This is a genomic window from Amycolatopsis sp. MtRt-6 (assembly GCF_017308975.1).
Lineage (GTDB): Bacteria > Actinomycetota > Actinomycetes > Mycobacteriales > Pseudonocardiaceae > Amycolatopsis.
In genome coordinates this window covers 55,833-102,986 of the sequence record NZ_JADWPD010000040.1, presented here as the reverse complement: position 1 = coordinate 102,986, position 47,154 = coordinate 55,833, and the positions used below count along the sequence as shown (strand labels likewise).

At 71.4% G+C, this 47,154-nt stretch carries 41 protein-coding genes and 1 rRNA gene (1 of these 42 cut by a window edge); 26 read left to right on the top strand and 16 right to left on the bottom strand.

Annotated features, from left to right (window positions below):
- Positions 1-182: ribosomal RNA gene (locus I4Q55_RS43330) — 16S ribosomal RNA — on the bottom strand; the annotation flags it as partial.
- A 466-nt stretch (positions 183-648) separates the two neighbouring features.
- Between I4Q55_RS43330 and I4Q55_RS43325 the strand changes: the two genes are divergently transcribed.
- Complete coding sequence (locus tag I4Q55_RS43325) at positions 649-1,437, top strand: alpha/beta fold hydrolase (protein WP_206796504.1); 789 nt, start codon at positions 649-651, stop codon at positions 1,435-1,437.
- Positions 1,434-2,192 carry an SDR family oxidoreductase gene (locus I4Q55_RS43320; protein WP_206796503.1) on the top strand — a complete coding sequence of 253 codons (759 nt, stop codon included), beginning with the start codon at positions 1,434-1,436 and terminating at the stop codon, positions 2,190-2,192. Before I4Q55_RS43325 ends, I4Q55_RS43320 begins: the two co-directional genes overlap by 4 nt.
- Here I4Q55_RS43320 and I4Q55_RS43315 read toward each other — a convergent pair.
- Positions 2,177-3,718 carry a transposase gene (locus I4Q55_RS43315; RefSeq protein ID WP_206796501.1) on the bottom strand — a complete coding sequence of 514 codons (1,542 nt, stop codon included), beginning with the start codon at positions 3,716-3,718 and terminating at the stop codon, positions 2,177-2,179. The two genes, I4Q55_RS43320 and I4Q55_RS43315, sit on opposite strands and share 16 nt — an antisense overlap.
- A gap of 153 nt (positions 3,719-3,871) precedes the next feature.
- Here I4Q55_RS43315 and I4Q55_RS43310 point away from each other — a divergent pair, with 153 nt between their 5' ends.
- From I4Q55_RS43310 to I4Q55_RS43290, 5 genes are all read left to right on the top strand, one after another.
- Positions 3,872-6,469: a bifunctional FO biosynthesis protein CofGH gene (locus tag I4Q55_RS43310; RefSeq protein ID WP_206796500.1), complete on the top strand. Its 2,598-nt coding sequence runs from the start codon at positions 3,872-3,874 to the stop codon at positions 6,467-6,469.
- Positions 6,470-6,512: 43 nt separating this feature from the next.
- The gene (locus tag I4Q55_RS43305; RefSeq protein WP_206796499.1) at positions 6,513-7,043 is read left to right on the top strand and encodes a DUF4232 domain-containing protein; all 531 of its coding nucleotides are present in this window, start codon (positions 6,513-6,515) and stop codon (positions 7,041-7,043) included.
- A 90-nt stretch (positions 7,044-7,133) separates the two neighbouring features.
- Positions 7,134-7,988 carry an arpA protein gene (locus I4Q55_RS43300; RefSeq protein ID WP_206796498.1) on the top strand — a complete coding sequence of 285 codons (855 nt, stop codon included), beginning with the start codon at positions 7,134-7,136 and terminating at the stop codon, positions 7,986-7,988.
- A gap of 16 nt (positions 7,989-8,004) precedes the next feature.
- Positions 8,005-8,814: a class I SAM-dependent methyltransferase gene (locus I4Q55_RS43295; RefSeq protein WP_206796497.1), complete on the top strand. Its 810-nt coding sequence runs from the start codon at positions 8,005-8,007 to the stop codon at positions 8,812-8,814.
- Entirely contained in the window at positions 8,811-10,547 is a 1,737-nt protein-coding gene (locus I4Q55_RS43290; RefSeq protein WP_206796496.1) for a choline/carnitine O-acyltransferase, read from the top strand. The genes I4Q55_RS43295 and I4Q55_RS43290 overlap by 4 nt, the downstream gene beginning before the upstream one ends.
- 4 nt (positions 10,548-10,551) lie before the next feature.
- Here the strand turns inward: I4Q55_RS43290 and I4Q55_RS43285 are convergent, their stop codons facing one another.
- Positions 10,552-11,334: a class I SAM-dependent methyltransferase gene (locus tag I4Q55_RS43285; protein ID WP_206796495.1), complete on the bottom strand. Its 783-nt coding sequence runs from the start codon at positions 11,332-11,334 to the stop codon at positions 10,552-10,554.
- A 104-nt stretch (positions 11,335-11,438) separates the two neighbouring features.
- Here I4Q55_RS43285 and I4Q55_RS43280 point away from each other — a divergent pair, with 104 nt between their 5' ends.
- From I4Q55_RS43280 to I4Q55_RS43255, 6 genes are all read left to right on the top strand, one after another.
- Positions 11,439-12,446: a LacI family DNA-binding transcriptional regulator gene (locus I4Q55_RS43280; protein WP_206796494.1), complete on the top strand. Its 1,008-nt coding sequence runs from the start codon at positions 11,439-11,441 to the stop codon at positions 12,444-12,446.
- 133 nt (positions 12,447-12,579) lie between these two features.
- A complete protein-coding gene (locus I4Q55_RS43275) occupies positions 12,580-13,953 on the top strand; it encodes an ABC transporter substrate-binding protein (RefSeq protein ID WP_206796493.1) in 1,374 nt (457 codons plus the stop codon).
- Positions 13,931-14,896, top strand: a complete 966-nt coding sequence (locus tag I4Q55_RS43270; protein WP_206796491.1) for a carbohydrate ABC transporter permease — start codon at positions 13,931-13,933, stop codon at positions 14,894-14,896. The genes I4Q55_RS43275 and I4Q55_RS43270 overlap by 23 nt, the downstream gene beginning before the upstream one ends.
- Entirely contained in the window at positions 14,893-15,762 is an 870-nt protein-coding gene (locus I4Q55_RS43265) for a carbohydrate ABC transporter permease (RefSeq protein WP_206796490.1), read from the top strand. The genes I4Q55_RS43270 and I4Q55_RS43265 overlap by 4 nt, the downstream gene beginning before the upstream one ends.
- Positions 15,763-15,793: 31 nt before the next feature.
- Complete coding sequence (locus tag I4Q55_RS43260) at positions 15,794-17,365, top strand: glycoside hydrolase family 13 protein (protein WP_206796489.1); 1,572 nt, start codon at positions 15,794-15,796, stop codon at positions 17,363-17,365.
- A gap of 168 nt (positions 17,366-17,533) precedes the next feature.
- Positions 17,534-20,125 carry a tetratricopeptide repeat protein gene (locus I4Q55_RS43255; protein ID WP_206796488.1) on the top strand — a complete coding sequence of 864 codons (2,592 nt, stop codon included), beginning with the start codon at positions 17,534-17,536 and terminating at the stop codon, positions 20,123-20,125.
- A 3-nt stretch (positions 20,126-20,128) separates the two neighbouring features.
- Here the strand turns inward: I4Q55_RS43255 and I4Q55_RS43250 are convergent, their stop codons facing one another.
- Positions 20,129-20,836 carry a lasso peptide biosynthesis B2 protein gene (locus I4Q55_RS43250; protein ID WP_206796487.1) on the bottom strand — a complete coding sequence of 236 codons (708 nt, stop codon included), beginning with the start codon at positions 20,834-20,836 and terminating at the stop codon, positions 20,129-20,131.
- Positions 20,833-22,584, bottom strand: a complete 1,752-nt coding sequence (locus tag I4Q55_RS43245) for a lasso peptide isopeptide bond-forming cyclase (RefSeq protein WP_206796486.1) — start codon at positions 22,582-22,584, stop codon at positions 20,833-20,835. Before I4Q55_RS43245 ends, I4Q55_RS43250 begins: the two co-directional genes overlap by 4 nt.
- Before the next feature lie 463 nt (positions 22,585-23,047).
- Between I4Q55_RS43245 and I4Q55_RS43240 the strand changes: the two genes are divergently transcribed.
- Positions 23,048-24,268, top strand: a complete 1,221-nt coding sequence (locus I4Q55_RS43240; RefSeq protein ID WP_206796485.1) for an ROK family transcriptional regulator — start codon at positions 23,048-23,050, stop codon at positions 24,266-24,268.
- A 266-nt stretch (positions 24,269-24,534) separates the two neighbouring features.
- Positions 24,535-25,899 (top strand): hypothetical protein, encoded by a 1,365-nt coding sequence (locus tag I4Q55_RS43235; RefSeq protein WP_242547779.1) that lies wholly within the window; start codon positions 24,535-24,537, stop codon positions 25,897-25,899.
- Positions 25,900-25,927: 28 nt separating this feature from the next.
- On the opposite strand, the gene I4Q55_RS43230 is transcribed toward I4Q55_RS43235, so the two are convergent.
- Positions 25,928-27,259, bottom strand: a complete 1,332-nt coding sequence (locus tag I4Q55_RS43230; protein ID WP_206796482.1) for an LVIVD repeat-containing protein — start codon at positions 27,257-27,259, stop codon at positions 25,928-25,930.
- 104 nt (positions 27,260-27,363) lie between these two features.
- Between I4Q55_RS43230 and I4Q55_RS43225 the strand changes: the two genes are divergently transcribed.
- Together I4Q55_RS43225 and I4Q55_RS43220 are read left to right on the top strand one after the other, a co-directional pair.
- Positions 27,364-28,809 (top strand): ABC transporter substrate-binding protein, encoded by a 1,446-nt coding sequence (locus I4Q55_RS43225; protein ID WP_206796481.1) that lies wholly within the window; start codon positions 27,364-27,366, stop codon positions 28,807-28,809.
- Positions 28,806-29,387: a nucleotidyltransferase domain-containing protein gene (locus tag I4Q55_RS43220; protein WP_206796480.1), complete on the top strand. Its 582-nt coding sequence runs from the start codon at positions 28,806-28,808 to the stop codon at positions 29,385-29,387. Before I4Q55_RS43225 ends, I4Q55_RS43220 begins: the two co-directional genes overlap by 4 nt.
- 119 nt (positions 29,388-29,506) lie before the next feature.
- Here the strand turns inward: I4Q55_RS43220 and I4Q55_RS43215 are convergent, their stop codons facing one another.
- On the bottom strand, positions 29,507-30,385 hold the full coding sequence (locus I4Q55_RS43215; protein ID WP_206796479.1) for a LysR family transcriptional regulator: 879 nt from the start codon (positions 30,383-30,385) through the stop codon (positions 29,507-29,509).
- 70 nt (positions 30,386-30,455) lie between these two features.
- Here I4Q55_RS43215 and I4Q55_RS43210 point away from each other — a divergent pair, with 70 nt between their 5' ends.
- Entirely contained in the window at positions 30,456-31,463 is a 1,008-nt protein-coding gene (locus tag I4Q55_RS43210) for an SDR family oxidoreductase (RefSeq protein ID WP_206796478.1), read from the top strand.
- 102 nt (positions 31,464-31,565) lie between these two features.
- Here I4Q55_RS43210 and I4Q55_RS43205 read toward each other — a convergent pair whose 3' ends face one another.
- Positions 31,566-32,564: an AraC family transcriptional regulator gene (locus I4Q55_RS43205; RefSeq protein ID WP_206796477.1), complete on the bottom strand. Its 999-nt coding sequence runs from the start codon at positions 32,562-32,564 to the stop codon at positions 31,566-31,568.
- Between the two features lie 20 nt (positions 32,565-32,584).
- Positions 32,585-33,319: an SDR family oxidoreductase gene (locus I4Q55_RS43200; RefSeq protein ID WP_206796476.1), complete on the bottom strand. Its 735-nt coding sequence runs from the start codon at positions 33,317-33,319 to the stop codon at positions 32,585-32,587.
- Positions 33,320-33,525: 206 nt separating this feature from the next.
- Here I4Q55_RS43200 and I4Q55_RS51155 point away from each other — a divergent pair, with 206 nt between their 5' ends.
- Entirely contained in the window at positions 33,526-33,954 is a 429-nt protein-coding gene (locus tag I4Q55_RS51155; protein WP_374194539.1) for a class I SAM-dependent methyltransferase, read from the top strand.
- Between the two features lie 45 nt (positions 33,955-33,999).
- Here the strand turns inward: I4Q55_RS51155 and I4Q55_RS43190 are convergent, their stop codons facing one another.
- The 3 genes from I4Q55_RS43190 to I4Q55_RS43180 all read right to left on the bottom strand — a co-directional run bounded on the left by I4Q55_RS43190 (position 34,000) and on the right by I4Q55_RS43180 (position 37,550).
- Entirely contained in the window at positions 34,000-35,913 is a 1,914-nt protein-coding gene (locus I4Q55_RS43190; protein ID WP_206796475.1) for a S8 family serine peptidase, read from the bottom strand.
- Positions 35,914-36,058: 145 nt separating this feature from the next.
- Positions 36,059-36,955 carry an NADP-dependent oxidoreductase gene (locus I4Q55_RS43185; RefSeq protein ID WP_206796474.1) on the bottom strand — a complete coding sequence of 299 codons (897 nt, stop codon included), beginning with the start codon at positions 36,953-36,955 and terminating at the stop codon, positions 36,059-36,061.
- A gap of 22 nt (positions 36,956-36,977) precedes the next feature.
- Positions 36,978-37,550, bottom strand: coding sequence for a nucleotidyltransferase family protein (locus I4Q55_RS43180; RefSeq protein WP_206796472.1), 573 nt, complete (start codon positions 37,548-37,550; stop codon positions 36,978-36,980).
- A gap of 23 nt (positions 37,551-37,573) precedes the next feature.
- On the opposite strand from I4Q55_RS43180, the gene I4Q55_RS43175 reads away from it, so the two are divergent.
- Positions 37,574-38,020: a GNAT family N-acetyltransferase gene (locus tag I4Q55_RS43175; protein ID WP_206796471.1), complete on the top strand. Its 447-nt coding sequence runs from the start codon at positions 37,574-37,576 to the stop codon at positions 38,018-38,020.
- On the opposite strand, the gene lpdA is transcribed toward I4Q55_RS43175, so the two are convergent.
- The 4 genes from lpdA to I4Q55_RS43155 form a co-directional block, all read right to left on the bottom strand.
- On the bottom strand, positions 38,010-39,401 hold the full coding sequence (gene lpdA, locus I4Q55_RS43170; protein WP_206796469.1) for a dihydrolipoyl dehydrogenase: 1,392 nt from the start codon (positions 39,399-39,401) through the stop codon (positions 38,010-38,012). The two genes, I4Q55_RS43175 and lpdA, sit on opposite strands and share 11 nt — an antisense overlap.
- A 48-nt stretch (positions 39,402-39,449) precedes the next feature.
- Entirely contained in the window at positions 39,450-40,313 is an 864-nt protein-coding gene (locus I4Q55_RS43165; RefSeq protein WP_206796467.1) for an alpha/beta fold hydrolase, read from the bottom strand.
- Positions 40,314-40,344: 31 nt separating this feature from the next.
- Positions 40,345-41,109 carry a 1-acyl-sn-glycerol-3-phosphate acyltransferase gene (locus I4Q55_RS43160; RefSeq protein ID WP_206796466.1) on the bottom strand — a complete coding sequence of 255 codons (765 nt, stop codon included), beginning with the start codon at positions 41,107-41,109 and terminating at the stop codon, positions 40,345-40,347.
- Positions 41,110-41,185: 76 nt separating this feature from the next.
- The gene (locus tag I4Q55_RS43155) at positions 41,186-41,590 is read right to left on the bottom strand and encodes a nitroreductase family deazaflavin-dependent oxidoreductase (RefSeq protein WP_206796465.1); all 405 of its coding nucleotides are present in this window, start codon (positions 41,588-41,590) and stop codon (positions 41,186-41,188) included.
- Between the two features lie 216 nt (positions 41,591-41,806).
- Between I4Q55_RS43155 and I4Q55_RS43150 the strand changes: the two genes are divergently transcribed.
- The 6 genes from I4Q55_RS43150 to I4Q55_RS43125 all read left to right on the top strand — a co-directional run.
- A complete protein-coding gene (locus I4Q55_RS43150) occupies positions 41,807-42,847 on the top strand; it encodes a LacI family DNA-binding transcriptional regulator (protein WP_206796464.1) in 1,041 nt (346 codons plus the stop codon).
- 81 nt (positions 42,848-42,928) lie between these two features.
- Entirely contained in the window at positions 42,929-44,062 is a 1,134-nt protein-coding gene (locus I4Q55_RS43145; RefSeq protein ID WP_206796463.1) for a DUF993 family protein, read from the top strand.
- The gene (locus tag I4Q55_RS43140) at positions 44,062-44,874 is read left to right on the top strand and encodes a sugar phosphate isomerase/epimerase (protein WP_206796462.1); all 813 of its coding nucleotides are present in this window, start codon (positions 44,062-44,064) and stop codon (positions 44,872-44,874) included. The genes I4Q55_RS43145 and I4Q55_RS43140 overlap by 1 nt, the downstream gene beginning before the upstream one ends.
- A 51-nt stretch (positions 44,875-44,925) precedes the next feature.
- On the top strand, positions 44,926-45,588 hold the full coding sequence (locus I4Q55_RS43135) for an IclR family transcriptional regulator (protein WP_206796460.1): 663 nt from the start codon (positions 44,926-44,928) through the stop codon (positions 45,586-45,588).
- A gap of 47 nt (positions 45,589-45,635) precedes the next feature.
- Positions 45,636-46,346 carry a response regulator transcription factor gene (locus tag I4Q55_RS43130; protein ID WP_206796459.1) on the top strand — a complete coding sequence of 237 codons (711 nt, stop codon included), beginning with the start codon at positions 45,636-45,638 and terminating at the stop codon, positions 46,344-46,346.
- 2 nt (positions 46,347-46,348) lie between these two features.
- Positions 46,349-47,154, top strand: partial view of a HAMP domain-containing sensor histidine kinase gene (locus I4Q55_RS43125; protein WP_206796457.1) — the 5' portion only. The gene runs 493 nt beyond the window's last position; 806 of the gene's 1,299 nt are visible here — the first part of the coding sequence; its start codon is at positions 46,349-46,351; the stop codon falls past the right edge of the window.

The window sequence follows — 47,154 nt, the reverse complement described above, 5'->3', positions numbered from 1 at the left end:
GATTGTGATATCCGGTATTAGACCTCGTTTCCAAGGCTTATCCCAGAGTGCAGGGCAGATTACCCACGTGTTACTCACCCGTTCGCCACTCATCCCCCACCGAAGTGGGTTCAGCGTTCGACTTGCATGTGTTAAGCACGCCGCCAGCGTTCGTCCTGAGCCAGGATCAAACTCTCCAACAATGTCTTCGAATTCAATCGAGGCATTTTACTGCTCTCAAAGGAAACCCCGACGAGGGGGTTTCAAACATAAGCTCTACTGGCTTAGTTCACTAGCACACTGTTGAGTTCTCAAGCAACACACCCCGACCAACCCCAGACCCAAGGCCCAGCGTCACCCGAAGCGGGTTATTCCTAGCAGTTTTTGGTGGGACACCCACTCAATCGCGATCCGCGAGAGCTTGGTTCGTGTCTCCGTGTCGGCCGGGTTTCCCTGGCGACGAAGAGAACATTACACGCTCGAAAACGGCCCGAAACAGGGGGGTGGGTTAACAAGATCAGCGCAGGTCAGACCCCATGACGAAGCCCGTCCGAGGCCCAGTCTGCCCCGAACCGGCCCCGAGCGCCACCGAAAGACCTCTGAAAAACATTGCTCCGACTACATTGCACCGTATTGCTCCGAGCCAAAGCTCCGCCTAACGTCGGCCGCATGAACCTCGCGTACGACGACCTCGGGCCCCAGGCCGGCCGCCCCGTCCTGCTCGTCCACGGCCACCCCTTCGACCGCTCGATGTGGCGGCCCCAGGCCGAGCACCTCGGCAAGAGCGGCTACCGGGTCATCACCCCCGACCTCCGCGGCTACGGGGAGTCGGGAAGCCAAGACACCAAGACCCGGCTCGACGTCTTCGCCCGGGACCTCATCGACCTCGCGGACCACCTCGGCCTGGACCGCTTCGTCCTCGGCGGCCTCTCCATGGGCGGCCAGATCGTCATGCAGCTGGTGCGGGACCACCCCGGCCGCGTGGAAGCCCTCCTCCTCGCCGATACCTTCGCGGGCCTCGACACCCCGCAGGCCAAGCAGGCCCGCTACGACACCGCGGACCGCATCATCGAAGAGGGCATGGAGCGCTACGCCGAGGAGCTCCTCCCCAAGATGATCTCGAAGCAGACCCGCGCGACCAGGCCGGACGTCGAGGCCCACGTCCGCAGGATGATGCGCAACGCCCCCAACACCGGAGCCGCGGCCGCGCTCCGGGGCCGCGCCGAGCGCCCCGACTACACGCCCACGCTGAGCAGGATCACCGTCCCCACCCTGGTCGTGGTGGGCAGTGAGGACGAGTTCACCCCGGTCGGCGACGCCGAGCTCATCCACCGGGAAATCCGGAACTCGGCCCTGGTGGTGATCGAGGGCGCCGGCCACCTGCCTAACCTGGAGCGCGAGGCCGAGTTCGACGAGGCACTCGGCACCTTCCTGAACGACAGCGGAGCTACCCCATGACCCAGCAGACCGTGTTCGTGACCGGCGCGAGCGCCGGCTTCGGTGACGCCATCGCGCGCCGGTTCGTCGCCGAGGGCGCCCGCGTGATCGCCGTCGCCCGCAGCGCCGACAAGCTCGAGAAGCTGGCCGGCGAGCTCGGCGACGCCGTCCTGCCGGTGACCCTCGACGTCAGCGACCCCGAAGAGGTCCAGGAGAAGATCAACACGCTCCCCGAGAGCTGGCGAGACGTCGACGTCCTGGTCAACAACGCCGGCCTGGCCAAGGGCCTCGAGCCCGCGCACAAGGCCGACCTGCGGGACTGGGACGAGATGATCGCGACCAACGTCCGCGGCCTCGCGCACGTCACGCGCGCGCTGCTGCCGGGCATGGTCGAGCGCGGCCGCGGGCACGTCATCAACATCGGCTCGATCGCCGGCACCTACCCCTACCCCGGCGGCAACGTCTACGGCGCGACCAAGGCGTTCGTCCACCAGTTCAGCCTCAACCTGCGCAGCGACCTGCACGGCACCGGCGTCCGGGTCACCAACGTCGAGCCCGGCATGGTCGGCGGCACGGACTTCTCGAAGGTCCGCTTCGACGGCGACCAGGCCAAGGCCGACAAGGTCTACGCGGGCACCACGCCGCTGACCGCGGACGACGTCGCCGAGTCCGTCTACTGGGCCGCCAGCCAGCCGAAGCACGTGAACATCAACGTCATCGAGCTGATGCCGGTGGTCCAGAGCTTCTCCGCGCTGCAGATCTACCGCGAGTCCTGAAACAGGGTGAAGAGCGCCTGCCGCGCCGGGTCCAACCCGGTCAGCAGGCGCTTCGTCCGCGGCCGCCCACCGGTCGACGGGTAGGTCAGGACCAGCTCGCCGATGCCCGCGAGCTGGTCCAGCAGCTCCCGCACCGACAGGTTCGTCCCCGCCCGGTCGGCCTCCCGCCGCATCAGGTGGGTCACGGTCGCGGCCAGCACCGAGACGAGGCCGTGCGCGGCGATCCGCTGCCGCGTCCACTCCCACCGCGGGGTCGGGCCGGTGACGGCGGGCCCGGTCAGCCAGCGGAACGTCGATTCGAGGTGGGTGCGGGCCCGGTAGGCCGTGACGACGTCGCCGATCGGCCAGTCCCGGTCGGTGACCAGCACCTGCTTGCCGAAGAACTCCTCGTCGAGCCGCGACAAAGCAGAAGAATCGATCCGCCGTTCGAGCCGGATCTCCCCGGGCCGGTTCCCGCTCAGCACCGCGGTGAGCACGCGCTCGATGCGCCGGCCGCGGGTGACGCGGCCGATCTCGGCGTGGACCTGGGCGCGGTCGCCGCGGTGGGTGCCCGCCGCCAGGGCCTCCGCGAGGCCGTCGAGCTCCCGGGTGGCGGTGGCCAGCTCGTCGGCGAACGCGCGGGACTGCGCCGCGTGCAGGGTCGCCGAGTGGGTCAGGATGACCCGCCGCCGGACGCCGTCGACGACCGCGTGCGTGTCGAGCGCGGTGAGGCCGGCGAACCGCTCGGGGTCGACGCGCTTGCGCGCGGACGCGGGCTGGGTCAGCAGCTCGGGGTGGTCGGTCAGCGGCAGCGACCCGACGAAGCCGCTGCGTGAGCCCAGGTCGAGCTGCGCCGCCTGGCCCGCGTGGAAGACGAGGGTGGCCGGCCCCAGCTCCCCGGTCAGCGAGGCGAACGTCGGCGCCGTGCCGTCGTCGCGCCGGTACAGCCGGGACGCCAGCGGGATGGCGCCGTCGCGGGTCACCCGCAGCCCGACGCCGGCCAGCACGCCCTGGCAGGCCGACGGCAGCGTGCAGTCCGCCGGGGCGAACGCGGCGAACTGCGGGACGTCGACGGCGAGCGCCGCGTGGTCGTCGAGCAAGTCCAGCACGGCGGCGGAAACGGTCTCCTCGATGCCCGCGATCCGCTCCGGGGTCAGGCGTTCCAAGGCTCGCCACAGGCCATCCACTGTGGACAGGCGGGGCCGGACGACATCGGGGGCCGCGGCCCACCACTCGCCGATCGGCGTCTCCGGCGCGGTCGCGCGGTGCAGCACCGCCACGGCGAGGATGAGCCCCAGGGACGGCTTCGCGCGCACGACGTCGTCGACGCGGGCGACGAAGTCCAGCCGGGACAGCGTCGCCCACACCGCGGCGACGTCGCCGTACGTCCGGTACGACGCCGAGGCGGGCTCGCCGCCCGGGACGGCGCGCGCGATCTCGTCGGCCGTGCCGAGGTAACGCTGGGTCACCACCCGCGGCTTGCCGTCCACCCGGGCGGACTCCGCCAGGTAGTAGTACGTCCGCCCGCCGATCTTCTTGCCGACCACCGATGCCACCCTTTAGGTAATACACGCCGGCGCGGTGATCGACAACCAGCCGAGCGGCCTGACCTGCGAAGACGATCACGGCCGCGTCCGCACCCAGCCGGGTGCGCAACGCACACTGGCTGGTCGCGCGAGGACGGTCCTAGCGTGGGCGGAATGGGACCCGAACCCGACGCCACCACCCCGACCGCCTCCGCGATGCGCCGCGCGCTCGCCCGGGCACGTGACGGGAAGACACTCGACGTAGCCGAAGCGAGCGTTCTGCTGCACGCCCGCGGTGACGACCTCACCAAGCTGTCCGAGTACGCCTCGCGCATCCGCGACGCGGGCCTGGCCGAAGCCGGGCGGGCCGGCATCATCACCTACAGCCGCAAGGTGTTCATCCCGCTGACCCGGCTGTGCCGCGACCGCTGCGGCTACTGCACCTTCGTCACCGTGCCGGGCCGGCTCGAATCGCCGTTCCTGTCCCCCGACGAGGTCCTCGACATCGCCCGCAAGGGTGCCGAAATGGGCTGCAAGGAGGCCCTGTTCACGCTCGGCGACCGGCCCGAGGACCGCTGGAAGGCCGCCCGCGAGTGGCTGGACGCGCACGGCTACGACGACACGCTCTCCTACGTCCGCGCGATGGCGATCCGGGTGCTGGAGGAGACCGGCCTGCTGCCGCACCTCAACCCCGGCGTGCTGACCTGGCAGGACTTCCAGCGGCTCAAGCCGGTCGCGCCGTCGATGGGCATGATGCTGGAGACCACCGCGACCCGGCTGTGGAGCGAGAAGGGCGGCCCGCACTACGGCTCCCCGGACAAGGACCCGGCGGTCCGGCTGCGGGTGCTCGAAGACGCCGGGCGCAGCAGTGTCCCGTTCACCACCGGTGTCCTGATCGGCATCGGCGAAACGTTCGAGGAGCGCGCGGACGCGCTGTTCGAGATCCGCAAGGTCGCCAAGACCTACGGCGGCATCCAGGAAGTCATCGTGCAGAACTTCCGGGCCAAGCCGGACACGAAGATGCGCGCGACCCCGGACGCCGACCTCGAAGAGCTGGCCGCGAACATCGCCGTCGCGCGGCTGGTGCTCGGCCCGAAGATGCGCATCCAGGCGCCGCCGAACCTGATCGGCAGCCAGTACGACCTGATGATCCGCGCCGGCATCGACGACTGGGGCGGTGTCTCGCCGCTGACCCCGGACCACGTCAACCCGGAACGCGCGTGGCCGCAGATCGACGAGCTCGCCCGCCGCACCGAGAAGGCCGGCTTCGAGCTGAAGGAACGCCTCACCATCTACCCGGAGTACGTCAAGGCCGGCGAGCCGTGGCTGGACCCGCGGATCACGCGGCACGTCGCCGCGCTCGTCGACTACGACACGGGGCTGGCCCGGGAGGACGCGAAGCCGGTCGGCATCCCGTGGCAGGAGCCGGACGGCGGCTGGCAGGAGTCCGGCCGCACCGACCTGCACACCGAGATCGACACCAGCGGCCGCACCGAGGACCGCCGCGGCGACTTCGACTCGGTGTACGGGGACTGGAAGGAGATCGGCGACCGGATCAAGACCGGGCCGGCCAAGTTCGACACCGACATCCTGGAAGCGTTGCGCAGCGCGGAAAAGGACCCGGCCGGGCTGTCGGACGACGCCGCGCTCGCGCTGCTGCACGCCGACGGCAAGGAACTGGACGCGTTCACCCGGATCGCCGACGACCTGCGGCGCGAGACGGTCGGCGACGACGTCACCTTCGTCGTCACGCGGAACATCAACTTCACGAACGTCTGCTACACGGGTTGCCGCTTCTGCGCCTTCGCGCAGCGTCGCACCGACGCCGACGCGTACACGCTCTCGCTGGAGCAGGTCGGCGACCGCGTCGACGAGGCCTGGGCCGCGGGCGCGACCGAGATCTGCATGCAGGGCGGCATCCACCCGGACCTGCCGGGCACCGCGTACTTCGACCTCGCGGCCGAGGTCAAGCGCCGTCAGCCGGAGATCCACCTGCACTCCTACAGCCCGATGGAGGTCGTGAACGGCGCTTCGCGGACCAACCTCTCGCTGCGCGACTGGCTGATCAAGGCCAAGGAGTCCGGTGTGGACTCGCTGCCGGGGACGGCCGCGGAGATCCTCGACGACGACGTCCGCTGGGTGCTCACCAAGGGCAAGCTGCCGACGTCGGAGTGGATCAAGGTGGTCACGACCGCGCACGAGGTCGGGCTGCCGACGACGTCCACGATGATGTACGGCCACGTCGACACGCCGGCGCACTGGGTCGCGCACCTGAAGCTGCTGGCGCGGCTGCAGCGCGAAGGCCTGGAGAAGCACGGCCGGCGCGGGTTCACCGAGTTCGTGCTGCTGCCGTTCATCCACCAGAGCGCGCCGATCTACCTGGCCGGGCTCGCCCGCCCGGGCACGACCTTGCGCGAGAACCGCGCGGTGCACGCGCTGGCCCGGGTGCTGCTGCACGGCATGATCGACAACATCCAGAGCTCCTGGGTGAAGCTCGGTGAAGAGGGCAGCCGCGCGGTGCTGCAGGGCGGCGTCAACGACATCGGCGGGACGCTGATGGAGGAGACGATCAGCCGGATGGCCGGCGCGTCGCACGGGTCGTACAAGACGATCAGCGACATGCGCGCGATGGTCGAGCCGCTGGGCCGCCCGCTGGTCCAGCGCACGACGGGCTACGGACGGCCGTCGGCCGAGCGGCTCGCCGCCGCGGAAGCATCGGACGGAGTCGCGACGGCGGTGCGCAAGCCGCTCCTGCCGCTGCTGACGCCCTGAGGGACAGCGGGCGCCTTCCGAGGCGCCCGCTATCCTCACCCACATGGGGGTTTCTCGCTTCGTACCAGTTCTCTTCGTAGCGCTTCTCGCGGGCTGTGCCAGTCCGCCGCCGCCGCCGGCTCCGACGCCGGCACCCACGCCGAGCCCGACGTACGGGCCGCCGCCGTCGAAGGGGCTGTCCCTTTCGGTCGGTCAGGTCGAAGCCGGGCTCGGCCACCGCGCCAGCGTCCTGACGCTGACCAACCTGGACGCCATCCCGCGCAAGGTCACCGGCTACCCGGACCTGAAGGTCCTCGCCGGCGACGGCACCTCGCTCGACGTCAAGGTCCTGCACGAGACGTCGTACTTCGCCGCCGATCCGGGGCCGCAGGATCTGACGCTGCGGCCGGGTGAGAAAGCGCTGTCGGTGCTCGCCTGGTCGGCCACCGTCACCAGCGGCGACAAGCGCACCGGTGCCGCGATCGCGGTGGTCCCGATCCCCGGGGAGCCCGAGCAGCGGCAGCCCCTGGAGACGGATCTCGGCACCACCGACACCGTCAAGCTCAGCGCGTGGGCCAGCAGAATCGGCAACTGACGACCGTGTGTCACCGCTCACAAACCCACGGTTGACCAGCGGGCTTCTGTGCTACCTCTGTTCCTTCACCCGCCGGAAGGGACCTCGACGATGAGCACCTCCGTAGCGCCACTGGAAATGGTCGACACCGACCGTTACCCGCTCACCGATCCGGACAGCCGCGCCTGGCGGGAGACGGTCGGCCGGACCCGCGCCGAGCTGGCCGAAGCCGGCTGCAGCGTGCTCGCCGACTTCGTCCGCCCGGAGCTGCGCGAGGTCCTGCGGGCGGAGTGCGCCGCGCTCGAAGGGGACGCGTACACGAAGATCGAGCGGGTCAACGCCTACAACACCGCGGTCGGCGAGCCGCTGCCCGACGGCCACCCCGGCCGGACGATCCTGGAACGCGGCAACGCCTTCGTCGCGCGCGACCGCATCCCGGCGTCGGCGATCATCGCCCGGCTCTACACGAGCCCGATGTTCCGCCGGTTCGTCGCGGACTGCTTCGGGCTGCCGGAGCTGCACGAACTCGCGGACCCGCTGTCGGGGCTGACGCTCAACGTGATCGCGCCCGGCCGCGCGCACCCGTGGCACTTCGACACGAACGAGTTCACCGTCAGCATGCTCACCCAGGAGCCCGGCGCGGGCGGGGTGTTCGAGTACTGCCCGAACATCCGGTCCGCCGCGGACGAGAACTTCGCCGCCGTGCGCTCGGTGCTGGCCGGCGACACCCGCTTGGTCCGGCGGCTGCACCTGCGGCCCGGTGATCTCCAGCTCTTCAAAGGACGCTTCGCGCTGCACCGGGTGAGTACCGTGGAGGGCGCGATCGCGCGGCACTCCGCGATCTTCGCCTACAGCGAGCGCCCGGGGGTCATCGGCAGCGCGGAGCGGACCCGGCAGCTCTTCGGCCGCGTTCTGCCCGCCCACCTCGCCGGACGCAGCGTCCGTGGCGACGAACTGCTCGACTGATCAGGGAGCCTGGCCCGTGCCCTTCGACTCGACCGGCAAGATCTCGTTCGACCACATCTACACCGCGCCCGACCCGCGTCCGTTCTTCGGCACGCTGAAGCGCGTGGGCTACCACATCCCGCAGGCGGCGAAGCCGTACTTCGCGAAGCTGATCGCCGCGCACCCCGCCGAGCGGCCGACCGTGCTGGACGTCGGCTGCTCCTACGGCGTCAACGCGGCCCTGCAGCGCTGCGAAGCGACGATGGACGACCTCTACACGCACTACACCGACCCGGCCGTGCGCGCACTGGACCACACGGCACTGGTCGAGGCGGACCGCAAGCGCGTCCGCCCCGGCGGCCCGAGGTTCTACGGCCTGGACAGCTCGGCCCCGGCGCTCGAATACGCGCTTTCCGCCGGCTTCCTCGACGAGGCCATCCACGCCGACCTCGAAGGCGACGACCCGGACAGCACCCAGCAGAAGCTGCTGGACGACGTCGACCTCGTCGTCTCGACCGGCTTCGTCGGGTACGTCACCGAGAAGACGCTGTCGAGGGTCGCCCGCGGCGCGCGGCCGTGGATGGCGCACTTCGTGCTGCGGATGTTCTCCTACGAGCCGATCGCCGAGAGCCTCGCCGAGCTGGGGTACGAGACCACGGGCGTCGCAGGGGTCTTCCGGCAGCGGCAGTTCGCGTCCGCCGAGGAGCAGACGCAGATCCTGGACACGCTGAGCGCGGCCGGCGTCGACCCCACCGGCCTGGAGTCCGACGGGTGGCTCTACGCGCAGCTGTATGTTTCCCGTCCTGCAGGCTTGCCAGCACTCCCCGACTTCGACGCAGAAGGATGACCGTGAGCAGTCCGGAATGGTCCACCCGCACCTTCGGCAACGAGGACCGGCTCCCCCGCGTCCCCGTCCCCACCCTGGAGGACAGCCGCCGCCGGTTCCTCGAGTGGTGCGCCCCGCTGCTGACGCCGGACGAGCTGGCGGAGACCGAAGCGGCGCTCGCGGAATTCGTGGCGGGCCCGGGGCCGGAGCTGCAGGCCGCGCTCGAGGAGTACGACCGCTCGCCCGGCGTGCGCAGCTGGCTCGACACGTTCTGGCCGTACCGCTACCTCGGCCGCCGCGACCGGATCGCGCTCAACGCCAACTTCTTCTTCCTGTTCCAGGACTCCCCGCTCGGCCAGGTGGAGCGCGCGGCCGAGCTGACCGCGGCCGCCGTGGACTACAAGCTGAAGCTCGACGACGAGCGGGTGCCGCCGGTGCTCCTGCGCGGCACGCCGCAGTCGATGGTGCAGCACAAGTACCTCTTCTCGGCCACGCGGATCCCGGGCGAGCTGCTGGACACCGCGCGCACGCGGTTCCCGTCGCCCGAACGGCACATCGTCGTGTTCTCGAAGGGCACGCCGTTCCGGCTGGACGTGCTCGCCGAGGACGGCCGCCCGCACTCGCCGGCGCAGCTGGCCGACGCGCTGCGCGCGATCCTCAAGGACGACCACGTCACCGACGTCCCGGCCGGGTCCTTCACGACGAAGGCGCGCGCGGAATGGGCGGCTTCGCGGGCCGCACTGCTCGAAGCGGGCAACGCCGCCGCGTTGGAGACCATCGAGACCGCGCTGTTCTGCCTGTGCCTGGACGACTTCACGCCGTCGGACGCCCTGGAGGCGAACGACCAGCTGCTGTACGGCGACAATCGTTGGTATGACAAGGCGGTGTCGCTGATCGTCTTCGAGGACGGCACCGCGGGGATCAACGTCGAGCACTGCGAACTGGACGGCACGACGATCCTCGGCTTCACCGACGCGCTGCTGAGCGGCTCACGGGAGCCGCGCGAGCCGGCAGAAGGCGTCCCCGGCTACGAAGTCGTCGAGTTCACGCTGACCGACGCACTCCGCGAAGACGCGCGCGCCGCCCGGGAAGCGTTCAAGGCCTACGCGGACGCGACGGCGACGCAGACGGTGTCGTTCGACTTCGGGGCGAACCGCGCGAAGGAGCTCGGGATGTCCCCCGACGCCTTCGCGCAGATGGCGTACCAGCTGGCCCACCGCCGCGCGAAGGGCCTGACCGGGGCGACGTACGAGTCGATCGCCACCCGGCAGTTCCAGAACGGCCGGACCGAGGCCATGCGGGTCGTCACGCCGGAAGTCGTGCGCTTCGCCGACGTCATGACCTCCGACGCCCCGGTGGAGGAGAAGCGCGAAGCGTTCCGCGCGGCCGCGGCGAAGCACGTGGCGCGGGCGAAGGAGTGCCAGGCCGGCGACGCGCCGGAGCAGCACCTGTGGGAGCTGCAGCTGATCGGCAAACGCCGTGGTGACACGGAAACGCCGGCGCTGTTCTCCTCGCCGGGCTGGCTGAAGTCGCGTGACGACTACCTGAGCACCAGCTCGGCGCCGTCGGTCAACATCCAGTACTTCGGCTTCGGCTCGACCAGCCCGCAGTGCATCGGCGTCGCGTACGTACTGCTGCCGGACCGCTGGAACATCTACCTGAGCACGCCGAAGCACGTCTCCGCGGAGATGTACCGCTTCGCCGGCGAACTCGCCGTCGCGGTGCGGGAACTGCAGGAGCTGCTGGCCGAGTAGGCCGTTACCCCGTGGGATCCGAGACGACGAGGACCAGGGAGCCCTCGAACGCAGGCTGCTCGCGCAGCTTGCCGTAGCGGCGTTCCCACGTCCCGTCGTCCAGGTCGTGCTGCAGCTCGGCGGCGAAGCGGTGGTGCACGCGGTCGTCGACGAAGCTCCACGCCGAGCACGACAGCCGGGCGCCCGGGTCCAGGAGGCGTTCCGGGCGGGCGTAGTACGCCTCGTTGAAGCCGTCGGTGCAGTCGATCGGGATCGGCACGCCGATGACTTCCGTGTGGCCGCCGAGCCCGTCGGCGATGTCGTCGACCGACGGGTAGCGCCGGGCCTCGGTCTCGATCACCTCGGGGGCGTAGTCGAGCAGCCAGAAGCGGCGCAGCCGATCCGGGTCGCAGGTCAGGATGGCGATCGGGCCGCGGGTGACGCGGCGCATCTCCTTGAGGCCGGCCCACAGGTCGTTCCACTGGTGCACGCTGAACGTGCTCATCGCCCCTTCGAACGCCCGGTCCGGGAACGGCAGCTTCTCCGCGACGGCGTCGACCGCGGGCGGCAGGCCCGCCGGCCGCTGCGCGCGCATCGACGCCGACGGCTCGACGGCGGTCACTTCGCGGTCTCCGGGTTCGTACGCGCCGGCGCCCGCGCCGACGTTCAGCACGGTCCGCGCGTCGCCCAGCGCGTCGAGGATGTACTGGCCGATCCGGGGATCCGGCTTGCGGTAGTCGGTGTAGACCCCGCCGATCGCGCCGTAGTCCGCGTCCCCGGCGCTCCCGTCCGCACGTCGCTGGCTCATGACTGAAAACTATCAGCGCGGACCACCGGCGCAGGCGTTGCTCCGGGCGTCGGCACGTTCACGCACGTCGTACTTTTGCGCTCGATTGCTGTAAAGTTTCGCCCATGACGCGTCGTCTTGCCGAAGTCGCCCGCCAGGTCGGGGTCAGTGAAGCCACGGTCAGCCGGGTGCTCAACGGCCGGTCCGGGGTGTCCGCCGGCACCCGGGCCGCCGTGCTCACCGCGCTCGACGTGATGGGGTACGAGCGGCCCACCCAGCTGCGGGGCGAACGGGCCCGCCTGGTCGGGCTGGTGCTGCCGGAACTGCAGAACCCGATCTTCCCGGCACTGGCCGAGATCATGGGCAACGCCCTCGCCCAGCAGGGGTTCACGCCGGTGCTCTGCACGCGGACGGCGGGCGGGGTCTCCGAAGCGGAGTACGTCGAACTGCTTCTCCAGCAGCAGGTGTCGGGCGTGGTCTTCGCCGGCGGGCTGTACGCGCAGGCGGACGCGGTCCACTCGCACTACCACCACCTCGTCGAACGGCGGCTGCCGACGGTGCTGATCAACGCCGCCGTCGACCACCTCGGGCTGCCGCAGGTCTCGTGCGACGACGCGGTGGCCGTCGAGCAGGTCGTCGGGCACCTGAGCTCGCTCGGACACGAGAAGATCGGCCTGGTCCTGGGCCCGTCGGACCACGTGCCGTCGCGCCGCAAGCTCGAGGCGTTCCAGGCGTACGCCGCGAAGCTGGGCCTGCCGGTGCTGGACGAGCTGGTCGAGCACGGGATGTTCTCGATCGAAGGCGGCCACGCGGCGGCGGCCCGCCTGTACCCGCGCGGCGCGACGGCCGTGCTGTGCGCGAGCGACCTGCTGGCCCTCGGCGCGATCCGCGCGGCCCGGCGGCAGGGCCTGTCGGTGCCGGGCGACATCTCGGTCGTCGGCTACGACGACTCGGCACTGATGAACTGCACCGACCCGCCGCTGACGACCACCCGCCAGCCGATCGAGGCCATGGGTCGCGCGGTGGTGGAACTGCTGGTCAAGCGCATCAACGGCGGCGAAGTGGCGGCGGAGGAGCTGCTGTTCGCCCCGGAGCTGGTGGTCCGCGGCTCGACGGCCCGCCGCACCGCCTGACCCCGCCGGCCAGCGCGGCGGAGGCTGTCCGTAAGTTGCAAAATCTCGTCGGGTTATTGCGGCCTTCCGGTCTTCCACTTTAGAGTGACCGCAATCACGTGACAGCCGTCGCGACCCCGAGAAGAGGCTTGAGATGAGCAGTCCCTGGTCCAGAACCGCCGCCCGCCGGACGTTGTGCCTGCTCGCCGCAGGCGGCCTCGCGCTCACCGCGGCCGCCTGCGCGGACGGCGAAAACGGCCAGGCCGGCGGCAAGGTCAAGATCACCGTCACCGGCCAGCCGCCGACCAGCCAGCCGTTCGAGCGCAGCGTGTTCGACGCCGACGTCCAGGAGTTCGAGGCGTCCCACCCGAACATCGACGTCGAGCCGCACGAAGGCTTCATGGACCCGAAGACGTTCTCCGCCAAGCTCGCCGGCGGGCAGCTCGAAGACGTCTACTACGTCTACTTCACCGACCCGGCGCAGATCATCGCCCGCCACCAGGCCGCCGACATCACCGAAGCCGTGAAGAGCGTCCCGCACGTCAACGCCCTCAAGCCCGAACTGCTCGACACCTTCCGCGACTCCAGCGGCAAGCTCTACGGCCTGCCGACCATGAACTACACGATGGGCCTGCTCTACAGCCGTCCGCTCTTCCAGAAGGCCGGGCTCGACCCGGACAAGCCACCGCAGACCTGGGACGAAGTCCGCGAAGCCGCGAAGAAGATCTCCGCGCTCGGCAACGGCGTCGTCGGGTACGCCGACTACAGCAAGAACAACCAGGGCGGCTGGCACCTCACCGGCTGGCTGTACTCGATGGGCGGCAGCATCGCGCGCAAGGACGGCGACAAGTGGGTTGCCGACTTCGCCAACGACAAAGGCAAGAAGGCCCTCCAGTACCTGCACGACATGCGCTGGACCGACAACTCCATGGGCGCCAAGCAGCTCCTCGAAGCCCAGGACGTGCAGCGCATGATGGGTGCCGGCCAGCTCGGCATGTATATGGCCGCGCCGGACAACGTCCCGGTGCTCGTCAAGCAGTTCAACGGCAAGTACGAGGACTACGGCATCGCCGGCATGCCCGGCGGCCAGGGCACCCTGCTCGGCGGCGAGGGCTACATGATCAACCCGAAGGCGTCGCCGGAGAAGGTCAAGGCCGGCCTCGAGTGGATCCAGTGGAAGTACCTCAACCCGGACCGCTTCGAGAAGCACATCCGGCAGTACGTCGACGGAAAGCAGCCGGTCGGCCTGCCCGCCGAGCCCACACCGGACGTCTGGACCGGCGCCGTCCGCGAGCAGCAGCTGGCCCTGAAGGCCAAGTACGCCAACGTCCCGGCCGCCAACTACAAGTCCTATGTGGACACGACGAGCCGGATCAGGGGCAGCATCGAGCCGCCGAACGCGCAGCAGATCTACGCCGCGCTCGACAGCGTCATGCAGGCCGTGCTCACGGACCGAGGAGCCGATATCGACCAGCAGCTCGACTCCGCCGCGGCGAAGGTCGACAGTGTCCTCGCCCAGGTCAGGTAGCCTGCTCGCCTGGCCCGCGGCGAAACCGTCGCGGGCCGGGCGCCCGGCCGCCACCCGAGAAGGCGCCAGGCTGAAGCGCAAGCTCAAGGAGAACGTCACCGCGTACGGCCTGCTCAGCGCCGCGCTCGTGGTGTTCGCGCTGTTCTCCTGGTACCCGATCGTGCGCGGGGTGCTGCTGAGCTTCCAGCAGGTCGACTTCGTCAACGCGCCGACGTGGGTCGGCTTCGGCAACTTCACGAAGCTGTTCGACGACCCGCTCTTCGGCATCGCCTGGCGCAACACGCTGCTGTTCACCGGGCTCGCGCTGGTCTTCGGCTTCGCCGTCCCGTTCCTCACCGCGGTGCTGCTGAACGAACTCCGCCACGCGAAGGCGTTCTTCCGGCTCGCCGTCTACCTGCCGGTGATGCTGCCGCCGGTCGTGACGGCGCTGATGTGGAAGTGGTTCTACGACCCCGGCCCCGGCCTGTTCAACTCCGCGCTCGGCGCGGTCGGCCTGCCCGGCGGCCAGTGGCTCGACTCCTCCACCACCGCCATGCTGTCCCTGGTCTTCGTCTCGACGTGGGCCAACATGGGCAGCACCACCCTCATCTACCTGGCCGCGCTCGGCACGATCCCCGGCGAGCTGTACGAAGCCGCGGAGCTCGACGGCGCCGGGTTGTGGAAACGCCTGCGGCACGTGACGTTCCCGCAGACGCGGTTCGTCCTGCTGGTGCTCCTGCTGCTCCAGATCGTGGCGACCATGCAGGTGTTCACCGAGCCGTACGTGATGACCGGCGGCGGCCCGGACGACTCGACGGTGACCGTGCTCCTGCTGCTCTACCGCTACGCCTTCGTCTACAACGACTTCGGCTCGGCGAGCGCGATGAGCCTGCTGCTGTTCGTGGCGCTCGGCGTGTTCTCGGCGTGGTACGTCCGGCTGACGCGGAAGGCGGACCGGTCATGAGAACCCTCGTCTCCCCCGGCGCGCTGCGCAGCCCGCGCGGCAAGCTCGTCTACGGGGTGGTTTTCGCGGGCACCCTCGCCATCTTCGTCCTCGCCTTCCTGTTCCCGCTCTACTGGGTCGTCACCGGGGCCATGAAGTCCCCGCAGGAACTGGCGCAGACGCCGGCGACGCTCGTCCCGCACGAGTGGCACCCGGAGACCTTCGCCGACGCCTGGGACCAGCTCAGCCTGGGCAAGTACTTCCTCAACACGCTCGTCGTCGCGGGCGGCGCGTGGCTGGCGCAGCTGGCCATCGACGTCCCGGCCGCGTTCGCCCTGTCGAAGCTGCGCCCGAAGTTCGGCAACGTCGTGCTGGGCCTGATGCTGGCCACCCTGATGCTGCCGGCGACGGCGTTGCTGGTCCCGACGTACGTGACGGTGACGGACCTGCCGCTGCTGCACCTCAACCTGATCAACTCGCCGGCCGCGGTCTGGCTGCCCGCGGCGGCGAACGCGTTCAACATCTACCTGCTCAAGCGGTTCTTCGACCAGATCCCGGACGAGCTGATCGAGGCGGCGCGGCTCGACGGCGCCGGGCCGGTGCGCACGCTCTGGCGGATCATCCTGCCGATCTCGCGGCCGATCCTGGCCGTGGTGTCGATCCTCGCGGTGGTCACCGCGTGGAAGGACTTCATCTGGCCGCTGCTGGTGTTCCCGGACACCGGGAAGCAGACGCTCTCGGTGATGCTGCAGCGGGTGGCGATCGACATGCCGCTCAACGTGCTCGTCGCCGGGATGGTGCTGGCCAGTGTGCCGATGGTGGCGCTGTTCCTGGCCTTCCAGCGGCAGATCCTCGCCGGGCTGACCGCAGGCAGCCTCAAGGGCTGAGTTTTCCACGACGACCAGAAGGGGCACCTACGTGACCGACAAGACCGGCTGGTGGCGGAGCGCGGCGATCTACCAGGTGTACATCCGCAGCTTCGCGGACGGCAACGGCGACGGCGTCGGCGACCTCGCCGGCGTCCGCGCCCGGCTGGACCACCTGGCCGGCCTGGGGATCGACGCGATCTGGTTCACGCCGTGGTACCCGTCGCCGATGGACGACGGCGGCTACGACGTCGCCGACTTCCGCGACATCGAACCGCTCTTCGGCACGCTCGCCGAAGCCGAGGAGCTGATCGCCGAAGCCCACACGCGGAACATCCGGGTGATCATCGACATCGTGCCCAACCACTGCTCCGACGAGCACCGCTGGTTCCAGGCCGCGCTCGAAGCCGGCCCGGGTTCGCCGGAGCGGCAGCGGTTCTGGTTCCGGCCCGGCCGCGGCCCGGACGGCAGCGAGCCGCCGAACAACTGGAAGTCGCGCTTCGGCGGGCCGGCGTGGACCCGTGTCCCGGACGGCGAGTGGTACCTGCACCTCTACAGCTCGCGCCAGCCCGACTTCAACTGGGACAACCCGGAGATCCGCACGGAGTTCGAGGACGTGCTGCGCTTCTGGTTCGACCGCGGCGTGGACGGCTTCCGCATCGACGTCGCCGACGGCCTGGTCAAGGACCCGCGCCTGCCCGACGTCGACGACGGCGACGAGACGCCGTTCTCCGACATGGAGGGCCTGCACGAGATCTACCGCTCGTGGCGCAAGATCGCCGACAGCTACGGCGGCGAGCGCGTGCTGGTCGGCGAGATGTGGCTGCCGGACATGGCGCGGGCCGCGCGGTACCTCCGCCGCGACGAGCTGCACTCGGCGTTCAACTTCGACTTCCTGGTCTGCCCGTGGGACGGCGAGCGCTTCCGGGACGTCATTTCCCGCACGCTGCGCGCACACGACGAGGTCGGCGCCCCGGCGGCGTGGGTGCTGTCGAACCACGACGTCACCCGGCACGTCACCCGCTACGGCCGCGCCGGCGACACGGGTTTCTCGTTCGCGAACCGCCTGCACTCGGCACCGGTGGACCTCGCGGTGGGCACCCGGCGCGCGCGGGCGGCGGCGTTGCTGACGCTGGCCCTGCCCGGCGGGCTGTACGTCTACCAGGGCGAGGAGCTGGGGCTGTGGGAGGTCCTGGACATCCCGGACGAGCTGCGCCAGGACCCGGTGTTCGCCCGCACCCGCGGCACCGACCCGGGCCGGGACGGCTGCCGGGTCCCGATCCCGTGGTCGGGTTCGGCGCCGCCGTTCGGGTTCGGCAGCGGTGGTGCGTGGCTGCCGCAGCCGGCTTCCTGGAGCGAGTACACGGCCGAGGCGGAGGCGGCGGACCCGGCGTCGATGCTGTCGCTGTACCGCACCGGCCTCCGGCTGCGGCGCGAGCTGCCCGCGGCCGAGCTGGAGTGGCTCTCGCTCGGTGAAGGCGTGCTGGCGTTCCGCCGCGGGTTCACCTTCGCGCTGAACTTCTCGGCCGCGCCGGTCCCGCTCCCGCCCGGCGAAATCGTGCTGGCCAGCGGGCCGGTTTCGACCGACCTGCCGACGGACACCGCGGTCTGGCTCCAGTCCTGAATGGACTCAACGGGCTGCCGGAGGTCGCCACCGCGGCGGCCTCCGGCAGCTCGGCCGGGGGACCTTCACCGCTGTCTCGACTTGGTGAGGTTCTCCGGCAGCGATTGTGGCCCGCGCGACCGGGTGGTATACCGAAAAAGGGTTGAGCGGATCTGGGAGGGGTGCGCGATGGCCCGGTATCCCGTCCACCACTCGCTGTTCACGTTCGACATCGAGGATTTCAGCGCACGGTACCGGGACGACCGCGCCCGGCTCGCCGTGCGGTCTGCGGTGTACCGCCTGGTTCGTGACTCCTTCACCACGGCCGATGTCGACTGGGACTCCTGCACGTACCAGGACGGCGGGGACGGCGCCGTGATCATCGTGCCGCCCGACGTGTCCACCGTGCTGTTGCTCGACCCATTGCTGCCCAAGCTGCTCGCCGGCCTCGTCGACCACAACCTCCGGGCACCGCCCGCCGAGCAGATCAGGGTGCGGGTCGCCGTGCACACCGGTGAGCTCACCCGTGACGAGCACGGGATGACCGGACACGACCTGGTGGTGGTCTGCCGCCTGCTGGACGCGGCCGAACTCAGAACCGCCCTCGCCCACGCCGACACCCCGCTGGTGGTCGGGGTGTCCGACCACGTCTACGAAACGATTGTCCGGCACGGATACCGGGGCATCGAGCCGGCGACCTACCACCCGGTCACCGTTCAGGTGAAGAAGTCCCGGTTGCACGGCTGGATCCACGTGCCCGGCTCTCCGGTGCCACCTTCGTTCGGCGCAAACAGCGGTGGGACGCCACCACAGCAGCTGCTGCCGGATCTGCCCGCGTTCGTCGGGCGCGCCGTGGAACACCGGCTGCTCGACAAACTGAGTGTGGAAAGCCGCCTCCTGGTGGTGAGCGGCCCGCCCGGCGTCGGCAAGAGCGCGATCGCCATGCAGTGGGCCCACCAGGTCGTCGACCACTACCCCGACGGCCAGCTGTACGCCCACCTCGGCGGCCCGGCCGGCTCGGTGACGGTGGAGCAGGTGCTGGGGCACTTCCTGCGGGTGCTGGGCGTCCCCGCCTCCCAGGTTCCGGTCGACCGCGCCGAGCAGTCGGCGCTGTTCCGGTCCGTCACCGCGGGCCGGCGGCTGCTGCTGGTGCTCGACGACGTCGAGTCCGCCGACCAGGTACGCGTCCTGCTGCCGTCATCGGCGGTGAGCACGACCGTCGTCACCAGCCGGTCGAGGCTGGGCGGCCTGGTCGCGAACGGGGGCCGGCTGATCGAGATCGCGCCCCTCCCCGAAGAGGACGGGGTGGAACTGCTTGCGCGGGTGGTCGGCGACGGCCGGATCGAACGCGAACGGCAGTCTTCTCGGCAGCTGGCTGCGCTGTGCGCCGGGCTCCCGCTGGCCTTGTGCGTCGCGGCCGCCCGGCTGGTGTCCCATCCCCGGTGGTCGGTGGGAAAGGTGGTCGCCGAGCTGGTCGACGAAGGGCGTCGGCTGGCCGGCTTGTCTCTGGCCGGTGATCTGTCCGTACAGGTGGTGTTCGATATGTCGTACGAAACGTTGTCCGCTCCCGCCGCACGGCTGTACCGGCTGCTCGGCCTCCATCCGGGACCCGATTTCGGCATCGGTCTCGCCGCCGCCGCGGTGGCCGTGCCGACGGCCGAGGCGGAACGTCTCGTCGACGAGATCGTGACCGCGAACCTGCTGGCGGACCCGGCTGCCGACCGGTACCGGATCCACGATCTCATCCGGTTGCACGCCCGCCAGCAGGCGCTGGAGCAGGAGCCGGCGGAACAACGAGAGCTGGCCCTGCGCCGGATGCTCGACTGGTACCTGCGCACCGCCACCGACGCCGGTGCCGTCGTGACACCACATCGCACCGACGTGCGCCGCGATTTCACCTACGTTCCCGTCGAAACCGTGACCTTCGCCGGTCATGCGGACGCACTGGAATGGCTCGACCGGGAACGGGTGAACCTGCTGGCGGCGGCCCGCACAGCGGCGGAGAACGGCTGGCATTCCACCGCGTGGCAACTGGCCGACGCGATGTGGGGCCTGTTCCTGTACCGGACGCACTACTACGACTGGCTGCAGTTCGACCTGCTCGCCGTCCGGGCCACTGAGGAGGACGCCGACCGCGAGGCGGAGGCCGGCGCCAACGATCGGCTGGGCCTGCTGTTCCACGCGTTGCACCGCAACGACGAGGCACTGGTGCACATGGCGAAAGCCGCGGAGATCTGGCGGGAACTCGGTGACGGCCACCGGGTCGCCGGCTCGATGGAACGGTTCGGTTTCGCCTACCTGGACCAGGGCCGGATCGAGCTGGCACTGACCCATTTCGAGCAGGCGCTGGCCGGCTACCGGGAACTGCGGCAGCAACGCAGTGTGGGACTCGCGCTGGTGAGCATCGGGCGCGCGCTGTTCACCGCCGGCCGCGCCGCCGAAGCCGAGTCGCCACTGACCGAAGCCGTCGCGGTGCTGGACGGCTTGGACGTGCCTGATCCGTACAACGCGGCGAGAGCGCGGATCGCGCTGGCCCGCACCGAGATCCGGGGCGGTGCCCGCGAGCGGGCGCTGGAGCGGCTGCGCGTGGCCGTCGCGACGATGCAGGCCGTGAACTCGCCACTGGGCCAAGCGGATGCCGAGTGGGCGTTGGGCGAGCTGTTCGAACACGCGGGTGAGCTGCGGATTGCCAAAGGCCACTACGAGCGCACCGAGGAGATCTACGCCCGGCTCGGCAACCCCGGGGTGGACCGGGTGCGGGAGCACATCCGCCGGCTCTGAGGATCAGGTCCGGAAGACCCGCCGGTAAGTCGGGGGAACGGGCTCGTCAGCCGGATGGGTGACGGGTTCGCCGTCCACCTCGATCCAGGCGTGGAACGAATACGGGTCGACGGTGAAACCGAAACACCAGTCGACCCGGACGCCGAGGAACGCTGCCGTCAGCACCGCGGTGAGCGAAAGCTCCACGCAGGCGACGCGGCCGGGATACCACCGGCTCGCCCGGCGGGCGGCACTGAGCGCGGAGAGGGCGTCCACGGTGCTCGCCTCCGGCTTGGCCCTCTTGAGCCTGGCGACGACGGCGGCCGATCTCCGGAAGGGCAGGCGCAGGAGCAGCAACGCCAGCAGGAACGCGAGTGGGGCGGTGAGTCGCCAGCGCCGGCCCACCGGGGCGTCATCCGCCGGCACAGCCATCAGGACTCCGGCGGCATGACGGCCCGCCGCGTCGGGCAGTTCGACGAGCCCGCGTGCTACCAGCGCGGACACCAGCTCGTCGACGTCCCGGCGGATCCGGTCCGCCGGGACCGCCGGGTAGCGGGCGATCACGGCATCGGCCGCCTTGTCGATGTCGGCGGCGTTCCGCAGCTCCTGGTAGAAGGCGGCTCCGCTGCGGTTGAGCACGAACCAGCGCCCGGTCGCCGAGTCGAGCAGGACGAGGCGGCCCGCGTCGTCCGGCACGGCACGCACACTGGCGGGCACCCTGGCCTTGATCATGGTCGGCCCCCCTCCTCGCGTTCCCGCAGCCACGCTTCCACCGCGAACACCTGGTGGAGTGCGCCCCACGGCGCAGGCATGCCCTGGATTGCGTCCTCGAGGACAACGCGTACCGGCCCGGGCTCGAGGATGCCGTGGTCGGCGGCGACGGATTCGGTCAGCATCCGCCGCAACACCGGAGCCGCCCGGCGGACACCGGCATACACATCGCGCGTGTAGTCCCCCTTGGTCGTGCGGGCCAGCACCGCCGCGGGCACGAGCCCGTCCAGCGCCGCGCGCAGCAGCGGCTTGGGTGTCCTCGGATCCGCACGCCGGCGCGCGGGCAGCGCCAGGCAGGCCCGGACCACCTCGGTGTCCATGAACGGGGCGTGCACGTCGATGCCGAACTCGGCGCCGACCGCCCGGACGGTGCGGAGGGTCAGTGTCTGTTGCCGCAACAGCTCCAGGGTGACCACGTCTCCGGCCTCCAGGGCATCGTCCCCGGGCAGGTGGTCCGCGGTGTCCCGGATGTGGGCGGCGAGAGACCGTCTGGCGGCCGGGGTGAGCCACTGCGCCGAAGGTCGCCGCCAGTAGGCGATCCGGTCCGCCTCCCAGGACTCGGCGCCGAGCGGGCGGCCGGCTGCCACGTCCTTCGCGAGGGAGCGCAGCGCCTGGCGCCGGGTCGTCCGGCTGAGCTTGAGCGCGTGACCGACCAGCGCGAGCGGCGTCCGGCCGCGCAGCCGCGCCCACGCCACGCAGTCGTACCACAAGCGGGTCAGCTCACCGTGACGCGCGAGGTCCGCGAGGTAGGCGGCGGGAGCTTTCAGCACGACGTCGCCCCCTTCGCCCGTGACGTGCGCTTGGGAGCCGAGTTCCGTGGCGCGTGCGAACCGGGCTCTCAACGCCCCGGTCGCCAGCGACGATCCGTGCGGCCGGTCGCCGGTGGGGTGGAGCACCTGGTAGGGCAGGTGCTCGGGCCTCAGTGACACGAGGTGCTGACGGATGCCGCTGCCACTCCGAGCGTGCTGACCTGCGAATTCGACGTCGTCGGTCACCGGGGCCGCGGGGTTGATGTAGGTCAAGGAGTCGAGGTCGCCCAGGTCGCCCGCCGCCAGCAGTGTCAACGATGTCGAGTCCAGGCCACCCGACAGGTCGAAAGTCATCCGATACGGCGACCGGGCGCGGGCTCGTACCGCCGTGGAGAGGGCCGCTCGGAGCCATTCGGCGGATTCCGCCATCGTCATTTCCGGATCAGGGCGCAGAACGGAATGCGGACGCTCGCGTACGCCGGACGGACCAATCGACAAAACGTGCCCGGCAGGCACCCGGCGAATACCGCGGTACATCGACCGCTCGCGTGCCGGTTCTCCCGACTCCGAACAGGCGAGGATCGCGGCCACGGATATTTCGTCCAATGTCCCGCCGGCCAGCCGGGCGAGGTCCGAAGAGCTGGTGCCGAACCAGACGGCGTCCGCCTTCTCCGACACGAAGAGGGGAAACTGGCCGACGGGGTCGGCCAGGAGGACCGCCCCGGATCGAGTGATCAGGACGCTGGAGAAACAGCCCGGCCAGCCGTCCGTTGCACGGACGTCGTTCGTGCGTGACAACGCCTCACAAGCCTGGGCCAGCTGAGAGTCCGACACGAAGCTCTGTCCAATGAGGAACAACGTGCCATCGCGGCAGCCAGCCTCCCGGACAGTGGGTGACAGCGTGCGCGAGACCACGTGCACCAGCCCGGTCGATTCGGTCCAGCAACCGATGAGGTTCACCGATTCACCACGACGGCACGTCACCTGTATTCAGCTTGGGTGCGGGGACTAGTCTTCCTGGTTGTTCCCGTCCTTGGTTCCGCCGGAACTGCCGCGGGTGGTCTTGAAGACGGGACCGAAATCGAATACCGCGGGTGGCTCGTAGCCACTCTCCGACGCTGGGGAAATGTTGTCCGGGTCGACGCTATCGTCGTTCACGAGTGCCCCCTCGATGCGCCATGGCGAACTTCTTCGTCCGGTCACTGTCCGTAGATACTACTGTTGTCCCCGGTGATTTCCAAAGAGTCACCCGGACCGGAAGTCGACTTGTCGGATCGATCGGCTTGAACCAAGCTGTTCACGAACCGCCACTCCCGGAGCCCTGGAGTCAACAGGTCAGTGAGGCCGCCTTCACCAACTCGCCGGACCGTCCCCTACGCTGTGTATCCTTCAAATCGAAGCCAATGAGCCATCAGGAGGCAGAGTGTCGAGCACGGGAGCCACGACCGTGGATGCCCGGTCCTTGCTGTGGACCCCGTCCGATTCGGTCAAGGACGTCAACCGCCGGAAGATCATCCGGGCCGCGATGGCCGATCCCGGGATCACCCAGGTGACCCTGGCCAAGCGCCTCCTGCTGTCACAGGGAACCGTCTCCACGGTGGTCGCGGAACTGCAGCAGGAGGGCATCTTCCGCGTGCACAGCGAGGAGGGTGAGCGCGGCAAACGGGTCCGGCTCGGCACCGTCCGCGGGGTGGCCGTCGGGGTGGAGGTCAACCACGACCGGATCGCGGTCGCGGCCCGCCGGGTGGACACTTCGGCGGTCGAGTACGAATCCGTGTCCTTCCGCGCCGACCAGGGCAGCAGCAGCTGGGTAAGGGAGAGCGCCAACCTCATCAAGGAGCTCACGGTGCAAACCGGGCTCGACATCGACCACATCGTCTCGATCGGCGTGGGCATCCCGGCCGCGGTCGACCCGCGGACCGCCCTGGTCACCCAGGTCGCCGCCTCGCTCGACTGGGACATCACCGGCAGCGTCCAGGAACGATTCCGCGACCACTTCCCCGACGTGCCCGTCATCGTGGACAACGAGGCCAACTACGCGGCCTACGGTGAGCACATGTACGGAGCCGGTCGCGGCACCGGGACCATGCTGTTCGTCAAGGCGTCCGTCGGCCTCGGCGCCGGGTTGATCATCGGCGGGCTCATCTACCGGGGACGGCATGGGTACGGCGGGGAAATCGGTCACCTGACCATGGACCCGGACGGCATTCCGTGCCGGTGCGGCAACCGCGGCTGCCTGGAGACCCTGGTCGGCGGGGCCCGGCTCCTCGAGCAGGTCAGGCAGGCGTACGCGGGATACCGCGCCGATCTGCCGACCAGCGTCGAAGGCATGATCGAACGGGCCAAGGGCGACGACGCCGTGTGCCGGCGGGTGCTCCAGGACGCCGCCCGGACCATCGGCCTGGCCCTCGCCCGCGTGTGCAACCTGATGAACCCCGAGCTGATCGTGCTCGGCGGCGAACTGGGGAGAGCACCGGAACTCCTGCTCGAACCCATGATGGACGGGCTTCGGCTCTACGCCCTCCGCGGCATGGTCGAATCGAAGGACCCGGTGAAGATCGTCGGCTCGGACCTCGGCCTCGCCGCGGGGGCACGGGGAGCGCTCGGCTTCGCACTTATGGCCGACCGCACCGTCGAAACGTGAGCGAGCCTCGCGCGATCGCACCTTGACTTCAATTTGAAGGCAAGTAGAATTTTTGGCAGAGGCTCACAGTAACCGGCGCAGAACTTACGGAATGCTGGCACCGCGGTGCGGGGCGACCACAAGTGGCACCTCGCCGTGGTTCAGCCGGCTGGCTGGCGGCTGAGAGATGGACGGGTGTGCGACTGGGTCGAAGCGCAGTCCACTTCGATTCGATGGTCGGACGTCACGAAAGGTGCCGCGCGATGGAGGTCCTCCCACTTCACCTCATGGCGGCAGCTTCCTCGTCCGGCGGCATCCGCCGCCTCGCGAACCGCTACCTGCCCAAATCCTCCGCCGCGTCCCGCCCACGCCCCGAACCGAAGCGCGGTCGCGACCGGATCAAGCAGCCACCGGCGGCCACGACGGTCACCTCCGGCGTGGTCGCCGAGCCGCGTGCCGACGACCCCTGGAACACGATGGAGTTCGAGCGCACGGTCCTGGTTGCCGTGCACACGATCACCAGCCTGATCCGGCTGGAGGACATCGTCCTCCACCTCGAGAACGATCCCCGCGTGCAACTGGTCTACACCCAGGTGCCCGACCGGTTCGGCGAGGGGGTGGAAACCCGCCTGCGAGAAATGGAGGTCCGCGTCATCCCCTGGGATGAGGCGACCACCGGCCAGACGGTCGACCTCGTCGTCGCGGCGAGCCTGCACCGCCTCGGCGACCTGCCGGCCAAGGCGAGGTTCGCCGCCCCGCACGGTGCCGGCTACAACAAACTCTGGCCCGCGTGGGCGTGGCCCGGGCCGGACGACGACCGGCCGGTGTACGGCCTGGACCGGGCGTCGTTGCTCGATGATGACGACCAGCCGATCGTCGACGCGTTGCTGCTCCCCCATCCGGCCCACCTCACCACCCTTTCCCGGCAGTGTCCCGAAGCGGTGCCGTACGCGGTGGTGGCCGGCGACCCGTGTTACGACCGGCTGCTGGTCTGCCGGGCACAACGGGACCACTATCGTGAGCAGCTCGGCATCCGCGACGCGCAGACCCTCGTGGCCGTCTCGTCGACCTGGGGATCGCGCTCCCTGCTGGCGATGAACCGCGACCTGCCCCTGCGGCTGGCGAGCGAGCTCCCGGCCAACCACCGGGTGATCGCCACGGTGCACCCCGCCGTCTGGGCGGCGCACGGCGCCCGGCAGGTCCGCAACTGGTTCCGCGACGCGCACGCGGCCGGGCTCGACGTGGTCGACACCTACGAGGACTGGCGAGGTCTCCTGGCCGCCGCCGACTTCCTCGTCGCGGACCACGGCTCGCTCTCGGCCTACGCGGCGGGCGCGGAGATTCCGGTTCTGCTGAGCCACTTCGCGGACAGCGAGGTGGACCCGGACTCGATCGTGGCCGAACTGGCCCGGCACAGCCCGCTGGTCGATCCACAGGCCTCGCTGGTCAAGCAGCTCGCCGCCGCGCGGGAAGCACAACCCGCCCAATGGCAGGCCACCCACGACCGGCTGGCCGCCCGGAGAGGGGTGTCGGCCGAGATCGTCCGGGAAACGCTCTACCGCAAGCTGTCCCTGGCCGAGCTGCCCCAGCCGGCCCGGTGGCCGCTGGTGCCGCCGCCGCGGCTCGTGCGGGACAACCGCCGGAGCCCGTGATCCGGTCCGTGGGAGCCGGGCCCGACCGCTATTTCGTGAGCTGCAGGACGTCGATACCGCGGGTGTTGTCCGCGACGTAGACGTACTTGCCGTGCCAGTACGGCGCCCACGCGCTCGCGTCGGCCGGGCGGTAGTAGGCGATCTGCCGCGGGTTCGTCGGGTCGCTGACGTCGAGGAAGCGGGTGCCCTGCGCGTAGAACGACTGCACCAGGATCTTGCCGCGGACGTCGAAGTAGTGCGCGGAGCAGTCGTCCGACGCCGGGTCGCTGCCCTCCTGGCCGTTGACGCTCCACGTGCCGACGCTCTGCAGCCGGAACGGCTGCGCAGGCGTCGAGCGCCAGCCTTCGCCGTGGTACGAGCCCTTCAGCGACGAGATCGTCAGGACGCCGTCGCCCGCGCAGCCGTCGACGAAGTTCTCCTCCGTCGCGTAGATCAGGTCCTGGCCGCGCCAGGCGCCGTCGCCGACGCGGTGGCCGGCCGGGTGGAAGCTGTTGTGCATGAACCGCGAGGGCGCCGCCGTCTCGGCGATGCCGCCGCCGGCGTACGGGATCGGCTCGTGCGCCGTCGCGCGGCGGATCTTGCCGGTCAGCGGGTCGCGGTGCACGCCGTTGGTCCAGTAGCCGCGGACGCCGCCGCGGCCGGACACCCAGGCCACGCCGTCGGCGTCGACCTGCACGTCGTGCACGTAGTCGGTCTTGCCGTCGTTGCGGGCCAGCTCGATCGGCTCCGGGTTCACCTTCGGGTTCCGCGGGTCGCGGATGTCGGTGACCCAGATCGGCCGGCCGCCCCACTCGGCGGGCTGGCCCGCCGCCTTCGACGGGCCGCCGGTCCACAGGTAGCGGCAGCCGTCGACGCAGCTGGTGGTGTGCCCGGCCGGCACCTTCACGTAGCTGAGGATCGACGGCGCCTCGGGCTTCGAGACGTCGACGATGTAGATGCCGGACTCGCCGGTCGCCGTGGTGCCGCCGTACGCGCGCGGGTCGCGGGAGAGGAACACCAGCTTGCGGTCCTGGTCGACCTCGGTGTCCTCGGTCTCCCACAGCCCGGGCAGGCTGACCTGCCCGACCAGCTTCGGCGCGACCGGGTTCTTCAGGTCGTAGACCTTGAGCCCGAACTCGCCGGACACGGCCATGACGTCGCGGTGGCCGTAGCCGAGAAAGCCGATCGAGATGGCGCCGGCGGCGTCGGGCACGTTGCCGACGGCCTTGACGTTCTTGACCGCCCCGGGGTCGCCCGCCGTGCGCGCGACCGGCGTCGCGGGCTTGTCGTCTTCGCCGCAGGCCGCGGCCGGGAGCCCGGTCGCGACCAGCGTGGCGCCGACGGTGACGGCGGCGAAGCACGACCGCAACCAGGTGCGCACGCGAAACCTCCCGGAACGCTCGGAGCGTGACCCACCGAACGGTACGACGGAGATCAACCGGACACAACCGTCTTTCGTTGCCATCTTGCTGGTAGGACTTGCGCATGCGCCTGTTCGTCCTGCTCGCCGCCGTGGCCATCGCCGTCACCGGCTGCTCCGGTGCCGGCCCCGCCCGGCCCGGCGTCCTGTCCGTCGGCATCCGGGAGCCGGCGACGCTGCTGCCCGCCGACCTCTCCGACCAGGCGGGCCGCCTCGTGACGAGCGCGCTGTGGACCCCGCTCGCCGGCTACGACGCGGCGTCCGGCAAGGTCACCCCGCGCGCGGCCGCGGCGATCGAGAGCACCGACCGGGTGCACTGGACAGTCAAGCTGCGGCCGGCGACGTTCCACGACGGCACGCCGGTCACCGCGCAGTCCTATGTGGACACCTGGCGGGTGGTCGCCGCGGCGCGCTGGGTCTCGTCGCCGGTGCTGACGAAGCTCCTGCGTGCCGTCGAGATCAAGGCGACCGCCCCGGACACGATCGCGCTGACCCTCGACCGGCCGTCCGGCCAGGTGCCCGCGCTGCTCTCCGCGCCGGGCCTGGTCCCGCTGCCGGCGTCGGTGCTCGCTTCCCGCGACTGGAACGGCTTCGCGAAGGCGCCGGTCGGCAACGGCCCGTACCGGCTCGACGGCGGCTGGACGCCCGGTTCGGGCGGCACGCTCAAGCGCGTCGGCGCGGGGAAGGCCGCGGAGATCGAGCTGCGGGTCGGCGAGCCGGCCGCCCAGTACGACGCGGTCAAGGCGGGCACGCTCGACCTCGCGACCGAGGTCCCCGGCGAGCGGCACGACGCCATGCACGGCGAATTCGGCGACCGCCACGCGTCCTGGGCCCTGCCCGAGGCGGGCTACCTGGCGTTCCCGGTGACGAACCCGCGGTTCGCCGACGCGACGGTCCGCCACGGCTTCGCCCTCGGCGTCGACCGCGCGGCACTGGAGGCCGGCCCGCTCGCCCACCAGGTCGACCCGGCCAAGGCCATGCTGCCGCCCGCGGTCGCGCCGGGCGAGCGCTCGGGCACCTGCCGCCCGTGCAGCTTCGACGCGGCGGCCGGCAAGGCACTGCTGAAGCAGGCGGCCTTCCCCGGCGGCGCGACCGTCTACTTCGGACCGGGCGCGGAGGCGTGGACACGCGCCCTGGCGGTCGGGCTGCACAAGGCACTGGACGTTTCCGTGACGGCGCAGGCGGCCCCGCGCACCGACCAGCTCGACGGACCGTCCACACTGGACGTCAAGCTGACCACCGGCAGCCCGGACGAGCTGCTGACCCAGCTGGCCACGGCAGCGGGGTACACCGACGGCACCTTCCGCCAGAACCTCGCACTGGCCGACGCGGCGGCAACCCCGGAGGAGGCGGGCGAGCTGTACCGGCTGGCGGAGAACCAGCTGCTGCGCGACCTGCCGGTGGCCCCGCTGTGGTCGGGCCACGGCCACGCGGTCTGGGCACCCCGGGTCCACGACGTCACGGCCACGCCATTCACCGGCCCGGTGCTGGCCGGGATCGGCGTCTCGTGACCTGGGACCCGGCCGGCCCGGCCGAAGTGGCGACCATGTTCTCGCAGGTCACAGTGCCGTGGTGGATCGCGGGCGGCTACGCGGTGGAGTTCGCCGTGGGCCGCGCGTTCCGCGAGCACGCCGACGTCGACGTCCTGTTCCTCCGGCGCGACCAGCGCGCGATCCAGGAGGCGCTGCCGTCGTGGGAGTGGTGGGCGGCGGACCCGCCGGGCACGCTGCGGCCCTGGGCACCCGGCGAGGTCCTGGGCGACGACATCGACGACGTGTGGTGCCGACCGACGGCGACCGCGCCGTGGCGGATCCAGTTCATGCTCGACAAGGCCGAGGGCGACGAGTGGATCTTCCGGCGGAATCCCGCGGTGCGGCGGGAAATCGCGGCGCTGGGCGGGATTTCGGCCGAGGGTGTGCCGTATCTGGCGCCCGAGGTGCAGCTGCTCGCCAAGGCGCACGACACCCGCCCCAAGGACGAGCAGGACTTCGCGGCCGCCCTGCCGGTGCTCGACGCGGCGCAGCGGAGGTGGCTGGCGGAGGCACTGGAGGCGACCTACGGCGCGCACCCCTGGCTCGGCCGCCTCTAGCCGGTGGCGTGCTTCGCGAGCGGCACCACAGCCGCGGCTGGATCGGGCCGCACTTCGCGAGCGGCACCACAGCCGCCGCTAGATCGGGCCGCACTTCGCGAGCGGCACCACAGCCGCCGCTAGACCGTGGCGTGCTTCGCGAGGGTCTCGATGAACGCCGTGGTCAGCGGGTCCGGAGCCGCGCGGGTGTACGCCGTCAACACCCGGCGGACCGGCACGCTCGGCCGCAGCACCCGGCCGTCGAAGCGGGCCGGCAGGACGTTCGCCGGGACCAGTGCCGGGCCGAGACCCGCCGCCGCCAGGATCGGCGCCGCCGCCGTCTGCTCGGTGCGGACCGCCGCGCGGGGCCGGAAGCCCGCCGCCGCGCACGCCGCGTCGACCAGCTCCGCCAGGCCGTTGCCGGGGGCGTAGTGCACCCACGCGCAGCCGGCCAGCGTCGCCAGGTCGACCACGCCGGTGCCGTCGTCCTCGCCGGCGCCGTCGGTGGGCAGCACCACGACGAACTCCTCGACGCCCAGCTCCCGCACCGGCCCCGCCCAGTCGCCGGGCCGCGGGCCGAGGGCGACGTCGGCCTCGCCCGCGGCCATGGCCTCGCGCAGCTCGTCGGCGTGCCGGAACTCGATCAGCCGGACGTCGACGTCGGACCGGTCGCGCCGCCACACGCGCAGCGCGGGCGGCAGCACGCCGAGGCTGACCGAGTACACCGTGGCGACCTGCAGCTCGCCCGCCGTCGTCCCGGACGCGAGCCGGGCCGCGCAGCGGGCGCGTTCGGCGTCGGCCAGCGCCGCCCGCGCGTGCGGCAGCATCGCCCGGCCCATCGGGGTGAGCCGGACGGCTCGGGGCAGCCGCTCCAGCAGCGGCCCGCCGAGGCCGCGCTCGAGGGCCCGCATCTGGTGCGACAACGCCGGCTGCGTCACGTGCAGCTGCTCGGCGGCGCGGGTGAACGAGCCGGTGTCGACCACCGTGACCAGGTACTCGAGCTGCCGCAGGCTTGTCATGAACTCAGCTTATCGACATGGTGACAAGTAAGCCTTGGACTTATGCCATCGGCCGCCGCAGCCTGGGGACATGGAACGCAAGACAGCCCTGGTGGCCGGGGCGAACGGGATCATCGGCCGCACGCTCACCGAGCACCTGCGCACGAGCGGCTGGAACGTCACCGGCCTCTCCCGGCACGGCGACCTCGCCGTCGACCTGCTCGACGCCGCCGGCACGCGCGCGAAGCTCGCCTCGCTGAGCGACGTCACGCACGTCTTCTACGCGGCGTACCAGGACCGCCCGACGTGGGCGGAGCTCGTCCCACCCAACCTGGCGATGCTGACGAACCTCGTCGACGCGGTCGAGGCGGCGGCCCCCGGCCTCGAGCACGTCAGCCTGATGCAGGGCTACAAGGTCTACGGCGCGCACCTGGGCCCGTTCAAGACGCCGGCCCGCGAGACCGACGCCGGGCACATGCCGCCGGAGTTCAACGTCGACCAGCAGCAGTTCCTCGAACGGCGCGCGGGCACCTGGACGTGGTCGGCGATCCGGCCGTCGGTGGTCGGCGGCACCACGCTGGGCAACCCGATGAACCTGGCGCTGGTGATCGCGGTGTACGCGTCGATTTCGCAGGAGCTCGGGCTGCCGCTGCGGTTCCCCGGCAAGCCGGGCGCGTACGACAGCCTGCTGGAGATGACCGACGCCGGCCTCCTGGCGTCGGCGACGGTCTGGGCGACGCGGCACCAGGGCGCGTTCAACATCGCGAACGGCGACCTGTTCCGCTGGCGCGAGCTCTGGCCGAAACTGGCGGCGTACTTCGGCCTCGACGTCGCACCACCGCTGCGGATGTCGCTCGTGGACGTCATGGCGGACAAGGGTCCACTGTGGACGTCAATGGCGGCGGAACACGGGCTGTCGACGTCCTATGCGGACGTTTCGGCGTCGTGGGCCTTCGGCGACTTCGTGTTCGGCTGGGACTACGACATGTTCGCGGACACGTCGAAGTCGCGGCGGGCGGGGTTCCACGAGTACGTCGAGACGGAGCAGATGTTCTACCGGCTGTTCGACGAGTTCCGGAAGGCGCGGGTCATCCCGTGAAAAGGGGTCCGTCGTCGTCCATGCCGGCACAGACCCCCTGACCATGCCGGCATGGACACCCCCTTGACGTCGTTCAGCGTACGGATGGCGGGTGAACGCCCGCTATCCGTTATCCGCCGGATGGTCCGCGGATTCCGGATTGCCGGAACGGCCGGGATCGGCCGTGCGGGACGGCAGCTGCCCGTACGCCTCGCGGTAGTACGCGGCGAACCGGCTCAGGTGCGTGAAGCCCCAGCGCGTCGCGACCTCGGCGACCGTGCCGGACGCGGAGCCGTCCGCGATGCGCAGGAGGTCCTGGTGCACCCGGTCCAGCCGGACCCGCCGCAGGTAGGCCGCCGGAGTGGTGCCGAAGTCGAGGCGGAAGCGGTCCTGCAGGGTCCGCGGGCTGACCCGCGCCGCCGCGGCCATGTCCGCGACCGACACCGGCTCACCCGCGTGTTCCTCGCAGTAGGCCATGGCGCGCCGCACGGCCCGCGGCAGCGCCGGGTGGGCGTAGGCGGGCAGGGCGGCGACGTGGTTGTGCGGCTGGAGGTCGACCAGGCCGTGCACGAGGACCTGCTCGAAGTGCGCGGCGGCCAGCGGCGACCGGGCCGCCAGCGGTGACGCGGCGAACCGGGCGAAGGCTCGCGCGGTGTCGAGCCAGGCGGCCACCGCCGGGTCGCCGTCGGCGAGACCGGGGGCGAACCGCAGGGCGGCGGCGGGCGGTTCGCCGGTCTGCGCGGCGACGGCGTCGTCGACCGCGGCCTGCGGCAGGAACAGGATGAGGGTGTCCGCCCCGGCCGGCAGGGACATGCCCAGCGTCATCCCGGGCCCGGCGACCGAGCACGACGCGGTGACCGCGCGGCCGGCCACCCGGACCGAGCTTTCGCCGGCGAGCGGGATGTGCACGTTGTAGAAGTCGGGCAGCTCCCCGGCCGCGACGTCGACCGGGCGGCCCCACCCCAGCTCGTACAGCGCCAGCCCCTGCCGGTGCAGGCGCCGGAAGCGGGCGGGCGCCGGGTCTCCCCGGCCGACACGCAGGCAGTGCGGCGAGAACTCCCGGGTCACCACCTCGTCCAGCGCATCGACGTCGTGCCCTTCGAACAGCAGGCTGTCCGGCATTTCGGCTCCCCCGAGTGTGGCTAGCCGCGGCCGATGAAGGGCATGGTCGTGGCGGTGACGGTGAGGAACTGGACGTTGGCGTCGAGCGGCAGCCCGGCCATGTACCGCACGGCGTCGGCGACGTGCCGGACGTCGAAGGTCGGCTCGGCGAGAACCCGGCCGTCGGCCTGCGGGATGCCGGCGGCCATCCGTTCGGTCATTTCGGTGGCGGCGTTGCCGATGTCGATCTGCCCGCAGGCGACGTCCCAGGCGCGGCCGTCCAGCGAGATCGACCGCGTCAGCCCGGTGACGGCGTGCTTGGTGGCGGTGTAGGCCACGCTGGCGGGCCGCGGCACGTGCGCGGAGATCGAGCCGTTGTTGACGATCCGGCCGCCGCGCGGGTCCTGGTCCTTCATGAGCAGCACGGCCTGCCGCGCGCAGAGGAACATCCCGGTGAGGTTGACGTCGACGGTCCGCTTCCAGTCGTCGACGGTCAGCTCGGCGATCGTGCCGGTGGCGCCGATCCCGGCGTTGTTGAAGAGCAGGTCGAGCCGCCCCCACCGGTCCCGGACGGCGTGGAAGAGGGCCTCGACGGCGTGTTCGTCGGAGACGTCGGTGGGCACGACCAGCGCGTTGCCGGCCCCGGCGGCCGTCTCGGCGAGGGCGTTCTCGCGCCGCCCGGCGAGCGCGACCTGGTAGCCGTCGTCGAGCAGGGCACGCGCCACGGCCCGCCCGATCCCCGAGCCCGCTCCGGTGACGACCGCCGTTTTCGCCATCCCGCCTCCTAGACTGCGCGCATGGGACTTCGCGAGAGTTTCCGCGCCGGGCTCGCCCGGCAACTCGGCCACCCTAGCGGCCTGCGGGGCCGGATTGTCGGCACGCGGAACCGAGCGACCCCAGCACCGCGCAGCACCGCCACCCCGCCGGCGCGGCTCGGGCAAGGCTTGAGCCACCCGGCATTCTCGGCCCACGCGAGAAGTGCTTGTGGCCGACCCCGACCTTGGCGCAGCCCCCGCCGCTCCCAGGGGGGCGTCCCAGGTCCAGTCTACCGGCGCCCACCGGCCACACTCGCCAAAACGGCCCGCGGCGGCCCGCTCATCCACATCACGGTGGGGCTGGGGACAACTGCCGGAGCCGGTCACCCGCCCGGCGTCCTCGGCACTTCGTCGACGACCTCGACACCGCGTTCGCCGAGGTGGCGCGCGTGCTGAAGCCGGGCGGGAGGTTCGTGCTGGGCATCGGCGACCCGGAGACGATGAGCCGGGCACCGCTGTTCACCGAGCACGGCTTCCGCATCCACCCGGTGACCGACGTCGAGGCCGCACTCGCCCGCGCCGGACTGGACGTGCGCCGCCACGAAAACCTCGGCGCCGGACAGCTCGGGTTCCACCTGCTCGTGTCCAGGAAATGACAAGCGGGGCCCGGCTCGCGCCGGACCCCGCTCGCGGAAACCGCCTTACTTCGCCGCCACGCCCAGGGCCGCCAGGGCCGGGCCGGCCATGATCACGCCGCTGCCCGTCACCGTGTCGAAGCCCGCCGGGCCCAGGTCGATCGACGACGACACCAGGGCCGTGCGGATCTGGGCCGGGGTCGCCGTCGGCTTGCCCGACAGGAGCAGGGCCGCGATCGCCGCCGCGTGCGGGGCCGCCGCCGACGTTCCGAAGAACGGCTGGAAGCCCGGCACCGACGTCGCCACGCCGTCGGCCGCGGTGATGTCCGGCTTGTTGCGGACCGTGCCGCCGGTCGAGGACACGTTGCCCGGGGTGATCGCCGTGCCGTCGGCGTTGTAGAACACGCGGCGCTTGCCGTCGGAGGAGAACCGCTCCCACTTGCTCGACGCCGTGTACAGGCCGGGGTACGGGCCCGTCGGGTTGGCCGGGTCACCGGTCTCGAGGGGACGGCTGAACGCGCCCGCCGCCGGCGCCGCCGCCACGCTGAACGCGTTGACCGCGGCCGAGTGGCCGCTCGTGACGCCGTTGGTGCTGAACGCCTTGAGCGAGCCCGAAGCCACGAAGCGGCCGCGGATCACGTTCAGCGCGATGTACCGGTCGGCACCGCTGTACTTGACCACCGCGACCTTGAAGCCGGAGCCGCTGGTGGGCACGGACGCGATCTCGTACGGGTTCTGCGTCCCGGACTGCGCGTTCTCGCTGGAGGCCACGACGCTGCCCGCGGAGTTCAGGATGAACAGGTCGTAGTCGTTGGCGGACTTGCCCCACGGGTCCGACCAGAACAGCGTCACCGGACGGCCGAGCGAGCCGGCCGAAAGCGCGTCGAAGTTCTGTGTGGTGCTGCTCGGGTCGAAGTCGTGCGGCGTGCCGGTGACGCCGCTGATCTTCGACGCCGACGCGCGGAAGTCACCCTCGTAGTAGCCGCTGGTGCCGTCGGTCGCGTTGCCCGAGTTGCCCGCCGAGGAGAAGTACAGCGCGCCGGCCGCGGTCACGTCGTTGACCGCCTGCGCGACCTGCGTGTCCTGGAACGGCGACTCGTCGAAGTAGGAGACGTCGTCGACGATGATCTGGCACTTGCCGGTGGTGCGCAGCGCGCGGATGTTCGCGGCGAAGCTGGCCTCGCTGGTGAACGCGGTGGCGAAGCCGAGGGTCGCGTTCGGCGCGAGGTCGTGGATGATCTCGAGCATCGCGGTGCCCTCGTCGCCGCTGCCCTTCTGGCCGGCCAGGACGTCCACCGCGGGCAGCTCGCCGGCGCTCTGCGACTTCGCCAGGGAGTCGACGCCGTCGGAGAGCACGCACACCTTCACGCCGGAGCCGCTGACGCCGTAGGTGGTGCGGGCGGTGTCGGCGCCGTGCGCCTTGTCCCCTTCGGACACCTGCGTCGCGGCGGCGGCCTGCTTGGCCGCGGCTCGGGCGGCCTGGCGGAGGTCGCGGTTGCCCGGCTCGCTCCACGTGGTGGCCTGCGCGGCGGGCTTCACCTCGGTGACGTCGGCCCGGCCGGCGATCGCGTCCAGGGCGGACAGCGGCAGGTCGGCGCGGACGGCACCGTCCGGCGAGACGGACCGGACGGAGCCGCCCGCCGCCTTGACGGCGTTCGCGACGGCCTTCCCGTGGGTGGCGATGTCGACCGAGACGGTGCCGGCGTTGCTGACGCCGACGCCGGAGCGGTATTCCGGCAGCTTCGCGGCCAGCGACCGGTCGGCCCGCAACCGCTTCTCGACGACCAGCTGGCTCGATTGCTTGCGCTCCGCGGGGCTCAGGCTCTTCTTGATGCTCTGCAGTGCGCTGATGCCCGCTTCGGTGCGCGCGGCGGCCGCGTCCACGGTGGACGGCTGCGCCGCCGAGACCCCCGTCGTCAGCAGCAGCGCGCCGACCGTCAGCGGAACCGCGTGCGCGGCGACCCGGCTGAATCTCACCATCGATGTCTCCCTGTGCTACTCGGCCACTCGACCGAATGACACCCGACTGGGTGTAATGGGGAGAATCTAAGGAGCGACCGGCCCGGATTCCAGCGACCAAAGTCGGGAACGCCCTTCAGTCCACATACTGGAACAGCCAGAGTCTTCAGGGAAACGTGAGAACTATTTTTCCGCGGCCGTGTCCGGTTTCGATTTCCCGGTGCGCGGCGACGGCCTCGGTGTACGGGTAGGCCCGGCGCACGAGGAAGCGCAAGTCACCCTTGGCGTAGAGCGCGGCCAGCTCGGCGAGCCGCGCGGCCGAGCGCCCGGACTTCGAGAGGAGAACACCGAGGTCCGCGGCCCGGTGGTGGTCGACGAGAGTGAGGATCCGGTCCCGCTCCTTCACCAGTTCGAGCGAGACGTCGAGCGCCTCCCCGCCGGCCCCGTCGAGCACGACGTCGATCCCCTGCGGCGCGGCGGCCTCGACGCGGCCTTTCAGGCCTTCGCCGTAGACGACGGGGGTCGCGCCCAGCTCGCGCAGGTAGTCCTGGTTGGCCTCGCTCGCGGTGCCGACCACCCGCGCGCCCCGCAGGCGCGCGAGCTGCACGGCGGCGGTGCCGACCGACCCGGCGGCGCCGTGGACGAGGAGCGTCTCCCCGGCGCGCAGGTTCAGGTTTTCCAGCGCGATGGACGCGGTCTGCGTCCCGGCGGTGAACCCGCCGGCCACCTCCCACGGCATTTCCGGCGGCTTCGGCGTGACATCGGTGGCGGGGACGACGATGTACTCGGCGGCGGCCTGGACGGCGGTGAAGCCGAGAACCTCGGTCCCGGCCTCGAGTTCGCCCTCGTCGACGACGCCGGCGAACTCGTTCCCGGGCACCCGCGGCCAGGTGAGCTTCAGGTTCGGCGGTTCCCACCCGGCCCGCACGGCGGCGTCGTACGGCTGCACCCCGGCGGCCTTGACCCGCACCCGGACCTCCCCCGGCCCGGCGTGCGGTTCCGGTAGGTCGAGGACGCGGAGCACTTCGGGCCCGCCGAATTCGGTGAATGCTACGGCTTTCATGGCCCCAGCTTGATACTTCAAGTTAACTGGAAGTCAAGACGGTCAGTTCCGGCCACCGGGCCAGCCACCGCGCGACCTTCCGCTCGAACACCTCGCGCGGCGCGAGGACAGGGTTCGGCCGGACGATCATGGCGAAGAGATCGTCGAGCCCGTGCGGCGCGTGGAAGTGCCACGAGCCGTCCTTGCCGGCCCGCACCCCGACGCACGAGCAGACGGCGGGAAAGGCGTCGATCGCCGCCTCGGTGTTCGCGAAGGGCGGACAGGGCGTGCCGAACTTCGCTTCGTACCAAAGGTGCACACGAGCCTCGTTGCGCACTTCGACGATGACCGGAAGGTCGGCGCACGAGGCGGCGACCGACCGGATGACGCGGTCTTCCGCCGCCCAGCTCAGGTCCGCGGGGTCGTGGTAGAAAAGGTCGTAGTCCTCGATGCCGTGCGCCGCTTCCCGGCCGGTCAGCACGTTCCACGCGGTCTGCACGACGCACCCGGCGGTGAGGTACCAGTTCGGCAGCCCGAACCCCCGCGCCCGCCCGAGCAGCTCGACGAGGATTTCGTTGCGCGTCAGGATGGTGCGGAGCCGGTCGAGGTCCGTCATCTCTTCATCGTAGGCTGGCGGGCATGGGCCAGATCGAGATCCGCCGCGCCACGCCGGGTCAGGCCGGCACCCTGACCGCCCTGATGCACGCTTCCTCGGCCTACCAAGGCGAGTACGCGTCCATCTTGGACGGTTACGCGATCGCGCCCGGGTACGTCGAGGCCAACCCGACCTTCGTCGCCACCCGGGATGGCGAGATCCTCGGCTTCTACGCGCTCCTCGAAGCGGAGCTCGACCTGCTCTTCGTCGCCGACCGCGCGCAGGGGCTCGGCATCGGCGCCCGGCTGGTGGCGCACATGCTCGCCGAGGCGCGGGAGCGCGGGCTGGACAGCGTGCGCGTCGTCTCGCACCCGCCCGCGCTGGCCTTCTACGTCCGGATGGGTGCGCGGCGCACCGGCACGATCCCGGCGGCACCGCCGAAGGTGCGCTGGGACCGGCCGGAGCTCCGCTTCGACGTCCCTACATGTTGATCATGTGACCCGCGAGGCCGTGGATGGCCTCCTTCACCGCTTCGCCCAGCGTCGGGTGGGCGTGGACGTTGCGGGCGACCTCGTGCACCGTCAGGTCCCACTGCTGAGCGAGCGTGAGCTCCGGCAGCAGCTCCGTCACGTCCGGGCCGATGAGGTGCCCGCCGATCAGCTCGCCGTGCTTCGCGTCGCTGATCAGCTTCACGAAGCCGGCCGCGTCGCCCAGGCCGTGGGCCTTGCCGTTGGCCGTGAACGGGAACTTCGCCACCTGGACGTCGAAGCCCTTCTCGCGGGCCTGCGCCTCCGTCCAGCCGAAGCTGGCGATCTGGGGCTGGCAGTACGTCGCGCGCGGGATCATCGGGAAGTCGAGCTCCATCGTCTCGGCGCCCGCGATGGTCTCCGCCGCGACCACGCCCATCGACTCCGACGCGTGCGCCAGCATCAGCTTCGCCGTGACGTCGCCGATCGCGAAGATGTGGTCGACGTTCGTGCGGCCGCGGCCGTCCACGGCGATCGCGCCGCGTTCGGTCAGGGCCACGCCCGTCTTTTCCAGGCCGTAGCCCTCGACGCGCGGCTGGAAGCCGATCGCCTGCAGCACCTTGTCGGCTTCGAGGACCTGCTGCCCGTTCTTCTCCGACGACACCGTCACGCGCACGGACGAGCCCGAGTCGTCGATCGACTCGACGCGGGTCGACGTCAGCACCTTGATGCCGAGCTTGCGGTACCGGCGCGCCAGCTCCGCCGAGACCTCGGCGTCCTCCAGCGGCACCATCCGGTCGAGGAACTCGACGATGGTGACGTCGACACCGTAGTTGTGCAGCACGTAGGCGAACTCGACGCCGATCGCGCCCGCGCCGGCGATCACGATGCTCGACGGCAGCTCGCTGGAGAGGATCTGCTCCTCGTACGTGACGACGCGCTCGCTGCGCGAAGTCCCGGGCAGCAGCCGCGTGGTCGCGCCGGTCGCGATGACGCAGTGGCCGAACGTGATCCGCTCGCCGTTGACCTCCAGGGTGTGGTCGTCGACGAACGTGCCGTGCCCGTCGAACTCGGTGATCTTGTTCTTCTTCATGAGGAAGTGCACGCCCTTGACGCGCCCGTCGGCGACCTTCCGGCTGCGCTCGTACGCGGCCGTGTAGTCGACGCGGATCGGGCTGTCGGAGGAGATGCCGAACGCCTTCGCCTCCTGCGTGACGACGTGCGCCAGTTCGGCGTTGCGCAGCAGCGCCTTCGACGGGATGCACCCGACGTTCAGGCAGACGCCACCCCAGTACTTCTCCTCGACCACGGCGGCGCTCAGCCCCAGCTGCGACGCGCGGATCGCCGCGACGTAGCCGCCCACCCCGGCCCCCAGCACGACGACATCAAAGTGTTGTGCACTCATGCCTCGAAACTACCCTTCCGGGCAGGGCTCGGCGGGGTGACCCGGGCCTCACGCCGCAACCAGCTCGCGCAGCGCCTCGACCACCTCCCCCGGCCGTTCCTCGGGCAGGAAGTGCCCGCAGTCGAGCACGCGCGTCCGCAGGTCCGGCGCCCACGAACCCCATACCGCCGCCGGGTCGAAGGGCAGCTCACCATCCGGCCGCTGCCACAGCGCCGCCACCGGCATCGTCAGCCGGCGCCCCGCCGCGCGGTCGGCCGCGTCGTGCTCCGCGTCCACCGTGGCGCTCGCGCGGTAGTCCGCGCAGACCGCCGCGATCGCCTCCGGCGTCGAAGCCGCCGCCAGGTATGCCGAGCGGACCGTCGGCGGGATCGCCGCCGGATCGCGCACCCAGCCGGCCAGGAAGTGCCCGAAGAACTCCGCGGGCGCCGCCGCCAGCATCCGCTCCGGCAGCGGCGGCGGGTGCGCCAGCAGGAACAGGTGGAACGCGAACACCCCGGCCGTTCCCGTGAGCGACTCCCACAGGTCGACCGCCGGGATGACATCCAGCACCGCCAGGTGACTGACCGCCGACGGGTGGTCGAGCGCCGCCCGGAACGCCACCAGCGCGCCCCGGTCGTGGCCGGCCAGGGCGAACCGGTCATGGCCCAGCGCGCGGGCCAGCGCCACGACGTCCGCCGCCAGCCGCCGCTTCGAATAGTCGCCCGGTGGTTTGTCGCTGCCGCCGTAGCCACGCAGGTCGGGGCAGATCACCCGGTGGTCGCGCGCGAGCCGCACCGCCACCTCCCGCCAGGCGAGGTGGGTCTGCGGAAACCCGTGCAGCAGCACGACCGGCGGCCCGGCGCCGCCCTGGGCGACGCCGAGGCGCACGTGCCCGACGGGGATCCGCTGGTAGGAGAACCCGGAAATCGTCATGCCGGCAGGTTCTCACCCACCACCGACAATCTCAGGCAGCCACCGACGGCCGCTCGCCGCGGATCGACACCAGCAGCTCGGTGATCGCGGCCATGATCCGCGCCGTCGCCTCCTCCAGCACCGCGCGGGTCAGCTCGCGGCCGGCGAGGTCCGACAGGTCGACCGGCGGCCCGGCGACCAGCTCCACCGTCTTGCGCGGCAGCGCGTGCGGGAACTTCGCCGTCGACGGCAGCAGGTGGTGAGTCCCCCAGTTGGCCACCGGGATCACCGGCGCCCCGGTCTCCAGCGCCGCCCGCACCACGCCGGTCTTGCCGCGCATCGGCCAGCCGTCCGGGTCGTTCGAGAACGTGCCTTCCGGGAAGATCGCGACGCACTCGCCGGCCCGCACGGACGCCACCAGGTCGCGGTAGGCCTCCGCGGCCGTCGCCGCGCCGCGGTAGACCGGGATGTGCCGTCCCGAGCGCATCACGCGACCGACCACCGGCAGCTTCCAGAGCGACGCCTTCGCCAGGTAGCGCGGCACGCGGCCGGCGGCGAGGCAGAACGCCGTCAACGTCGTCGGGTCGGCGAACGACAGGTGGTTCGACGCCACCAGCACACCGCCGGACTTCGGGATGTGGTGCGAGCCCCGCACCCGGAACCGGGTGGTCTGGACGAGGAACTGCCAGACCACCTCGATGGCGACGCTGTACCAGGCGCCACGGCCGGCGCGGGCGAAGCGCCGGCCGTAGGCGATCATCTGGCGTCGGGTGAGCAGCTCACCCTCGAGGTCCAGCGCGGTCCAGCGGTCGGTCATGAGTGTCATTCGTAGCCCACGACCACCCGGATCGGCCCGCGCCCGCGCCGAACGCGGCGCAGATCACAGCAAAACTTCAGAGCCGCTCGAGCACCACGACGGGGATTTCGCGGTCGGTCTTCTTGGCGTATTCGTTGTAGTCCGGCCAGACGGCGGCGAGCTTGTCCCACAGCTTCGCGCGCTCCTCGCCGGAGGTCGTGCGCGCGCGGGCCTTGAACTTGTCCGCCTTGATCTGGACGCCGACCTCGGGGTGCTCGACCAGGTTGAAGTACCAGCCGGGGTGGTTCGGCGCGCCGCCCTTGGAGGCCACGATCACCGCGTTGCCGTCGACCTCCTGGTAGATCAGCGCGAACTTGCGCTCCTGGCCCGTCTTGCGGCCCTTGGTGGTCAAGACCAGTGTCGGGACGCCTTCCTGCCAGTCGTGGCCGACCTCGCCGTCGGTCTCCTCGTAACGGCGGACGTGCTCGTCACCGAACAGCATGCGTGGTTCCTTTCGCGTCGATCGGCAGTGGCGGGCTCACCACTGGGGAGTTCTCCTGGTGTGCAACACACCTGCCGCACGCGATCTTCCCGGCGGTTTTCACTCGTTCGGGGGAGGTCCCCCGAGCAGCGGCTTCTCGCGACACACCCTCCGCCCAGTAGATTGCACCGACCGAGCACGCCGAGACACTCGAGACCGATCTTGGAGGAGCCAGCCATGAAGGCCCGGCCGCACGTGACACTCGAAGACGTGGCACGCAGCGCGAACGTCTCGCTCGCGACGGCGTCGCGGGTGCTCAACGGCACCGCCTCCGTCCGCGCCGACCTGCGGGAGCGGGTGTCCGCCGCCGCGGCCGAGCTGGCCTACGCCCCCAACGCGCACGCCCAGGCCCTCGCCGGCGGCACCCACCGCACGGTCGGCGTGATCTGCCACGACGTCAGCGACCCGTACTTCGCGGCCATCGCGGGCGGGGTGATGCGGGTGGCGACCGACAACGGGCTGCTCGTCATGCTGGCCGGCACGTTCCGCGACCCCGACCGCGAAGTCGCGTACGTCTCGACGCTGCGCGCCCAGCGGGCCGCGGCCATCCTGCTGATCGGCTCGGCGTTCGAAGACCGGGCGTGGGAACGCGCGATGGCCGCCGAGCTGGAGCCCTACCGCCGCGGCGGCGGCCAGGTCGCGGCGGTCAGCAGGCACCGCGGGCTCAAGATCGACACCGTGCAGCCGGACAACAAGGGCGGCGCCGCGGCGCTGGCGAAGGAACTGGTCGGCCTCGGCCACAAGCGGTTCGCCGTGCTGGCCGGGCCGCGGCGGCTGAGCACCGTGATCGACCGGCTGGCCGGGTTCTCCGGCGAGCTGGCCGCGCACGGCATCGAGCTGCGCGAAGACGACGTCGTCGAGGCCGCGTTCAGCCGCGACGGCGGGTACGAGGCGACGAAGCGGCTGATCGCCGGCCGCAAGCGCAAGCTGCCGACCTGCCTGTTCGCCGTCACCGACGTGATGGCGATCGGCGCGCTGACGGCGTTGCGCGAGGAAGGCCTGTCCGTGCCCGGCGACATCTCGGTGGCCGGGTTCGACGACATCCCGGTCGTCCGCGACCTGGCCCCGGCGCTGACCACGGTGCGGCTGCCGCTGGAGGAACTCGGCGAACGCGCGATGGACCTGGCGATCAAGGGCTCCGCGGGCGCCCGGCCGCGGACGGTCCGGCTGTCCGGGGAGGTCGTCCTGCGCGAAAGCACCGGCCGCCCCAAGCGCTGACCCACCGGGCCTTGCCGCGGGCGCGGCACAGGCCCTACCGTGGGTTGAGAAAGCGCTTTCTTCCCCTTCCGGAGGTCCTCGATGCTCGTGCTCCCGGCCCCCGGCGGCGAGCTGCTGAACTGGTCACCGTCCGGTTCCCGGCCCCCCGCACCCCCGCCGGCGCCACCGTCGGCGCGCATCGCCTACGCCGCCGCGCACGTCGTCGCGGACGCGCTGGCCGACGAGCCCTACGCCGTGGACTGGGACACGACACTGGCGTTCCGCGAGCACCTCTGGTCGTGCGGGCTGGGCGTCGCGGAGGCGATGGACACCGCGCAGCGCGGCATGGGCCTCGACTGGGCGACGACACAGGACCTGGTAACCCGCACCGGCGCGGCCGCGGCCGGGCGGCGCTGGTGCGCCGGGGTCGGCACCGACCAGCTGCCGCCCGGACCGGCCACCATCACGTCCATTGTGGACGCCTGGCGCGAGCAGCTCGCCCTGGTCGCCGGCGCGGGCGCGGTCCCGGTCGTCATGGCCAGCCGCGCGCTCGCCGCGGCGGCGACGGGCCCGGACGACTACCACGCGGCGTACGGGAAGCTGCTGTCCGAGGAGGGCGGTCCGGTCCTGCTGCACTGGCTGGGCGAGCAGTTCGACCCGGCGCTGGCCGGCTACTGGGGCCACGCCGACGTCCGCGCCGCCGCCCGCGAGCTGGCGGCGCTCTGCACCGAGCACGCCGCCACGATCGCCGGGGTGAAGGTCTCGGTGCTCGACGCCGAGGTCGAGATCGAGTTCCGGCGGGCGCTCCCGGACGGCGTCGCCTGCTACACCGGCGACGACTTCAACTACCCCGAGCTGATCGCCGGGGACACCGAAGGGCACAGCGAAGCCCTGCTCGGCATCTTCGACCCGCTCGCTCCGATCGCCGGGGCCGCGCTGCGTTGCCTGGACGACGGCGACCGGGCCGGGTTCCGTGCCCTGCTCGACCCGACCGTGCCGCTGTCCCGCGAGATCTTCCGCGCGCCGACCCGGCACTACAAGACGGGTGTCGTGTTCCTGGCGCACCTCAACGGCCACCAGGACCACTTCCGGATGATCGCCGGGCAGGAGTCCGCACGCACCATCACCCACCTGGCGACGCTGCTGCGGCTCGCCGACGAGGCCGGCGTCCTGGCCGACCCCGACCTGGCCGAGGCCCGGATGCGGCCGCTGCTGCAGGTCGCGGGGGTCGTGTGATGGATCCCCGGCTGAGCCTCAACCAGATCACCACGAAGTCCTGGACGCTGCCCGAGGCGGTGGCCGGCTGCGCCGAGGCTGGCGTCGGCTGGATCGGGCTGTGGCGGGACAAGGTCGCCGAAACCGGCGTCGACGAGGCCGCGCGGCTGCTCAAGGAGCACGGTGTGCGGGTTTCGTCGTTGTGCCGCGGTGGGTTCTTCACCGGCGTGACACCGGAAGGGTCCCCTGTGGACGGTGTGGCGCAGACCCGCGAGGCGATCGACGAAGCCGCCGCGCTCGGCGCCGACGTGCTCGTGCTGGTCGTGGGCGGGATCGCGGGCAACGACCTGGCCGCGTCCCGGCAGCGGGTCGCCGACGCGGTCGGCGAGCTCGCGCCGTACGCCGGGGAGCGCGGGGTCCGGCTCGGCCTGGAGCCGCTGCACCCGATGCAGTGCGCGGAGCGGTCGGTGCTGTCCACTGTGGACCAGGCGCTGGCGATCGCGGTGGCACATCCGGCCGAGCAGGTCGGGGTGATCGTCGACGAGTTCCACGTCTGGTGGGACCCGCGGATCGAGGAGTCGATCGCCGCGGCCGCCGGCCGGATCGCCGGGTTCCACGTGTGCGACGTCCTGGTGCCGCTGCCGGACCCGCTGCTGGGCCGCGCCCTGCCCGGCGACGGCCCGATCGACCACCGCCACCTGCGCGCGGCCGTCGAGGCGGCGGGGTATGCCGGGCCGATCGAGGTCGAGGTGTTCAACGCGGACCTGTGGGCCCGGCCCGGGGCGGACGTGCTCGCCGAGACCGTTACGGCGTTCGAGCGATACGTGGCCTGAAGCCGTCCGCCTGGCGGTACGCTGGATCCATCAGGCGGACGGGGGTCGCTCATGAAGACAGACGAAGACGGATCGGTCCGGAGCGTGCTCCGCGCGTTCGACCTGCTCGCCCTCTTCACCGAACACCGCCCGACCTGGGCGGTCAAGGACCTCACCACGGCCAGCGGCCTGGCGAAGACGACCGTGCTGCGGCTGGTCAGCACCTGCGAACAGCGCGGCCTGCTCTGGGCGCGGCCCGACGGGCGGTTCACCGTCGGGCCCGGGATGCTGCGGTGGGCGCAGCTGGCGAACACGGCTTGGCGGCTGCCCGAGCCGGTCCGGCAGGTGCTGCGCGACCTGGCGCGGGAGTGCCGGGAGACGGTGAACCTCTACGTGCGCAGCACCTCCGTGCTGGTGTGCGTGGCCCAGCAGGAGGGCCCGCTGGCCATCCGGCACGTCGGCCGCGTCGGCGACGAGCTGCCGCTCGGGTTCGGAGCCGCCGGGCGCGTCCTCGACGGCACCGAGGGCGCCGCGGTCGCCCACGGCGAGCCGGAGGCCGGCGCGTCCAGCGTCGCGACGCCGGTGCACGACGGCGACGGGCGGCTGCTCGCCGCCCTCGCCGTCACCGGGCCCAGCAGCCGGTTCGGGCCCGGCGAAGTCGCTGCGTTCACCGAAGCCCTCGCCGCCGCTTCACTGCGGATATCGCAGATCGGACTCGGCACGCGGACGGAATAGGCCACAGTCACCCGGCGCGCGGCGGGATGTTGGTTAGGCTTCCCGGCATGCCGAACCTGCTGGTGGTGGAAGACGACGCGGCGATCGGCAGCGTGCTCGAATCGACCCTGCGACTGCACGGTCACCAGGTGTGCTGGGCCCGCGACGGGCGGGCGGCCCTGCGCGCCGCCGAACCCGGCGAATTCGACCTCGTGCTGCTCGACCTCGGCCTGCCCGACCTCGACGGCGTCGAGGTCTGCCGCCGGCTGCGGGCCGCGCTGCCCGCCGCGGTGCTGGTGATCCTCACCGCACGGCAGGAGGAAATGGACGTCGTCGTCGGCCTCGACGCCGGTGCCGACGACTACCTCACCAAGCCGATCCGGCTGGGCGAGCTGCTGGCCAGGGTGCGGGCGCACCTGCGGCGCGGCGGGCCGGCCGGGGCCCGGCCACCGGTGACCATCGGCGGGCTGACCGTCGACATCGCCGGCCGCCGCGCCACCCTGGGCGGGCGCGAGGTGGTCCTGCGCGCCAAGGAGTTCGACCTGCTGGCCCGGCTCGCCGAGCAGCCCGGCGTCGCGGTCAGCCGCGAGACGCTGATGTCCGAGGTCTGGGACGCGCACTGGTACGGCTCGACGAAGACGCTCGACGTGCACATCGCGGCGGTGCGCCGCAAGCTCACCGCGGCCGCCGGACCCGACGACGAGGTGCCGCGGATCGCCACCCTGCGCGGGCACGGCTACCGGCTGGAAGACCCGGCCCGCACCGCCGCCGAAGGGTAGCCGTGCGCCGCAAGATCACCTCGCTGACGGTGCTGGCGGCCCTGGTCGCGACCCTGTTGTTCGCGCTGCCGCTGGGCTTCGCGGTGTGGCAGTACTACCACGACGACGCGAAGGGCGACCTGGAGCGGGCCGCGGACGCCGCCGCGCTCGCCGTGTCGGGAGATCTGAACGCCGGGCGGCGGCCGACGGTGCCCCCGCTCGACGAGGAGGACGACGAAACCGCGGGCGAGGTCGGGATCTACGCCCCGGACGGGCGGCTGCTCGCCGGGCACGGGCCCGCCGTCGGCGGCCCGGTCGAGCTGGAGGCGGCCAAGGCCACGACGGACGTCGTCATCGGCCGCGAAGGCGACGAAATCGCGCTGGCGGTGCCGGTGGTCAGCGGCCCCCGGGTGACCGGCGTGGTCCGCGCCGCGCAGCCGCTGGCCGAGCTGAAGCTGCGGATCATCCTGACCTGGGTCGGCATGGCCGGGCTCGCGGTCGCGACGACCGGGGTGAGCTGGCTGCTGGCCCGGCGGTTCACCACGCGGCTGGTCCGGCCGCTGGAACAGCTGGCCGCCGCGGCCGAACGGCTCGGCGACGGCGACTTCACCGCCCGGTCGCCCCGCCCGGGCATCCCCGAGATCGACCAGGTCGGCGAGACGCTGGACGCCACGGCGGCCCGGATCGGCGAGACCCTGGAGCGCGAGCGGGCGTTCTCCGCGGAGGCGTCCCACCAGTTGCGCACGCCGCTGACCGGGCTGCGCCTGCAGCTCGAAGCCGCGCTGGAGACACCGGCGGCGGACCCGTACGCGGCCATCCGCGCCGGCAT

Coding starts and splice junctions, on each gene's coding strand:
- I4Q55_RS43325 (WP_206796504.1), top strand. CDS start 649: ATGAACCTCGCGTACGACGACCTCGGGCCCCAGGCCGGCCGCCCCGTC.
- I4Q55_RS43320 (WP_206796503.1), top strand. CDS start 1,434: ATGACCCAGCAGACCGTGTTCGTGACCGGCGCGAGCGCCGGCTTCGGT.
- I4Q55_RS43310 (WP_206796500.1), top strand. CDS start 3,872: ATGGGACCCGAACCCGACGCCACCACCCCGACCGCCTCCGCGATGCGC.
- I4Q55_RS43305 (WP_206796499.1), top strand. CDS start 6,513: ATGGGGGTTTCTCGCTTCGTACCAGTTCTCTTCGTAGCGCTTCTCGCG.
- I4Q55_RS43300 (WP_206796498.1), top strand. CDS start 7,134: ATGAGCACCTCCGTAGCGCCACTGGAAATGGTCGACACCGACCGTTAC.
- I4Q55_RS43290 (WP_206796496.1), top strand. CDS start 8,811: ATGACCGTGAGCAGTCCGGAATGGTCCACCCGCACCTTCGGCAACGAG.
- I4Q55_RS43285 (WP_206796495.1), bottom strand. CDS start 11,334: ATGAGCCAGCGACGTGCGGACGGGAGCGCCGGGGACGCGGACTACGGC.
- I4Q55_RS43280 (WP_206796494.1), top strand. CDS start 11,439: ATGACGCGTCGTCTTGCCGAAGTCGCCCGCCAGGTCGGGGTCAGTGAA.
- I4Q55_RS43275 (WP_206796493.1), top strand. CDS start 12,580: ATGAGCAGTCCCTGGTCCAGAACCGCCGCCCGCCGGACGTTGTGCCTG.
- I4Q55_RS43265 (WP_206796490.1), top strand. CDS start 14,893: ATGAGAACCCTCGTCTCCCCCGGCGCGCTGCGCAGCCCGCGCGGCAAG.
- I4Q55_RS43255 (WP_206796488.1), top strand. CDS start 17,534: ATGGCCCGGTATCCCGTCCACCACTCGCTGTTCACGTTCGACATCGAG.
- I4Q55_RS43250 (WP_206796487.1), bottom strand. CDS start 20,836: ATGATCAAGGCCAGGGTGCCCGCCAGTGTGCGTGCCGTGCCGGACGAC.
- I4Q55_RS43235 (WP_242547779.1), top strand. CDS start 24,535: ATGGCGGCAGCTTCCTCGTCCGGCGGCATCCGCCGCCTCGCGAACCGC.
- I4Q55_RS43225 (WP_206796481.1), top strand. CDS start 27,364: ATGCGCCTGTTCGTCCTGCTCGCCGCCGTGGCCATCGCCGTCACCGGC.
- I4Q55_RS43215 (WP_206796479.1), bottom strand. CDS start 30,385: ATGACAAGCCTGCGGCAGCTCGAGTACCTGGTCACGGTGGTCGACACC.
- I4Q55_RS43210 (WP_206796478.1), top strand. CDS start 30,456: ATGGAACGCAAGACAGCCCTGGTGGCCGGGGCGAACGGGATCATCGGC.
- I4Q55_RS43205 (WP_206796477.1), bottom strand. CDS start 32,564: ATGCCGGACAGCCTGCTGTTCGAAGGGCACGACGTCGATGCGCTGGAC.
- I4Q55_RS43200 (WP_206796476.1), bottom strand. CDS start 33,319: ATGGCGAAAACGGCGGTCGTCACCGGAGCGGGCTCGGGGATCGGGCGG.
- I4Q55_RS43190 (WP_206796475.1), bottom strand. CDS start 35,913: ATGGTGAGATTCAGCCGGGTCGCCGCGCACGCGGTTCCGCTGACGGTC.
- I4Q55_RS43185 (WP_206796474.1), bottom strand. CDS start 36,955: ATGAAAGCCGTAGCATTCACCGAATTCGGCGGGCCCGAAGTGCTCCGC.
- I4Q55_RS43180 (WP_206796472.1), bottom strand. CDS start 37,550: ATGACGGACCTCGACCGGCTCCGCACCATCCTGACGCGCAACGAAATC.
- I4Q55_RS43175 (WP_206796471.1), top strand. CDS start 37,574: ATGGGCCAGATCGAGATCCGCCGCGCCACGCCGGGTCAGGCCGGCACC.
- lpdA (WP_206796469.1), bottom strand. CDS start 39,401: ATGAGTGCACAACACTTTGATGTCGTCGTGCTGGGGGCCGGGGTGGGC.
- I4Q55_RS43165 (WP_206796467.1), bottom strand. CDS start 40,313: ATGACGATTTCCGGGTTCTCCTACCAGCGGATCCCCGTCGGGCACGTG.
- I4Q55_RS43160 (WP_206796466.1), bottom strand. CDS start 41,109: ATGACCGACCGCTGGACCGCGCTGGACCTCGAGGGTGAGCTGCTCACC.
- I4Q55_RS43155 (WP_206796465.1), bottom strand. CDS start 41,590: ATGCTGTTCGGTGACGAGCACGTCCGCCGTTACGAGGAGACCGACGGC.
- I4Q55_RS43150 (WP_206796464.1), top strand. CDS start 41,807: ATGAAGGCCCGGCCGCACGTGACACTCGAAGACGTGGCACGCAGCGCG.
- I4Q55_RS43145 (WP_206796463.1), top strand. CDS start 42,929: ATGCTCGTGCTCCCGGCCCCCGGCGGCGAGCTGCTGAACTGGTCACCG.
- I4Q55_RS43140 (WP_206796462.1), top strand. CDS start 44,062: ATGGATCCCCGGCTGAGCCTCAACCAGATCACCACGAAGTCCTGGACG.
- I4Q55_RS43135 (WP_206796460.1), top strand. CDS start 44,926: ATGAAGACAGACGAAGACGGATCGGTCCGGAGCGTGCTCCGCGCGTTC.
- I4Q55_RS43130 (WP_206796459.1), top strand. CDS start 45,636: ATGCCGAACCTGCTGGTGGTGGAAGACGACGCGGCGATCGGCAGCGTG.